General features: G+C 47.8%; 59 protein-coding genes and 3 pseudogenes (1 of these 62 cut by a window edge). 31 read left to right on the plus strand and 31 right to left on the minus strand.

Annotation, left to right across the window (positions count from 1 at the left end):
• Window positions 1-87 precede the first annotated feature (87 nt).
• Window positions 88-1,035 carry a LysR family transcriptional regulator gene (locus tag R9X49_RS20185; protein ID WP_319850073.1) on the minus strand — a complete coding sequence of 316 codons (948 nt, stop codon included), beginning with the start codon at window positions 1,033-1,035 and terminating at the stop codon, window positions 88-90.
• Between the two features lie 113 nt (window positions 1,036-1,148).
• Here R9X49_RS20185 and R9X49_RS20190 point away from each other — a divergent pair, with 113 nt between their 5' ends.
• The gene (locus R9X49_RS20190) at window positions 1,149-2,699 is read left to right on the plus strand and encodes an MFS transporter (protein WP_319850074.1); all 1,551 of its coding nucleotides are present in this window, start codon (window positions 1,149-1,151) and stop codon (window positions 2,697-2,699) included.
• A 124-nt stretch (window positions 2,700-2,823) separates the two neighbouring features.
• Here R9X49_RS20190 and R9X49_RS20195 read toward each other — a convergent pair whose 3' ends face one another.
• Window positions 2,824-3,165 carry a GlpM family protein gene (locus R9X49_RS20195; protein ID WP_180742086.1) on the minus strand — a complete coding sequence of 114 codons (342 nt, stop codon included), beginning with the start codon at window positions 3,163-3,165 and terminating at the stop codon, window positions 2,824-2,826.
• A gap of 202 nt (window positions 3,166-3,367) precedes the next feature.
• Here R9X49_RS20195 and R9X49_RS20200 point away from each other — a divergent pair, with 202 nt between their 5' ends.
• The 13 genes from R9X49_RS20200 to R9X49_RS20260 all read left to right on the plus strand — a co-directional run bounded on the left by R9X49_RS20200 (window position 3,368) and on the right by R9X49_RS20260 (window position 17,503).
• Window positions 3,368-4,381, plus strand: a complete 1,014-nt coding sequence (locus tag R9X49_RS20200) for a 3-oxoacyl-[acyl-carrier-protein] synthase III C-terminal domain-containing protein (RefSeq protein ID WP_319850075.1) — start codon at window positions 3,368-3,370, stop codon at window positions 4,379-4,381.
• Window positions 4,378-5,406: an NAD(P)-dependent oxidoreductase gene (locus R9X49_RS20205; RefSeq protein WP_319850076.1), complete on the plus strand. Its 1,029-nt coding sequence runs from the start codon at window positions 4,378-4,380 to the stop codon at window positions 5,404-5,406. The genes R9X49_RS20200 and R9X49_RS20205 overlap by 4 nt, the downstream gene beginning before the upstream one ends.
• The gene (locus tag R9X49_RS20210) at window positions 5,399-6,205 is read left to right on the plus strand and encodes an MBL fold metallo-hydrolase (RefSeq protein WP_319850077.1); all 807 of its coding nucleotides are present in this window, start codon (window positions 5,399-5,401) and stop codon (window positions 6,203-6,205) included. The genes R9X49_RS20205 and R9X49_RS20210 overlap by 8 nt, the downstream gene beginning before the upstream one ends.
• Window positions 6,202-7,488, plus strand: coding sequence for a F390 synthetase-related protein (locus R9X49_RS20215; RefSeq protein ID WP_319850078.1), 1,287 nt, complete (start codon window positions 6,202-6,204; stop codon window positions 7,486-7,488). Before R9X49_RS20210 ends, R9X49_RS20215 begins: the two co-directional genes overlap by 4 nt.
• Window positions 7,485-8,141: a phosphatase PAP2 family protein gene (locus R9X49_RS20220; protein ID WP_319850079.1), complete on the plus strand. Its 657-nt coding sequence runs from the start codon at window positions 7,485-7,487 to the stop codon at window positions 8,139-8,141. Before R9X49_RS20215 ends, R9X49_RS20220 begins: the two co-directional genes overlap by 4 nt.
• 4 nt (window positions 8,142-8,145) lie before the next feature.
• Window positions 8,146-9,270: a sterol desaturase family protein gene (locus tag R9X49_RS20225; RefSeq protein WP_319850080.1), complete on the plus strand. Its 1,125-nt coding sequence runs from the start codon at window positions 8,146-8,148 to the stop codon at window positions 9,268-9,270.
• Window positions 9,263-10,402: an acyl-CoA desaturase gene (locus R9X49_RS20230; RefSeq protein ID WP_319850081.1), complete on the plus strand. Its 1,140-nt coding sequence runs from the start codon at window positions 9,263-9,265 to the stop codon at window positions 10,400-10,402. Before R9X49_RS20225 ends, R9X49_RS20230 begins: the two co-directional genes overlap by 8 nt.
• Window positions 10,402-11,499: an acyl-CoA desaturase gene (locus R9X49_RS20235; protein WP_319850082.1), complete on the plus strand. Its 1,098-nt coding sequence runs from the start codon at window positions 10,402-10,404 to the stop codon at window positions 11,497-11,499. The genes R9X49_RS20230 and R9X49_RS20235 overlap by 1 nt, the downstream gene beginning before the upstream one ends.
• A 60-nt stretch (window positions 11,500-11,559) precedes the next feature.
• Complete coding sequence (locus tag R9X49_RS20240; protein ID WP_319850084.1) at window positions 11,560-12,489, plus strand: lysozyme inhibitor LprI family protein; 930 nt, start codon at window positions 11,560-11,562, stop codon at window positions 12,487-12,489.
• Window positions 12,490-12,778: 289 nt separating this feature from the next.
• The gene (gene aldA, locus R9X49_RS20245; protein ID WP_319850085.1) at window positions 12,779-14,218 is read left to right on the plus strand and encodes an aldehyde dehydrogenase; all 1,440 of its coding nucleotides are present in this window, start codon (window positions 12,779-12,781) and stop codon (window positions 14,216-14,218) included.
• A gap of 213 nt (window positions 14,219-14,431) precedes the next feature.
• Complete coding sequence (gene lldD / locus R9X49_RS20250) at window positions 14,432-15,592, plus strand: FMN-dependent L-lactate dehydrogenase LldD (RefSeq protein WP_319850086.1); 1,161 nt, start codon at window positions 14,432-14,434, stop codon at window positions 15,590-15,592.
• A 103-nt stretch (window positions 15,593-15,695) separates the two neighbouring features.
• Window positions 15,696-16,271 (plus strand): GrpB family protein, encoded by a 576-nt coding sequence (locus tag R9X49_RS20255; protein WP_319850087.1) that lies wholly within the window; start codon window positions 15,696-15,698, stop codon window positions 16,269-16,271.
• A gap of 17 nt (window positions 16,272-16,288) precedes the next feature.
• Window positions 16,289-17,503 (plus strand): AI-2E family transporter, encoded by a 1,215-nt coding sequence (locus R9X49_RS20260; protein ID WP_319850088.1) that lies wholly within the window; start codon window positions 16,289-16,291, stop codon window positions 17,501-17,503.
• 10 nt (window positions 17,504-17,513) lie between these two features.
• Here the strand turns inward: R9X49_RS20260 and R9X49_RS20265 are convergent, their stop codons facing one another.
• Window positions 17,514-17,876, minus strand: coding sequence for a DUF596 domain-containing protein (locus R9X49_RS20265; RefSeq protein WP_319850089.1), 363 nt, complete (start codon window positions 17,874-17,876; stop codon window positions 17,514-17,516).
• Window positions 17,877-17,916: 40 nt separating this feature from the next.
• Window positions 17,917-18,303 (minus strand): hypothetical protein, encoded by a 387-nt coding sequence (locus tag R9X49_RS20270; RefSeq protein ID WP_319850090.1) that lies wholly within the window; start codon window positions 18,301-18,303, stop codon window positions 17,917-17,919.
• 238 nt (window positions 18,304-18,541) lie between these two features.
• Between R9X49_RS20270 and R9X49_RS20275 the strand changes: the two genes are divergently transcribed.
• Window positions 18,542-19,087, plus strand: a complete 546-nt coding sequence (locus R9X49_RS20275) for a hypothetical protein (protein WP_319850091.1) — start codon at window positions 18,542-18,544, stop codon at window positions 19,085-19,087.
• Window positions 19,088-19,133: 46 nt separating this feature from the next.
• Here R9X49_RS20275 and R9X49_RS20280 read toward each other — a convergent pair whose 3' ends face one another.
• The 5 genes and pseudogenes from R9X49_RS20280 to R9X49_RS20300 all read right to left on the minus strand — a co-directional run bounded on the left by R9X49_RS20280 (window position 19,134) and on the right by R9X49_RS20300 (window position 21,535).
• Window positions 19,134-19,691 carry a hypothetical protein gene (locus R9X49_RS20280; RefSeq protein ID WP_319850093.1) on the minus strand — a complete coding sequence of 186 codons (558 nt, stop codon included), beginning with the start codon at window positions 19,689-19,691 and terminating at the stop codon, window positions 19,134-19,136.
• A 32-nt stretch (window positions 19,692-19,723) separates the two neighbouring features.
• The gene (locus R9X49_RS20285) at window positions 19,724-20,164 is read right to left on the minus strand and encodes a type II toxin-antitoxin system VapC family toxin (protein ID WP_319850094.1); all 441 of its coding nucleotides are present in this window, start codon (window positions 20,162-20,164) and stop codon (window positions 19,724-19,726) included.
• Entirely contained in the window at window positions 20,161-20,403 is a 243-nt protein-coding gene (locus R9X49_RS20290; RefSeq protein WP_095701176.1) for a type II toxin-antitoxin system Phd/YefM family antitoxin, read from the minus strand. The genes R9X49_RS20285 and R9X49_RS20290 overlap by 4 nt, the downstream gene beginning before the upstream one ends.
• A gap of 154 nt (window positions 20,404-20,557) precedes the next feature.
• Window positions 20,558-20,650 (minus strand): annotated as a pseudogene (locus tag R9X49_RS20295) (type II toxin-antitoxin system prevent-host-death family antitoxin); the annotation flags it as partial.
• Between the two features lie 582 nt (window positions 20,651-21,232).
• The gene (locus tag R9X49_RS20300; protein WP_319850096.1) at window positions 21,233-21,535 is read right to left on the minus strand and encodes a hypothetical protein; all 303 of its coding nucleotides are present in this window, start codon (window positions 21,533-21,535) and stop codon (window positions 21,233-21,235) included.
• Between the two features lie 151 nt (window positions 21,536-21,686).
• On the opposite strand from R9X49_RS20300, the gene R9X49_RS20305 reads away from it, so the two are divergent.
• On the plus strand, window positions 21,687-22,070 hold the full coding sequence (locus R9X49_RS20305; protein ID WP_319850098.1) for a hypothetical protein: 384 nt from the start codon (window positions 21,687-21,689) through the stop codon (window positions 22,068-22,070).
• A gap of 167 nt (window positions 22,071-22,237) precedes the next feature.
• Window positions 22,238-22,717 (plus strand): annotated as a pseudogene (locus tag R9X49_RS20310) (Hcp family type VI secretion system effector).
• Window positions 22,718-22,928: 211 nt separating this feature from the next.
• Here R9X49_RS20310 and R9X49_RS20315 read toward each other — a convergent pair.
• From R9X49_RS20315 to R9X49_RS20325, 3 genes are all read right to left on the minus strand, one after another.
• Window positions 22,929-23,411, minus strand: a complete 483-nt coding sequence (locus R9X49_RS20315) for a hypothetical protein (RefSeq protein ID WP_319850099.1) — start codon at window positions 23,409-23,411, stop codon at window positions 22,929-22,931.
• A 458-nt stretch (window positions 23,412-23,869) separates the two neighbouring features.
• Window positions 23,870-24,058, minus strand: coding sequence for a hypothetical protein (locus tag R9X49_RS20320; RefSeq protein WP_319850100.1), 189 nt, complete (start codon window positions 24,056-24,058; stop codon window positions 23,870-23,872).
• A gap of 285 nt (window positions 24,059-24,343) precedes the next feature.
• The gene (locus R9X49_RS20325; RefSeq protein ID WP_319850102.1) at window positions 24,344-25,288 is read right to left on the minus strand and encodes a hypothetical protein; all 945 of its coding nucleotides are present in this window, start codon (window positions 25,286-25,288) and stop codon (window positions 24,344-24,346) included.
• A gap of 629 nt (window positions 25,289-25,917) precedes the next feature.
• On the opposite strand from R9X49_RS20325, the pseudogene R9X49_RS20330 reads away from it, so the two are divergent.
• The 3 genes and pseudogenes from R9X49_RS20330 to R9X49_RS20340 form a co-directional block, all read left to right on the plus strand.
• A pseudogene (locus R9X49_RS20330) lies at window positions 25,918-26,323 on the plus strand (tyrosine-type recombinase/integrase); the annotation flags it as partial.
• 629 nt (window positions 26,324-26,952) lie between these two features.
• Entirely contained in the window at window positions 26,953-27,363 is a 411-nt protein-coding gene (locus R9X49_RS20335) for a hypothetical protein (RefSeq protein WP_319850103.1), read from the plus strand.
• A gap of 715 nt (window positions 27,364-28,078) precedes the next feature.
• Window positions 28,079-29,299 carry a potassium channel family protein gene (locus R9X49_RS20340; RefSeq protein WP_319850104.1) on the plus strand — a complete coding sequence of 407 codons (1,221 nt, stop codon included), beginning with the start codon at window positions 28,079-28,081 and terminating at the stop codon, window positions 29,297-29,299.
• A 286-nt stretch (window positions 29,300-29,585) separates the two neighbouring features.
• Here the strand turns inward: R9X49_RS20340 and R9X49_RS20345 are convergent, their stop codons facing one another.
• The 5 genes from R9X49_RS20345 to R9X49_RS20365 all read right to left on the minus strand — a co-directional run bounded on the left by R9X49_RS20345 (window position 29,586) and on the right by R9X49_RS20365 (window position 33,201).
• Complete coding sequence (locus R9X49_RS20345) at window positions 29,586-29,912, minus strand: hypothetical protein (RefSeq protein WP_319850105.1); 327 nt, start codon at window positions 29,910-29,912, stop codon at window positions 29,586-29,588.
• A 36-nt stretch (window positions 29,913-29,948) separates the two neighbouring features.
• A complete protein-coding gene (locus R9X49_RS20350; protein ID WP_319850106.1) occupies window positions 29,949-30,320 on the minus strand; it encodes a hypothetical protein in 372 nt (123 codons plus the stop codon).
• Between the two features lie 12 nt (window positions 30,321-30,332).
• Window positions 30,333-31,154, minus strand: a complete 822-nt coding sequence (locus tag R9X49_RS20355) for a DUF4755 domain-containing protein (RefSeq protein WP_319850107.1) — start codon at window positions 31,152-31,154, stop codon at window positions 30,333-30,335.
• A gap of 321 nt (window positions 31,155-31,475) precedes the next feature.
• Window positions 31,476-32,858: a relaxase/mobilization nuclease domain-containing protein gene (locus tag R9X49_RS20360; protein WP_319850108.1), complete on the minus strand. Its 1,383-nt coding sequence runs from the start codon at window positions 32,856-32,858 to the stop codon at window positions 31,476-31,478.
• Between the two features lie 10 nt (window positions 32,859-32,868).
• On the minus strand, window positions 32,869-33,201 hold the full coding sequence (locus R9X49_RS20365) for a hypothetical protein (protein WP_319850199.1): 333 nt from the start codon (window positions 33,199-33,201) through the stop codon (window positions 32,869-32,871).
• A 252-nt stretch (window positions 33,202-33,453) separates the two neighbouring features.
• Between R9X49_RS20365 and R9X49_RS20370 the strand changes: the two genes are divergently transcribed.
• From R9X49_RS20370 to R9X49_RS20380, 3 genes are all read left to right on the plus strand, one after another.
• Entirely contained in the window at window positions 33,454-34,305 is an 852-nt protein-coding gene (locus tag R9X49_RS20370) for a macro domain-containing protein (protein WP_319850109.1), read from the plus strand.
• Entirely contained in the window at window positions 34,305-34,871 is a 567-nt protein-coding gene (locus R9X49_RS20375; protein WP_319850110.1) for a TIR domain-containing protein, read from the plus strand. Before R9X49_RS20370 ends, R9X49_RS20375 begins: the two co-directional genes overlap by 1 nt.
• A gap of 179 nt (window positions 34,872-35,050) precedes the next feature.
• Complete coding sequence (locus R9X49_RS20380; protein ID WP_319850111.1) at window positions 35,051-35,917, plus strand: type II toxin-antitoxin system PemK/MazF family toxin; 867 nt, start codon at window positions 35,051-35,053, stop codon at window positions 35,915-35,917.
• Window positions 35,918-36,186: 269 nt separating this feature from the next.
• Here the strand turns inward: R9X49_RS20380 and R9X49_RS20385 are convergent, their stop codons facing one another.
• Complete coding sequence (locus R9X49_RS20385; RefSeq protein ID WP_319850112.1) at window positions 36,187-36,366, minus strand: hypothetical protein; 180 nt, start codon at window positions 36,364-36,366, stop codon at window positions 36,187-36,189.
• A gap of 243 nt (window positions 36,367-36,609) precedes the next feature.
• On the opposite strand from R9X49_RS20385, the gene R9X49_RS20390 reads away from it, so the two are divergent.
• Window positions 36,610-36,804, plus strand: coding sequence for a hypothetical protein (locus R9X49_RS20390; RefSeq protein WP_039308002.1), 195 nt, complete (start codon window positions 36,610-36,612; stop codon window positions 36,802-36,804).
• A 47-nt stretch (window positions 36,805-36,851) separates the two neighbouring features.
• A complete protein-coding gene (locus R9X49_RS20395; RefSeq protein ID WP_319850113.1) occupies window positions 36,852-37,103 on the plus strand; it encodes a hypothetical protein in 252 nt (83 codons plus the stop codon).
• Window positions 37,104-37,197: 94 nt separating this feature from the next.
• On the opposite strand, the gene R9X49_RS20400 is transcribed toward R9X49_RS20395, so the two are convergent.
• On the minus strand, window positions 37,198-38,409 hold the full coding sequence (locus tag R9X49_RS20400) for a tyrosine-type recombinase/integrase (protein WP_319850114.1): 1,212 nt from the start codon (window positions 38,407-38,409) through the stop codon (window positions 37,198-37,200).
• 1,097 nt (window positions 38,410-39,506) lie between these two features.
• Here R9X49_RS20400 and R9X49_RS20405 point away from each other — a divergent pair.
• Window positions 39,507-39,758 (plus strand): helix-turn-helix transcriptional regulator, encoded by a 252-nt coding sequence (locus R9X49_RS20405; protein ID WP_319850115.1) that lies wholly within the window; start codon window positions 39,507-39,509, stop codon window positions 39,756-39,758.
• A 6-nt stretch (window positions 39,759-39,764) separates the two neighbouring features.
• On the plus strand, window positions 39,765-39,989 hold the full coding sequence (locus R9X49_RS20410; protein ID WP_413775903.1) for a helix-turn-helix transcriptional regulator: 225 nt from the start codon (window positions 39,765-39,767) through the stop codon (window positions 39,987-39,989).
• 89 nt (window positions 39,990-40,078) lie between these two features.
• Here R9X49_RS20410 and R9X49_RS20415 read toward each other — a convergent pair whose 3' ends face one another.
• The 5 genes from R9X49_RS20415 to R9X49_RS20435 form a co-directional block, all read right to left on the minus strand.
• Window positions 40,079-40,324 carry a helix-turn-helix transcriptional regulator gene (locus R9X49_RS20415; protein WP_319850116.1) on the minus strand — a complete coding sequence of 82 codons (246 nt, stop codon included), beginning with the start codon at window positions 40,322-40,324 and terminating at the stop codon, window positions 40,079-40,081.
• A gap of 419 nt (window positions 40,325-40,743) precedes the next feature.
• Complete coding sequence (locus tag R9X49_RS20420; RefSeq protein ID WP_319850117.1) at window positions 40,744-43,515, minus strand: hypothetical protein; 2,772 nt, start codon at window positions 43,513-43,515, stop codon at window positions 40,744-40,746.
• Window positions 43,515-45,434 carry a hypothetical protein gene (locus R9X49_RS20425; protein WP_319850118.1) on the minus strand — a complete coding sequence of 640 codons (1,920 nt, stop codon included), beginning with the start codon at window positions 45,432-45,434 and terminating at the stop codon, window positions 43,515-43,517. Before R9X49_RS20425 ends, R9X49_RS20420 begins: the two co-directional genes overlap by 1 nt.
• Entirely contained in the window at window positions 45,434-47,950 is a 2,517-nt protein-coding gene (locus R9X49_RS20430) for a hypothetical protein (RefSeq protein ID WP_319850119.1), read from the minus strand. The genes R9X49_RS20425 and R9X49_RS20430 overlap by 1 nt, the downstream gene beginning before the upstream one ends.
• Before the next feature lie 16 nt (window positions 47,951-47,966).
• Complete coding sequence (locus tag R9X49_RS20435; RefSeq protein WP_319850120.1) at window positions 47,967-48,146, minus strand: hypothetical protein; 180 nt, start codon at window positions 48,144-48,146, stop codon at window positions 47,967-47,969.
• A gap of 164 nt (window positions 48,147-48,310) precedes the next feature.
• On the opposite strand from R9X49_RS20435, the gene R9X49_RS20440 reads away from it, so the two are divergent.
• The 3 genes from R9X49_RS20440 to R9X49_RS23200 all read left to right on the plus strand — a co-directional run bounded on the left by R9X49_RS20440 (window position 48,311) and on the right by R9X49_RS23200 (window position 49,809).
• Entirely contained in the window at window positions 48,311-48,697 is a 387-nt protein-coding gene (locus tag R9X49_RS20440; RefSeq protein WP_319850121.1) for a single-stranded DNA-binding protein, read from the plus strand.
• A gap of 44 nt (window positions 48,698-48,741) precedes the next feature.
• Window positions 48,742-49,062 (plus strand): HGGxSTG domain-containing protein, encoded by a 321-nt coding sequence (locus tag R9X49_RS20445; protein ID WP_319850122.1) that lies wholly within the window; start codon window positions 48,742-48,744, stop codon window positions 49,060-49,062.
• 534 nt (window positions 49,063-49,596) lie between these two features.
• On the plus strand, window positions 49,597-49,809 hold the full coding sequence (locus R9X49_RS23200; RefSeq protein ID WP_413775906.1) for a KilA-N domain-containing protein: 213 nt from the start codon (window positions 49,597-49,599) through the stop codon (window positions 49,807-49,809).
• Between the two features lie 18 nt (window positions 49,810-49,827).
• Here R9X49_RS23200 and R9X49_RS20450 read toward each other — a convergent pair whose 3' ends face one another.
• The 5 genes from R9X49_RS20450 to R9X49_RS20470 all read right to left on the minus strand — a co-directional run bounded on the left by R9X49_RS20450 (window position 49,828) and on the right by R9X49_RS20470 (window position 54,339).
• Entirely contained in the window at window positions 49,828-50,373 is a 546-nt protein-coding gene (locus R9X49_RS20450) for a hypothetical protein (RefSeq protein WP_319850123.1), read from the minus strand.
• Window positions 50,348-50,530, minus strand: coding sequence for a hypothetical protein (locus R9X49_RS20455; protein WP_319850124.1), 183 nt, complete (start codon window positions 50,528-50,530; stop codon window positions 50,348-50,350). The genes R9X49_RS20450 and R9X49_RS20455 overlap by 26 nt, the downstream gene beginning before the upstream one ends.
• Window positions 50,531-50,952: 422 nt before the next feature.
• Window positions 50,953-53,718 (minus strand): DUF927 domain-containing protein, encoded by a 2,766-nt coding sequence (locus R9X49_RS20460; RefSeq protein WP_319850125.1) that lies wholly within the window; start codon window positions 53,716-53,718, stop codon window positions 50,953-50,955.
• Window positions 53,711-54,058 carry a hypothetical protein gene (locus R9X49_RS20465; RefSeq protein ID WP_319850201.1) on the minus strand — a complete coding sequence of 116 codons (348 nt, stop codon included), beginning with the start codon at window positions 54,056-54,058 and terminating at the stop codon, window positions 53,711-53,713. Before R9X49_RS20465 ends, R9X49_RS20460 begins: the two co-directional genes overlap by 8 nt.
• 11 nt (window positions 54,059-54,069) lie before the next feature.
• Window positions 54,070-54,339 carry a hypothetical protein gene (locus R9X49_RS20470; RefSeq protein ID WP_319850127.1) on the minus strand — a complete coding sequence of 90 codons (270 nt, stop codon included), beginning with the start codon at window positions 54,337-54,339 and terminating at the stop codon, window positions 54,070-54,072.
• A gap of 133 nt (window positions 54,340-54,472) precedes the next feature.
• Between R9X49_RS20470 and R9X49_RS20475 the strand changes: the two genes are divergently transcribed.
• Complete coding sequence (locus tag R9X49_RS20475) at window positions 54,473-54,649, plus strand: hypothetical protein (RefSeq protein WP_319850128.1); 177 nt, start codon at window positions 54,473-54,475, stop codon at window positions 54,647-54,649.
• 96 nt (window positions 54,650-54,745) lie between these two features.
• Here the strand turns inward: R9X49_RS20475 and R9X49_RS20480 are convergent, their stop codons facing one another.
• Together R9X49_RS20480 and R9X49_RS20485 are read right to left on the minus strand one after the other, a co-directional pair.
• On the minus strand, window positions 54,746-55,645 hold the full coding sequence (locus R9X49_RS20480; protein ID WP_319850129.1) for an ORF6N domain-containing protein: 900 nt from the start codon (window positions 55,643-55,645) through the stop codon (window positions 54,746-54,748).
• Window positions 55,646-55,671: 26 nt separating this feature from the next.
• A protein-coding gene (locus R9X49_RS20485; protein WP_319850130.1) for a hypothetical protein crosses the window boundary here: on the minus strand, window positions 55,672-55,680 show its end. 303 nt of this gene lie beyond the right edge of the window; only the last 9 of its 312 coding nucleotides appear in the window; its start codon lies off the right edge, out of view — the gene reads right to left on this strand; the stop codon is at window positions 55,672-55,674.

Genomic DNA, 55,680 nt, shown 5'->3' on the forward strand with positions numbered 1-55,680 from the left:
TGGATCTGGATAAATCTGGCCCACATTGCCGAGTACCTGACCACCTTGCTGCGTGCGGGTGAGGTGCCTGGGAGGTCCAGATAACCGTCAGTCAGCTGATTTGTGGTTCAGCCATGGCGTTGCGTTAAGCTCCGATGCAATCCAGTCGCCAAACGCCCGTGTCTTAGCAGGAACTAATCGTGCGGATGGATGCACCAGATAGATCGTCTCGCGGTTCTCCACGGGATGGTCGGGCAGCACTGGCACCAGCCGACCGCTGCACAGTTCCGGGCCAGCCAGCCAGTCGGACACCATCGCAATGCCGACACCGGAAACGGCGGCTTGTACGAGGCTTTGCGCATCGTCCGTGACCAGCGGGCCTGTGATCCGAATCGCTGCCGTTTTGTCACCATCGCGCAGGTGCCAAAGGGGATGCGAGGCCAGACGAGAGAATCCCAGGCAAGCGTGCTGGCCAAGATCGGCAGGCCGGGAAGGCATACCGCGTGCTTGCAAATACGTGGGCGATGCGCAGAGCATACGCCGCGATGGCGCGAGCCGACGTGCTACCAGCCTGCTGTCGGTCAATGTTCCGATGCGGATGGCCACATCGAAAGACTCTGCCACCAAATCGACATAGCGATCCTCAAAAGCGGTTTCCACGACCAGATCAGGATAGGCAGCTAGGAACGCCGGAAGAATCGGTGCGATCCACATTCGGCCGAAGGTCGCAGGCAAGGCGATGCGCAGCGTGCCGCGCACGCTGGCCGCTGCAGCTGTGGTGTCCTGCTCGATCTCCTGCAAAACATGCAGGGCACCATGCATGCGCTGGTGGAAGGCTTCACCCGCTTCCGTCAATGCCAGTCGTCGCGTGGTGCGCTCCATGAGCCGTACTCCCAGGCGCTTTTCCAGTGCCGTGACGCGCCGCGAGAGAATGGAGCCATCGCGTCCTAACGCCTGACCCGCGGCGGTGAATCCGCCATGCTCGACGGCGGCCAGGAAAGCCGTGATCTGTTCGAATTCGGTGCCGTTCATCTCTGCATTATTTGCATCATTCATTTTCGGTAAAGCCATATTATCAATTTATGGTGAATTAATTAACCTATAGAACAATCGTCAAGCCCTTGGCTTTATGCGCATCCGGCGCGGACGGAGGGCGCATCGGAGTTGTTATGGAGAAGACACGTTCGGCGGTCGCGGTTGACGACCGATACAAGGTACTTGCGGCGATCTGCGTCTCCGCGATCATCATCCCTTTGGTATTCACTGGCCCGGCGATTTCTACGCCAGCGGTCGGGCGCGACCTGGGCGGAGACCAGTCCACCTTGAGCTGGATCGTCAACGCCTACGCTATCGCATTCGGCGGTTGCGTCATGGCGGCGGGTGCCATCGGCGACCAGATAGGCCGCAAGCGATGCTTCGTCGTGGGACTCTGGATCTTCGTCATCACGTCGCTACTGATCGGCCTGACCCCGAACTTGCTGTTGCTCAACCTGCTGCGCGCCGCCGAAGGTGTCGGCGGTGCCCTGGTGCTGACTTCGGCCACCTCGTTGCTGGCACAGGAGTTCGAGAGCGCAGAACGTACTCAGGCTTTCAGCTTTCTTGGTACCGCATTTGGTGTCGGTCTTGCGTTCGGGCCAATGGTCTCGGGATTCCTGATCGAGCATTTGGGCTGGCGTTCGCTCTACTTCGCCATCGCGTTGATTGCGGTCTTGATCCTGCTCTTGGGTACACGGCGGATCAGGGAGTCCCGTGACCCGGAGGCGCAAGGTATTGACTGGCTGGGCACGGTACTGTTCACAGCCGCGCTGGTGTCGTTGACGTTCGGCATCGTGCGGGGGCCGCAAGATGGATGGGTTAGCCTGCGCGTGTTGTCGCTGCTGGGTGGTGCTGTCCTGCTGCTTGGTGCCTTCGTCACCGTGGAACTGCGGCGTCCGCGTCCCCTGTTGGACCTGTCCCTTTTCCGCTATCCGCGCTTCATTGGGGTGCAACTGCTGCCAGTGGCAACGGGTTTCAGTTTCATCGCCCTGATCGTTTATGTGCCGATCTGGTTCATCGCCATCCAGGGGCGGGATGCGTTCACGGCTGGTCTGGCGATCCTACCGCTAACCGCGCCGATGCTGGTGGTGCCGTTGCTGGCCGGACGGATGGCCAAGCGGGTCTCGCCCGGCCTACTGTCGGGGATCGGCTTTCTTCTCTCCGCGCTCGGTGCTTGGCTGTTGATGCGCTTGTCGCCTGATGGAAGCCTGTGGTCAATGGCGATTCCCATGCTGCTGGTCGGCATCGGCAATGGTCTGCCGTGGGGGTTGATGGATGCTTTATCGGTGAGCGTGGTTCCCAAGACGCGCGCAGGGATGGCCGCGGGCATCTTCACCACCATGCGCGTAGCAGGAGAAGCCATCGCTATTGCGGCCATCGGTGCCGTATTGGTTGGCTTAACGGCGGCGAATTTACGTACGGCAGCAGAGGCAGGGGTGATTTCGCTACCGGAAGGTGCTACGGCGATTGCCAGCCAGATCGGAGCCAGCGGTGGGCACGGTACTTCTATCGGTAGCGGCGGCGCGATGGACGAGGCTGTCATTGAACTTGCTCATCGCGCCTACACATCAGCTTTCCACAGCATCTTTGGCGTGCTGGCCGTGCTCTCGATCCTGACTGCCGTAGTCTGCATTGTGACACTACGACAGTCAGCCGATAGGCAAGATACAGACTTGGAGTCTTGAGCTGCTCAGTTCAGGAACCGCTCAGCCAACATAGGAAGCCGTTTTATATAGATTTCCGGCCATCAGGCTATTTTTGCTTATCGCCTGATGCCGGCCCTTCTTTGCCTGCTCGCTGTTTTTACACTTAATTCCCCTGATACCACGTCCAGATCTTGATCAGCACTGCCGCCGATACACTCCAGCACACGACCGCCGCGAGCAGCGCCTGTGGCAATTTCATCCACGCGGTAAAGTAATAAAGTGAGATGAGATAAACCAGATAAGGAATCACGGACCAGATGCCAAACAGGATGGTGGCGCGTAGCGCTTCCAGCCCGCGCTCGGTGCCAACGATATAATGTGCGATCAGCGCGAATGTGGGGAATAGCGGCACCAGCCCGGCAATATAATAGTTTCGGCTTTTCGCCAGTACGCTGATGAGCAATACGATCAGCGCGCCGATAACAGATTTGATAAACAATGACATAAGTATGACTTCTGGCTTAATTAAGCATCGTGAATGAACAGAGAATAGCGAAAAAGTATCGGGATGGAATAGTGCGATCGCACAGCTTAATATTTCAATTCGTGGTGATTTCGTTATTCTTAGCGTCAGAATGAATAAATACTACGCACGATAGCCTTATCGTACGCAGGTAAAACGATAATAAATCTGGAAAGGATTGATATTGAAGACGCAAAGTCATGCATTTACTCAGGGATTGATTCCACTCAAGATTATTTCTACCGGCAGCGCGCTTCCCACGCAGCGGGTGACCTCGGCTGAATTAGATGTGCGGCTCAATAAACCCGCCGGTTATGTCGAAAGCCGTTCCGGTATTATCTATCGCCACCATGCGGATAATCATGCCAGCCAGGCAGAACTCGGTGTGACGGCGTTAAATGATGCGCTGGCGCGAGGCGTTATTTCTCCGGCTTCCATTGACCTGCTGCTGTTTGCTTCTGCGATTCCCATTCAGGCGCTGCCTTATAGCGCCAGCCATGTATTAAAAGCGTCGTCTTTGCCGAAAGGGACAGCCTGCTTTGATATTAACAGCAGCTGCGTCAGCTTTATTTCTGCGCTTCAGGTGGCGGCAGGGCTGTTAAATACCGGTGCCTATCGACGCATTGCCATTGTCTCTACCGAACTCGCGTCGCGCGGTATTGACTGGGATGACGAAGAGTCGTCGCTGATTTTTGGCGATGGTGCTGCGTGCGCGATTGTCGAACGTGGTGATGGTCGCAGCGGTATTGCGGCGTGTCTGCTGGAAACGTATCCGAAGGGCAGCGAGCTGTGCCAGATCCGCGCAGGCGGCACCTTGCGTAACCCGCGTGCGGGGATGGAACTGCATGACTTTCTGTTCCACATGCAGGGAAAACGGCTATTCAGGCAGGCTTCTGCCCTGATCGAGGGCTATCTGCAACGGTTGCTGGAGGCCAGCGGTTATTCACTGGATCAGATCGCGGCGGTGGTTCCGCATCAGGCCAGCCACCTGTCGCTGGAACACATGCGTAAGCGGCTGGCGATCCCGACGGAAAGGCTGATTGATATTTATCGCTACCACGGTAATCAGGTGGCGGCCTCGATTCCGACGGCGCTGCATCATGCCATCGTGACGCAACGCCTGCCTGAAGGGGAACCCGCGATGCTGGTCGGTACGGCGGCCGGGTTGACGCTGGGCGGCATGGTATTGATCCCATGAGGGTCTTCGTCACGGGCGCGACCAGTGGACTGGGGCGTAACGCAGTGGAATGGCTGCTTCAGGCCGGGCATCAGGTACTGGCCTGCGGGCGCGATCGCACGGTGGGGTTGCAGCTTGAAGCATTGGGCGCGCAGTTCGCCGGGATTGATTTGGTCGAAACCTCGGTCGAGCAGTATCGATTATTGATGACCGGCAGTGATGTCGTTTGGCACTGTGCTGCGAAATCATCACCGTGGGGCCAATATAATGATTTCTATCAGAATAATACTGACGTAACGGCACGGTTGGCCGACGTCGCTGGGCAGCTGGCTATCCCGCGTTTTGTGCACATCTCCACGCCGGCGATTTACTTCGATTATCAGCACCACCTGAATATTGATGAAAGTTACCGCGCGGCGCGTTTTGCCAATTACTATGCGCAGACCAAATTTCTGGCGGAAGAACGCCTTCAGGCGCTGACGTCGCGCTACCCGCAAACCACTTACGTGATTCTGCGCCCGCGTGGCCTGTTTGGCCCACATGATCGCGTGATCCTGCCGCGAGTTCTGGAACAGATCGCGGTAGGCGACGGTGTGCTGCGGCTCCCGCGCGGCGGCGAGGCGCTGCTGGATCTGACGTTTGTCGGCAACGTGGTGGAAGCGATGGCGCTTGCCAGCCAGCGAACGGGGTTAGTGTCTGGCTCGGCGTACAACATCACCAATCATGAGCCCGCACGCCTTGCAGATATGCTTGAGCAACTGCTGGTCGGGCAGTTGGCGATGAACTATCGCGTCAGGGCAGTGCCGTATCCGCTGCTGCACGCGGTGGCCGGTGGTATGGAGCTGTTCTCGTGGTTTAGCCGGAAAGAGCCGCTGCTGACGCGCTACAGCGCGGGAGCGGTGAATTTCGATATGACGCTCAGTGCGGAAAAAGCGCAGCAGGAGCTGGGCTATCAGCCGCGTTTTTCACTCCAGCAGGGCATCGAGTTAACCGGTGACTGGTTCAAAACACACCTTGCACAACGGGGCACTGACCGACATGGCTAAGATTTCAACGTTTGAAGTCGGGTACTGTCTACATCCCGGCTGCATGGCGCTGCGTGGCGCAGGGTGGAAAGTGTGTCGTTTTCCGGCACGCGTCTGGATGCTGGAAAGTCAGGGTAAGCGCTGGCTGTGGGATACCGGCTATGCCCAGCATTTTACCGATGCCACGCGTTCCGGTCTGTTCCAGCTATACCGCAGGATGACGCCGGTGCATTTCGAGACGAAAGACGCGCTGATTCACCAGCTACACGGGCAGGGTATTCAGCCTGCGGACATCGACGGCCTGATTATCTCCCATTTTCACGGCGACCATATCGCGGGGCTGCGGGATTTCCCTGACGTGCCGTTTATCTGTTCGGCGCTGGGATGGCAGCAGACACGGAATCTGCGCGGTTTCGCGGCCCTGAAACGGGCGTTTGTGCCTGCGCTGATTCCTGAACATTTCGAGCAGGCGCTCCAGTTTGTTGAAAACTTTCCGCTTAACGATCTGCCAGCCGAGCTGGCACCGTTTACGCAAGGTTATGCGTTGCCAGGTAGCGATAAAGAGATCGTGCTGGTGCCGCTGCCCGGTCATGCCGTCGGACACCTCGGCGCGTTTGTGCTGACTGAAAACGGCTGGGTGCTGCTGGCAAGCGATGCCGCCTGGTCGCCGCACAGCTATCGCGAAGGACGCGGGCCGTCGCGGTTGGCGAATCTGGTGATGGACGATCCAAAAGCCTATTACCGCACGTTGGATCAACTGCACCAATTGCATCTGAATGGGCAGGTCGAGATTCGGCTGTGTCATGAGGGCGACCTATGATTCCGCTGATGACGATCTGGCACTATTTCCGTGCCAGACGCCTCACCTTTGCCACCCGTCAGGCGCTTGAACGCCATCAGCAGCGCCAGCTTTCTCGCTTTGCACGGCGGGTGCTGGCGCGTAGCCCCTATTTTCACCCGTATTGCCAATTGCCGATTAGCTCGTGGCCGACGATGGATAAAGCCGTGATGATGGCCGAATTCGATCGGATGAACACCGCCGGGCTGAAGCGAGATGAACTGCTCGCCTGCGCGCGCCGCAGTGAGGAGGATCGTGACTTCACGCCGAATGTAAACGGGTTCAGCGTCGGGCTGTCGTCCGGCACCTCCGGGCAACGCGGCCTGTTTGTCGTCAGCCCGCGTGAACAGCAGGTGTGGGCGGGCGGCATGCTGGCGAAAATGCTGCCGGACGGCTTACGCGCCGGTGAGCGGGTGGCGTTGTTCCTGCGGGCGGACAACAACCTGTATCACAGCGTGGATAACCGCTGGCTCAGCCTGTCGTTTTACGATCTGTTTGCGCCATTTTCCGAACATCTTGCGCGGCTGGAAGCGTGGTCGCCGTCGATTATCGTCGCACCTGCGCAGGTGCTGCGCGAGCTGGCGTTGGCGGTAGCGCGCGGTGAACTGCACCTGTCGGTCAAAAAGGTGATTTCCGTGGCCGAGGTGCTGGAACCGCAGGATAAGCAGCTGTTGCAGCAGGTTTTCGGACAGGTCGGGGAAGTGTATCAGGCGACGGAAGGCTTTCTGGCATCGACCTGTGAACAGGGTACGCTGCATCTCAACGAGGAGTTTGTTCACATTGAGCCACAGTGGCTGGATGACGAACGCTTTACGCCTATCATTACCGATTTCACCCGCAGCACGCAGCCGATTGTGCGCTATCGGCTGGACGATGTGCTGGTGAAGCAAAAAACGCCCTGTGCGTGTGGCCGAGTGACGATGGCTATTGCCCGCATTGAAGGGCGCAGTGATGACAGCCTGAGATTGCCGGACAGTCACGGTGAACTTCAGACGGTGTTTGCCGATCTCTGTAGCCGGATTATCGCCAATGCGCTGCCGCTGCATGCCGACTATCGGCTGGTTCAGCAGGGAGAAACGGCGCTGCATTTATCTGCCGTGTGCAGCCTGCCTGAGCTGGAAGCCTGCCGGGACAGTCTGTCGCAGCAGTTTGCGTTACAGGGCATTGATGCGTCTCGTCTCCAGTGGCTGCTAACCGCCGGTGAGATTGCGCCGGAATTTACGCAAAAGCGCAGACGGATTACCCGCCTGAAGGAGGGAGCATGAGGCGATTCTCTCAAACCGCGACGCTGCTGCGGCTGAAAGCGCTGCTCTTCGGTTGGGGAACGGTCGGGGTGGTGTATCAACTGAGCGCACAGTTTCAGCGGCCGGGTACGGTGCTGCCGACGTCATTCGTTGATGAGTGGATTCCCTTTAGCCCTTCGGCTATCTGGCTGTATCTCTCTTTTTTCATCATCGTGCCGCTGTCTTATTTATCCTGCCCGATTGCGCGTCTGGCAGGGCTACGCCGGGCCACGCAGCTCACCGCCTTGGTTGCGGGCGTGGTGTACCTGATGTTCCCGACCACGATGGTGTATCCGTTGGTCGTCGGGGATGATTTTTCCACTCGTGTGCTACAGCTTTTGCTGCGTATCGACTCGCCACAGAATTGCCTGCCGTCGCTGCATATTGCGCTAACGGTGCTGGCGGTGTGGGCGATGAGCGACGGCCAGCAGAAGGTGAAAACCGGCTTGTATCTTCTGTGGGGAGCGGCGATTGCCTTTTCCATCCTGCAACTGCGCCGCCACCTGTTCATCGATCTGGTAACCGGCGCGATGCTGGCGGGAATCGCGGGATGGGTCTTTCTGCGTAACCGGGAGGCGGTGAAGGCCATTTCCCCAGCGGCTCCGCTGCCTAACGATAAGCGCCATCAGGAATGACATCATGATCGATTTAGCACTACCCATTGTTTTCATGCTGGTTGTGGTGATTGGCGAAGCGCTGGTTCTACAGTGGATGCAGCGTGAGAAGGTGAACTGGCATGACGTGGTTTTCAACCTGAATTCAGGGCATATCATGCTGTGGCTTTTTCGCAGCGTGGAAATTTTTTGCTATGGCTATGTCGCAGCGCATTTCAGTTTTGGCTGGGTGGAAACCTGGCCGCCGGTGCTGATGTGGCTGTTCGCGATACTTGCCTGGGATTTCGGTTTTTATTGGCTACATCGCCTGCACCATACCTTTGGTGTGCTCTGGGCGGTGCATGTGGTGCATCATCAGGGGGAGCATTTTAATCTGTCGCTGGGCGTGCGTAACTCCTGGTATTCCTCGCTGACCTCGATTCCGTTCTTCCTGATTCTGGCGCTGCTCGGCGTACCGCTGTACGTGTTCGTCACCGTATCCATCCTGCATTACAGCGTTCAGCTCTTTAACCATAATGCGATGACGCCCAAATTGGGCTGGCTGGAAAAAGTGCTGGTGACGCCGGCACACCATCGGGTACACCACGTGAATGATCGCGCTTATGCCGATAAGAACTTCGGCGGTACCTTCATTTTTTGGGACAAACTGTTCGGCAGCTTTTGCCCGCAGCTGCCTGACACGCCTTTCCGCTACGGTGCTGGAAAAGACACGCCATCGAAAAACCCGTTTTGGGCCAGTAACCTGCCTTTTATGCAGTACCTGAAGCTGTCGGTGCGCCGTACACGTCAGGCAACGTTTCGCTGTACGCCAGTGGCGTTGATTGCCGGAGCGATGCTGCTGTTTGCGCTGGTGGTGGGCTATGTCTACCTGTATGGCTACGGCTATGATTCCGCCGATCTGTCGCAGGCGGCGCTCTTCCTGCTGCTGGTGGCGGGTGCGGTGGCGCTGGGTGGGATTTCCGAAGGACGGCGCTGGGGCATTTACGTTTGGCTCGTGGTGGTGGTGCTATTCCCCGCTGTGTTTCTTGTCTATCTGGGCTGGGAAGCGCTCTACTGGAAGATTGCGATGCTGATGTTGGCGCTGCACGGGCTGGCGATGGCGGCTGGCTGGGGCCGACATCCTCTGACTGGAGAGCATGAAAATGGCTAATGTGCTTCCCGCCAGGCCATATCCGGCTCAGGGGGAACAGGCTTTTCATCGGGCATTACAGCGAGAAACGTCGGCCTACCTTCGTGCTAACCACGATCATCGCTTTGCCGATAGCGGGCAGTTTATTAAGGCCGGATTACTCTTTTTATGCTGCATCGCCTGTTATGCCCTTTGTTTAGTGCAGCAGGTGGCGTGGGCGTTTTTCCTGAGCTATTTTTCTTTCATCATGCTGTCGATGCTATTGAATATCATCGTGAATCATGACGCTTCCCATAATACGTTTTTCCGCAATCGAACGCTTAACCGCGTAGTAGGACGAATAGTGACGTTGCCGTTAGGCATCGATCCTGACTACTGGCGTTTGCGCCATGTGGACTTCCACCATATTTATCCGAATGTGGAACATTACGATCTGGATACGGAAGAGAATGGGGTTTTTCGCCAAACGCCTTTTCAGCGTCACCGCGCCTACATGCGCTATCAGCACCTCTACTGGCCGCTAGTCGCGTCGTTGTCGCTCCCTTATATCGCCTGGATTTTTGACTGGGCCGATCGTCTGGGTAAAACCCCGGTTAACGCTCGCGTGGTGCAATCAGGCTATCGCGGGTGGATGATTTTTATCGGCAGTAAAGTCGGCCATATCCTGCTGTTGCTGGCGATTCCTATCATCGTTGGGGGAGCGAATGGCATTAGCCCTGGCACCGTATTGTTAAGTTATTTGCTGGGTCAGATGTTAGCCTCGCTGCTGGTGGTATTTTTACTACTGGGTACGCACTGGGCTGAGGCTGAGTTCTATGCTGTGACCGATGCGGAGGCCATGCCTCAGGGCTGGTATCAGCACAACTTTGCGACCGCCTGTGACTGGCTGCCGACGCCGCGCTGGCTTGAGCACTGGACGGGAGGGTTAAACCTGCACCTGACGCACCATCTTTTTCCGGGGTGGCACCATCGCCATTATCCCGCGCTCGCCGCTATTTTACGGCGCGTTGCCGCCGAGCATGGCATGAACTATCGCTGCATTACCTATCGTGAGCTACTGGCGAGTCAGCGTCGGTTTCTAAAATCGATGGGCGAGGGGAGCGATCAACATACGGTGAAACATGCCGCACCACCTACACCAGAGGAAGAGTGATGCCCGCACCGCTGAAGCCGCTACGCTATGAGCAAGGTCGCGATCTGGCGTTGCATCGGGCGTTGATGAAGGCCGCGAATAACTATCTGGCGGAAACGGGCGACCACCGTTTTGCCAACGCCGGATTTATCGGCAAGACGGTGTTTCTGGTGGCGCTGTGTCTGACGTTTTATGGTTTCAGCCTCCGGCAGACGACGCTATGGGGTTTTACGGGCTGCTATTTTGGCTTTATTTTTACCGCCATGTTTCTGGCGGTGAATGTGATACATGATGCCTCGCATAACGTCTTTTTCCGGCGGCCGTGGGCGAATCGCCTGCTCAATATCGTGGTGAGTATTCCGCTCGGCATGGATTCCGACTGCTGGCGAGTGAGGCATGTGATTTTCCATCATGCACACGTGAATGTGCAGCACTACGATCTGGATATCGAAGAGAACGGCGTCTTGCGGCAATCGCCCTACCACCGGTTTCGCTTTTTTATGCGGGCCCAGCGCTACTACTGGCCGATGGTGGCGTCGCTGACCTTCCCCTGCATCATCTGGTTTTTTGACTGGATCGATCGCGCGGGGAAAACGCAGGTGACGCGCAATATGACGCTTCAGGGCATGAAGGGCTGGGGTGTTTTCCTGCTTTCAAAAGCGCTGCATGCCCTGCTGGCGCTGGCGATTCCTTACTGGCTGTTGTCGCCGACAGTCGTTAGCGTCAGTTCGCTGCTGCTGGTTTATCTGCTGAGCCAGATGCTGTCGTCGCTGATTTTTGTTGTCCTGATTCTGGGGTCGCACTGGGCAAAAGGAACGTTCTATCAGGCACCGGAAGATGGGTTATTCAGGCATGGTCGCTATCAGCATGTCTTTTCCACCACAGTGGATTGGTCTACCCGTCCTGCCTGGCTTGGTTATTGGCTCGGGCAGCTCAATATGCACCTGACTCACCATATTTTCCCCAACTGGAATCATCGGCATTATCCCGCGCTGTCGAAAATTATTGCGGACGTTGCGCCGCGTTACGGCATTGATTATCAATGCATTACGTTAAAAGCGATTTTGGTTGAGCAACAGCGCTTTCTTAAAAAAATGGGAAATGGCAGTAAGAAATAGCCCGTTATCTCTATTTATTAATAAGTTAGATTTTCATCTGTATTCAAGGAGCGATACTTCATGCGTTATTTATCTCTGGCCGTTTCATCCCTGCTGTTCTTTTTTACCTCGTCCGTCTGGGCCATGGATTGCAGCAAGGCCAGCACAGACAGCGAGAAAATGATTTGTGCCAGCAGCCGTTTACAGCAGCTCGATGCGGTATTAAACAAGGCCTATCAGGGTTACGTGAAAAAGGCAGACAACGCGCAGGCGCGTCAGGAGCAGCGCGCGTGGCTGGCCGAGCGTGACCGCTGTAAGGATGACGTTTGTCTGGGGAATGAGATGGTTTCTCGTATTCAGACGCTTTCCGGGAGTGAAAATATCTCCCTGATTACTCAGGCATCAGACCAGTGGGACTTTGTGCTCAGCGTGGCGACGTGCGATCTCGACTCTTCTTACTCAACCTGTGAAGGCCCCGGCACGCTGGATATCTTTAAGAAAGGGCGCGGTGAGCTGTTCCAGCGTATCACGATGGAAAATATGTTCATCGAGCTGAACAAAAAAGGTGAGGTAACGGCGAATCTGGTTGAGGTCTACGGCGAGAACAACAGCGGTCTGGTGATTGATGACGCTAACTTCGATCGCCACGCGGATATCATAGTGCGTAATGGCAACAGCGGGGCTTACGGCGGGCCGTCTTACGATGTGTTCCTGTTTGATGTGGAAAAGCAGCAGTTCACCCTGAATGCGTCGCTGACTGAGTTAGCCAGCACCAACCTCGGCTTGTTCGATATCGATGAGAAAAGTAAGATCATTACGACGTTTACCAAAAGCGGCTGCTGCTGGCATCAATGGTCTGCCTATCAGATCGCCAATAATCAGCCTGTCCTGATTGCCGAAACCACGGAAGCCTATTCCGAAGAGAAACAGGCGATGGTCGCTACCACGCGCGAGCTGGTGGGCGGCAAGTGGAAGGTGAAGGAAGAGATCGTAAAAACCGACGAACAGTAATATTTCCTGCTTCATAGACAGGCGCCGTGGTTGAATGCGGTGTCTGTCACTGCTTCGTTTATTCCCCCTCCGTTGTCGTTATTCCCGTGTTCCCCGAGACTTTGCAAAAGTGTTACGTCAGGCGTGCTCAGCATGACTTTTTTGCCACTTGCTAGACTGAGATGGCAGCCATGAAAAGGTAAATGCCGCGCAAAACGCGCAGCATGGCAAAACTTCACAAAAAAGACGTGTTTTATTAACAACTCGTTTATGCGTTGTATTCTCTAACCCTACTTTGGAGATGCCTGACATGAGCACCACCCAAAAACGTATGTACATCAACGGTGAGTTTGTTGAAAACAGAAGCGGGAAGTGGATTGATGTGGTCAACCCGGCCACAGAACAGGTTATTTCACAGATCCCGGAAGGGTCCGCTGACGACGCAAAGAGAGCGATAGAGGCAGCAGAAGCCGCACAGCCGGGCTGGGAAGCGCTGCCTGCGGTTGAGCGCGGTGTCTGGCTGCACAAGATTGCCGATGGTATCCGCGAGCGTGAAGCCGAACTGACCGATACTATTATCGCGGAAGGCGGTAAGACGCACGGTCTGGCGCAGACGGAAGTGCTGTTCACCGCTGACTACCTCGACTACATGGCGGAGTGGGCGCGCCGTTATGAAGGCGAAATCATTCAGAGCGACCGCCCGAATGAAAACATCTTCGTTTTCCGCAAAGCGATTGGCGTTACGACCGGTATTCTGCCGTGGAACTTCCCCTTCTTCCTGATTGCGCGTAAAGCGGCACCGGCGCTGATTACCGGTAATACCATCGTCATCAAACCGAGCGAGATCACACCGAATAATGCGGTGATTTTCGCCGAAATTATTCACAAAATTGGCCTGCCGAAAGGCGTCATCAATTTCGTTACCGGCTACGGACCAACGGTCGGGCAAGAGCTGGCTGCTAACCCGAAAGTCGGCATGGTTAGTCTGACTGGCAGCGTGGCGGCGGGGATTGCGACCATGACGGCGGCGGCGCAGAACGTCACTAAGGTGTCGCTGGAACTGGGCGGTAAAGCGCCAGCCATCGTGATGGACGATGCCGATCTCGATCTAGCCGTGAAAGCGATTGTCAGTTCCCGCGTCATCAACAGCGGGCAGGTGTGTAACTGTGCTGAGCGTGTTTACGTGCAGAAAGGCATTTACGACGAGTTTATCGCGCGTATTAAAGCCGCGATGGAGCAGGTGACTTTCGGCAACACGGCGGAGAAAAAGGCGCTGGATATGGGGCCGCTGATCAGCGCGGCGGCGTTACAGCGTGTGGAAGACAAAGTCGCAAAAGCGGTATCGCAGGGCGCGAAAGTGCTGCTCGGTGGCAAGCGCGAAAGCGGTACGGGCTATTTCTACCCGCCCACGCTGCTGGTGGACGTGAAACAGGAGATGCCGATCATGCACGAAGAGGTGTTTGGTCCGGTGCTGCCCGTCGCCACCTTCGACACGCTGGAAGAGGCGATTAAAATGGCGAACGACAGCGAATACGGCCTGACGTCGTCGATCTATACTCAAAACATCAACACCGCGATGAAAGCGCTGAAAGGGCTGAAGTTCGGCGAAACCTACATTAACCGTGAGAACTTCGAGGCGATGCAGGGCTTCCATGCGGGCTGGCGTAAATCCGGTGTGGGTGGGGCGGACGGCAAGCACGGCTTGCAGGAATATCTGCAAACGCATGTCGCGTACCTTCAATTTCACTAACAGGCAATTTCACTAAAGTCATGCCGATCGTTTAAGCATCGAGATACACGGGGCGACCACAGGGGTGAGGTGTCCCTGCGGGAACCTCCCCCTGTGTTTCCCCTAAAAACGGACTTAAGTGAACAGTATGAATTCCACTAAAAGCAGCTCCAGTAACGGTCATTCCACTTACCGTAACAGTGGCACAAACAAGAAGAAGGATGGGAAAGGACGATGATCATCTCTGCTTCAACGGACTACCGGGCGGCGGCGCAGCGTAAGCTGCCGCCGTTTCTTTTCCACTACGCCGATGGCGGTGCGTATGGCGAGCACACGCTTAGGCGTAATACCGCCGATCTGGCGGATATCGCGCTGCGTCAGCGCATCCTGAAAAATGTTTCCGACCTTAGCCTGGAAACACAGCTGTTCGGCGAAAAACTGGCAATGCCGGTGGTGCTGGCGCCCGTTGGCCTGACCGGTATGTACGCCCGACGCGGCGAGGTTCAGGCTGCCCGTGCCGCGGCACAGAAGGGCATTCCCTTTACGCTGTCTACCGTCTCTGTCTGCCCGATTGAGGAGGTGGCTCCCGCTATCGATCGGCCGCTGTGGTTCCAGCTCTATGTGTTAAAAGACCGTGGTTTTATGCGCAATGTGCTGGAACGCGCGCAGGCGGCAGGGGTCAAGACGCTGGTGTTTACCGTGGATATGCCGACGCCGGGCGCACGCTATCGTGATGCCCATTCCGGCATGAGCGGCCCGAATGCGGCGATACGCCGTGTGTTGCAGGCGATGGTGCATCCACAGTGGGCATGGGACGTTGGCCTGAACGGTAAACCGCACGACCTGGGCAATGTCTCCGCCTATCGCGGCACGCCGACGACGCTGGAGAACTATATCGGCTGGCTGGCGGAGAATTTCGATTCCTCTATTTCGTGGCAGGATTTGGCGTGGATTCGCGAAATGTGGAAAGGGCCGATGATCATCAAAGGCATCCTTGACCCGGAAGATGCCAAAGAAGCGGTCAGGTTCGGCGCAGACGGCATTGTGGTTTCCAACCACGGTGGTCGTCAACTGGACGGCGTGCTATCGACGGCACATGCATTGCCAGCTATCGCCGATGCGGTGAAAGGTGATATCACCATTCTGGCGGATTCCGGTATTCGCACCGGTCTGGACGTGGTGCGCATGATTGCGCTGGGGGCGGACAGCGTCATGCTCGGGCGCGCGTTTGTCTACGCGTTAGCGGCGGCGGGCGAAGCGGGCGTGGTTAACCTGCTGAACCTGATCGAAAAAGAGATGCGCGTGGCGATGACGCTTACCGGCGCTAAAGCCATTGCCGACATCACCACCGACTCGCTGGTGCAGGCGACCCGGCAGCGATTGGATGGCTTCTAAGCACGAATCACGTGGTGAGCGTCTCTCGCCGCGTGATGGCTTTGAACCTTCCCCTGAACGTTGGTAGCCTTTACGCGATAACGCTGCGTTGGGGGAGAGGTGAATGGGTGGGCGCATAATTACCGTGGTGGATTACGATCCACAGTGGGCAACGAAGTACGAAACGGCGGCGCGAGCGATAGCACAGGCGCTCGGTGAGGTCGCGGTGAGACTTCATCATATCGGTAGCACGGCCGTGCCGGGGCTACCCGCCAAACCAGTGATTGATATGCTGCTGGAAGTGGTCTCGCTGTCCGATTTGGACCGATTGGATTATGTCATGGTCGATTTGGGCTATCGTCCCCGTGGAGAAAATGGGATCGCGGAGCGTCGTTACTACACTAAGGGCGGCGATGATCGTACGCATCACCTGCACGCCTTTGTGGTGGGTGACGAGCATATTCAACGGCATCTGGTTTTTCGGGACTATCTGCGTGCAAACCCTGCTGTATGTACGGAATATGCGGCAATAAAGCGTGCTGCCGCACAGGCTTGTGACAACGATGCCGCACGATATAGTCAGTTAAAAGATGACTTTATCGCGATGCTGAGGCGCTTGCGTAGCCATTTCCTCCGAATCCGGCGTTTTTTCCTATATTGCAAACGCCCCACTTCGTTCTATATTTCGAGGGCAGATTGAACGAAGGGGAAATCGTTGTGAATATTAAAGGGCTTACGAAGGGATTCTTCATCCTGATCTTATTTGTCGTCACGCTGGCGTTTTTTGACATCCTGGCGCCGTATTATTCCGCCATCTTGTGGGCGGCGGTGTTGGCCATCATCTTCCATCCGCTGAAAAGCAAAATTCGGCAAAAATTGAACGATCGCAACGGTGTTGCCTCGCTGCTGACTGTCCTGATCATCTTCCTGATCGTCTTCATTCCATTGGGGGTCATTGTTTCCTCGTTGGTGGTTGAGATTAACGGGGTTTACACCCGATTGCAGGACAGCAATACGCAATTCCCAGTGGTGCTGGCGGAGCTGCTTCAGCATCTGCCGAAGTGGGCGCGGCATTTTCTGGCGGAACACAATCTGGATAACGCCGCCAAAATACAGCAAGAGCTGTCTCAGGTTGCGCTGAAAGGTGGGCAATATCTGGCGGGAAGCGTGCTGCTGATCGGTAAAGGCACATTCACCTTCTTCGTTGGTTTCGGGGTGATGCTCTACCTGCTCTTTTTCCTCCTGAAGGACGGCTCTTATCTGGTGAACCTGATTCTGGAATCGCTGCCGCTTTCCACCCATGTTAAGCACCACTTGCTGGTGAAATTTGCCGCCGTATCTCGGGCGACCGTAAAAGGCACCGTGGTTGTGGCGATTGTGCAGGGGACACTGGGCGGTATTGCTTTCTCCATTGCAGGGATAGAAGGTAGCCTGCTGTGGGGCTCGCTGATGGCGTTCCTGTCGCTTATTCCTGCCGTGGGGTCGGCGATTATCTGGGTGCCAGCCGCGATCTTCCTGTTCGCGACGGATATGCTCTGGCAGGCCATCTTCATTGTCGCGTTCTTCGTGCTGGTGATTGGACTGGTCGATAACATCCTGCGTCCGCTGCTGGTGGGGAAAGACACCAAAATGCCGGATTACCTGATTCTGATCGCCACGCTGGGCGGTATGGAAATCTACGGTATCAACGGTTTTGTGATTGGCCCGCTGATTGCTGCGTTGTTCATCGCCTGTTGGAATATTCTCTCCGGGCGTGACAATCAGGAGAATATTGAAGGCATTGACGAGGATTTTATCGAGGAAGGCCGCCTGTACGCGAGTTCGGCGAACCCCGAAGAAACTGATGCGGCGGTGAGTCAATCGTCGGACCGCAAGGCGGTAGCTGAGCCAACGGCGGAAAGTCAGGATGCGGAAAAGAAGAAAGTAGAGTGAGCCGCCTACGCTAAGTCCAAATCTCTTGCCCCTCGGGCGTGATCCACACCACGCCTGCTGGGGCTTTGGCTAAGAACCACAGGCCAAATTCATCGACATCATCACATTCATCATTGGATTCATTCGGTGGAAAGGCGTTGCGGAGCCGATCGACCTGATGTCTCACTTCGCCTTGCAGGTATGCGCCCTGACTGGCGAGCCTGATTCGACCCTCTGCAATGAGGCGCTCCAGTAGCGTGAAAAACAGCGCCTGACGCTGCGCGTATGTTAGCGGTTTGGCTCTACACTCCACCGCAATGTGTTGCCATATCGCGCCCATCGACAGCCCGTATGCGCTGGTCGTGACAGCATCGTAGATCTTGTTGTCATCCATCTCGCTCGCTGCTTCCTGTTTTTGTCAGAGGCTGATGTTTCTAACGCGTAGGGTCGTAGGCATTTATTTCATGGCTCCACGGAATCACATGGTCGTCGACCGCGACGTGCCATTCGCAGTGCGTCAGAGCGGAGCGTATTTCGGATAAACACTGGCACCAATGCTGAACGCCAACCCAGGTGGCTTCCTCGTCATTATCGGGAAGTTTGGTCGAACCAGAGAACACGATCCCTTTCCTGAATACGTTACCGGTTTTTACGTTGAGGGCGAAATCAAATGACTCCCAGTTTAAACCTTCTGCGGCTGTCAGATATTTCTCAATGTGTTCATCAACGGAATGGCGTTTGACAATCTCCTTTACGGCAGAGATCTCTTTTGGGCTCAGGGATTTTTTACGTCGTGCGGTGTAATAGAGCGAAATTGCCATGTTGCCTCATTTATACCCGTCATACTTCAAGCTGCTTGTGCGTTGGCTGCCCTTACTCACCCCAGTCACTTACTGGTGTAAGCTCCTGGGGATTCGCGCAGTTGCCGCCTTCACGCAACTCGAATTATTTAGGGTATATTAATAGTGTTTAAGGTGAGGTAATAGAGCATAAATTTTCGAATAAAAAACGACGTAAAATAATCAGGAAGTTCTGATTTTATAAAGGTAAGGGACGGTTATGTTTGGGAAAATGCTGCTGATAGGAATGGGTGCGGTATTACTTAGCGGATGTTCGGTCGCAACCTATAGTCATAAGCTGGAAGATTATCAGGGAGCTGACCGCGTTGGCATCACGTTCGATAATCGCAATCTCGACTATATTCGCGTTTATCCGACGACGGATAGATGTATTAATATTGATGCGCCAGAAAATGGCTATACCAATAATGCATTTGGGTTCCAAACTAAACTCAATAATAAAGAACTCGGCTTCCCGGCTATTCCGGAAACGCCAACGATGATTCGTGAATTCTGGGTCAGTGCACAACACAATATTGCGGTCAGAATGATTGCTGCGAATGGCGGATTTAGTACCGTGACCTTTAAGCCAGTGGTGGGGAATTACTATTATGTTACTGGTAAATTTGTTGATGCTTATTCGCCACGCCGCATTGAAGTCTACGAAGTATTCAAAACCGAGAAGGGCTACTACGACCGCCGACCGGCCAAAGATTTGATGCTGAAAAACTGCGGTGGATTTGATTCCAGAGCGCATAAGTTTTAATGCTGCTCTCGGCCAGACGCGATCTGTCTGGCCGCCTTCACTGTGCTTAGGTGAGCTGTTTCCCGGTAAACGTACCGGCATACCAGGCGTCCATCACCGACAGCAGGTTTTCCACTTCCTCGACGGTCAAGCCATAAGAATCAGCCGTTTGATGAGGTTTAACAACGAGCAGCGCAACATCGGCACGCGTGTGCAGGTAATCAAACTGATATTCCACCTCCGTGTTGTAAAACAGGCTTCCGCCAACGTTTCCGGCTTTGCGTAATTGCTTGATCTGTTTATCTTGCGCGTTCGGATCTTCTGCCCAAATCAGGAAATCACGCAGCGGCTGCGTTTGGCGCGAAAAATCATCACGCGTGAAGCCGAAATAGGCATAGCGCTTTCCTACCACTAACGCGATTTTGCTTTTATCGTCGGTAATCCTGACGTTAAAAGAACGCTTATCTACAGTACAGTCGCGAAACTGCGGCTTGTACTCACAGGCAGAAAGGTTCTTAGCTTCATACACTTCGTAAAGGCGCATCGTGGCGTATTTATCGAAGGTGGTGAGCGCCTGACAGCCGGTTAAGACAAGAAGGATGAGCGGGAGGACGAGATAACGCATGTCGGTTGTTTTTCCCTGTTTTCACTGATGTACTAACAGCACTCGATCACGTTGATATACCCTGAACAATACTTGATGATATTTCCATCGTTCGTTATTAATGCCAGACCTTCTATTTTAGCCTGAGAGACTAACATTCGGTCAAACGGGTCTTGGTGCATTTCGGGTAAGTCAGCGAGGTTATAGGCGTGAGTTGCATTCATCGGAAGCTCCAGATAACCCGCTGATAATAAACCTTTCGTCATAGCCTCAGCATCAATGCTGAAGCTAGGTTTGTTCAATGCAGTTTTGATTGCTATCTCTTGTATACTGACGGAAGAGAAGTAAAAACGGTTATTGTCATCGGAAAGAATGGCGATTGCCTCGCTGCTAAGTTTTTCCGGCTCTCCTGCTAACCAAATCAACGCGTGCGTATCTAACAAGTAGCTAGTAGAGCGTCGTTTTGGTACATCGTCCTTGTTGATTGTCATCATGATTTCCCATTGAACATGTCGATAATTTCTTCTTTATTCAGATCATTAAAATTATCTGGGGCTGAAACTTGGCCCTTCATGAAACCAATGCGTGGCGTTTTCTCAGTAACGGTAAGGGGAACGATCTTAGCTACAGGTTTACCGTTGCGGGCGATAACATAGGATTCTCCCGTTTCTGATACATGATTGATAATTTTTGAGAAATTGGTCTTTGCCTCGTAGAGATTGATTTTTTGCACAGGTCCTCCGAAGAGTTGGTCAAATTCTTCAAAAAAGTTGGTCTACATGAATCTAGTCTACTGGTCATTTAAGAGTTGGTCAATCTGTGACCGATTAAAGTGTGGGTAGATTTTGGCGCTATTGTAGGGACACAGCCCTATTTTGTTGTATGTCTCATCGGTCGTTCAGCGCCTCGATGGTATGGCCGTGGCGCTGCATGATGAGAGAAAATTCGGCATCTAACTTGGCATTTTGGTATGCCTTTATGTCCGATTTACCAATTGTGTCGACAGGCTTTACGCCTCTGTGGGGTGCTACGACTGTATCCAGCATCGGAAGATGCCGTGTCTCTGATTTTGGCTGAGGTGTCGGTTCGCATCGTATTTTCCTGACTCGTGCATTAGTTGCTTCATTAATGGATTTAATTGATAGAGTATCACTCTAGTAATTGAAACCGCATGGTTTAACAATACATATATACCAATTATACATATGTATAATTGGTATATATGTATTGTTAATGTAGTGACAGCGGTTTTTCGCTCGATAGCATTTTTTGGTAATTATAACTTCCATAATAGATTAATGCTTATCTTACGATAATAATTTGAGCTTTAAATAAATTATTATCGTAATATGGAAAGGTGAGTAGTATTTCTTAAGATGTTTTCTTTTTAAATTCTTATTTGTATTTTTGACGATCAAGTAGCTTCGATAAATGTTATATGTGGTTTTCTTTGCGGGTTTTATAAGGACAGAATAGCTGGAATTTTCTCTATTTTAGAAGGAATAAGGACAAAATTCCAGCCAATAAAGACAGTTATCCTTATTGGCTCTGATAGGGGCAGTTTAGATGGGATTTGCTATGTGAATTGATGAAGTTTGTCCGCTGATTACCATCAGCGCAGGGATCAGGTGCGCACAGGCGCTGAAATAGGCGCTGAGTTGGGGCAGCTGCTCCGTGTTAGCTTCTGCTGTCAGTGATTCGCTAAGATACTGTAAACCATGGCACAACCCTTCAACCGACTCAGCGGCGATTGCGCTGAAATCGTCACGCTGAGCATGACTAAGGTGATCAACGGGTAGCGAAGCGATGAGGTCTCGGAAAATGGTAATGGAACTCTCGGTAATGGCTGCATTTGTCGTGGTCATTGGCGATCCTCCTTGAAAGTCAGTGTCGCCAATTGTCGATGCTTTTTACGGGTTCAGATACTACGAGTTTCGTAGCCATTGACTTGGTAGTCATAGAAATTAAAAACGCACTGAAAACAGAGCGTTGTGGCAGCCAGTGGAATAGGGTGGAATGAATCTTAATATTGAACTAGACAAATTCGTTGATAAATTTGATGAATCTGGTTTCTCAGAAACAGAAATCACTGAGCAGTCTTATCTTTTTTGTGCAGAATTATATATTAAATACCAGCAAGACATAAAAAACCTGACATTTTCAAATCGTGAAGTGGTGCTGAGTTTTCTACTTCTTTCCTACCATTGCCATATCGAAAAAATCAGTGGTGATTTGATAGATAAATATCGTTTGAATAAATTTTTTCTCTCCATTATCAGATTTATTATCAATAATGGTGGAAGAACAGAGCGAATTCATACCCATGAGAAAAAGAAATATAACGCTAACAAGCTGATGAAAGCTTCAACGAACGTCAGGAAGATCGGCTGTCGATTATAATAGAGTTTGTTGTAAAGGGTATCCTTTAAACGATATTTGTGAGTCACAAAACTACACGAAAATAATGGGATTTTGTATTTTAAATGCTCACCTGAAAGCGTATTATATCCATGCAATAGATACTACGGTTCTGTGCCGTAGAGTGGGATTTTTTGTATGGAGGCATAATGTCCAATCTTATTTATCTTAGCGTTACCGGGGAAAAACAGGGGCTGATATCAGCAGGATGTTCATCGCTGGACTCTATTGGCAATAAGTATCAATCCGCACATGAGAATGAAATTTTTGTTTATGAGTTGGTTAATAACATTAGTCGGGAGGAAAATATTTCTCTTCTTCCTGTAGAAATCAGAAAACCAATTGATAAAGCTACACCACTTTTCGCTCAGGCAATCAATGATAAGGAAAAACTGGAGTGCGTTTTTTCTTTCTATAGAACGGCCTAGTCTGGTGGAAATGAACTTTATTTTAAGATGAAGTTTCGGGATGCGATGATCAGCAATATCCGTTTTTTCTATCCTAACTCACTGACACATAATGAAGTTCAGCCACAGGAAAGCGTATCACTCAAATTTGCTTCTATTGAATGGGAGCATGTGATTGCGAGAACAAGCGCATACATGCTTTGGCAGAATGTAGCTTACTGATAATATTAAAGGCCGATTTATTTTCGGCCTGACTTTTTTGAGCCATATTTGATATTGATGAATATGATGATGGCAATTGAAAATAGCATCAATTTCATCCAATGTTCTGGGATAAATGAAACGTATAAGAACCATAAGGCAACTATCAAAATTACTGAGACTTCGGTTACTATAAAATTCTTTATGAAATATTTAATTACTTTCTTCATGCTCATGATTCTATCATCCCATTAATCATTCTTATTATTTCTTCTTCTTCACTTATTGAGTCCATAGCTAAGTAAGTTGGCAGAACTGGTTCGATTAAAAAATATAACATTTCTAAATTTTGTGAATAAAATAAGCCATAAAGCGCGGGGTTAATATCCCGTAGGTGGCGGGCTGACATTGCCGCTTTCTGCACCTTGCCATAAAATGCTGTTATTGTTATAGCTAAATAAGTTTTTTGATTTATTGTTTTGCGTAAAGATGCTTTAAAATTGAGTGACGTGCTGATGAATTTAGCTAACACATACGATATTGACTCCCTTATTGCTCTGTTTGTTGAGAATTCTGATGCTACACCTAAAATTGCTTTTGCTATAGTCCGTTGCTTATTTTCATCAAAATCTTTCATTAAAAAATCGATGTAAATTTTTACCATATCAAGAATAACATCATCTCTTTTAAAGACTTCTTTTATTGCATCAACCATTCTGGAGTCTTCATATTGTAATTCTTGGCATACATCATTGTAACTTTCAATGAGGCAGGATGTATACCAACTTGCCCTCTCCATACCATTAGATAAATCAGTTGTCAGACTATTGTATTACTTTTTACTTTTTTTGTTATTTTATCTAAATGGGCGGCGAGAAATTTGTCAGACTCCATTTTATATTTTAAGTATTCCGATATTAGCATAGTAAATCCCTTATCTCTGCCAATTATAAGCTTTTCATCTATATACTTTACCTGCAACACCTATATGTTTCAATGTCCAGGAAGGTTGCTTATCTGTATTGCAATCCATATAAAATAATATTCTGTTTTTTAGATATTAACCGAGAAATATTCTTTCTTAATTTAAATTTCATGCCCATATTATTTTAATAAAAAACCCGTAGCGTTAAAACTACGGGCTGATGCTTCCCTGATGTGGCTGTTTTTTATTTAAAATATACCGTTTCTAATTTCGCTGGCACTGGCACTGGCACTGGCACTGGCACTGAATTCATAAGAACTGACTTTTTCACCCTTAAATATGATGATGAGGGATTTGGTTTGTATGTCATTACTGCCGGTAAGTAACCCACCAATAACAGAGATAAACGAAGTCGTTTTCATCTGACTGTTATACATGGTGTAAAACCACCGATCTTCACCGTCGATCATCATGCGGTGATTAGGCATTGCCAAATGAAGCTAATACACCCTGTAGTCCATAAAAACAAAAACGCCCTGAAAACAGGGCATTATATGAACGGTTTAAGCGATACGAAGATCACTCAATATTCGAATCTGAATATATAATGAGATATTAAATTGTATACTTATTAAATGGTTATGTGTTTTTGATGTTGATGGTTTTCTATAACCCCCTCATTCTAACCCCCGTTGAAGATTCGAGGGTTTATGTTAAAAACTCTACGAAAATCGGTGTAAAAGATCTTCGAGAATAATTTCTTTGCACTTTAATTTAAACCCTTTCATTATGAAATTATATTTATTTCTATTATTTTGCTCTTTGGTAATATAAAATTTAGATTGACTTGCATTTCCGCAATGTTGTGCATCTCTATACATATTTACCCAACGATTTTTTTTAGATATATTTTCACTAAAACCCTTTACAAGATCTAAAGACATATAAATATCAATTATCTTCTCTGGTTGTGATAGTTTAGTGAAATCACCACCCATCAGTTTTAATGCCCAGGTTCTGTAATTCACCAATTTATCAAATCGCTCATCATCTTTAACTGTACCTGAAAATATCTCTAAAAAGTCAATGAATTCTTTTGGTAAATTTCTAAATGTGTTATAGTTTTTTGCATGAGCAATCAACTCTTGTACTTGTTTTCTTATACTCTTATAAACATTTGGCGAATCCATATTTTCGATTAAATAAGACATTATGAAATTGGGAAAATTCCCATCTAATATTCCATTATTTTCCTTTACCATATCGGTCAAAAAAGAACCTGTATGCATTTTTGATATTTCTACTCTATGCTTATCATAATTAGGTAAGAAAAACATCCTTTTCTTTTTGGCTGCTTCTCCATCCTTTTCATAGGTTGCTATAACAGACTTATAAAATGGATATAATTTAGAATTTAGATTTTTAATGACAAATTTACCATCTTCGCCTATCTCATTTATGGCATATCTATCAGAGATGCGTTCAAGCAGTTCTAAATCTTCAATCAAATATTGCTCTTGACTATTTTGGAGATCAAATAAATGAGCGTGAGAAAAAGGGAAGTAATACTTTTTTTTTGCTTTTCCAAACAAGTCCCATTTTTCTGTAGTGAATTTTTTAAATTCACTTATAATGTTTGTATCTATATAAATATATTCTTTTTTCATTTTAAACCCCATTTAATTAGATCTCATTGTTTTTTAGTATATACCATTAATAATTCGAGTGGTGGGCTGGAATGCAGAAAAACTCGATGATCTCACATAAGTAATAGTTCGGATAAGCAAGCACAGCTAACGCACATGTAATTTGAAATATGATGGGATATGAGGTTTTAATCTTATTTATAAGAATATTGAAAGTCAACAATTTATGGATGGAATAAATAATGAATTTACTGAAGATACAAAAAATGTGCTACAAAGTGTGTTAGATGTCAGTTTTACCTTGCCTTTTAAATATTAAAGCCAATTGATGTGCATTATGGGACACTATCTTAGATGTATATAATAAGCGCGCTAAACATATTGATGGAAATTTAGTGTGTAGGATGTTTAATTATGGCTATTAAATAAATGGTTATGTCTGGTAAAAAACATAGCCGTTTATTTTATTAAGTTATAGATTACCCTCTTGAAAAAACAAATGTAGATAATTTAAAAATATTTTTTATGGGGGCGCGACATACTAAAAATTATATTTTTATTTAAATTTTTTGTTGCAGTTTACAAAATGGTTTACATGTATTTTTTTATTTTTATAAATCAATGAATTGTTTAATGATGTGAAGAGGGGTCGAGAGGGGGAATTACGCGGGACGTTATGGGAAATTTCTGCTGAACGTATGAAAATACGCCGTCCTCATATTGTTCCCAGATTGGAATGATCCAGGTAAGACCATGAGCGAAGCCAGTATCAATCAGGTGTTTAAACGTATTGGTTATACAGGTCGCGTTACGGGGCATGGATTCCGTCATACCATGAGCACTGTTCTCCATGAACAGGGCTATAACATTTCGTGGATTGAAACCCAACTGGCGCATGTTGATAAGAATGCTATCCGTGGCACTTACAACCATGCTCAATATCTCGATGGCAGACGTGAGATGCTGCAATGGTATGCTGATTATATGGATAGCCTTGAGAACGGTGGCAATGTGGTTCATGGAGTTTTTAATCGGAGAGTGGGAAACAATAAATAAAATAGGGTTACTTTGGTTGGTCATAACCGTTTATTCATGTTCATATTAGTTTACACCGGTTTATCAACTTGGTGTTATTCTCTATTTATATGAGTAGATCGAGAGACATTAATTCATATTTCTTTTTCGATATTAAACGGACATGGATAACGGAATTATTCTGAAAGTGTAAAATTTATCGGTGATAGTTGACCTATTCTTTACAAAATATTTTACATATTATAAGTGAAGCCTTTATTTAAAGGCGTTGTAGCGGTTTTTATAGGTATCAGGTGTGCATAATTTAAATTATGCACACCTGATACCTAAATGTAAATTATTTAGGCTGTTTTACTCCGAATCAGAGTGATTAAATTAATTTTTAAAGATTTTTATTTTGTAAAGTATATTCTCGGTTTTTTAATATATGTAACACCGATACTTTTTTGTAAAGTATTTCATGAGTTTCTTAATAAAAACAAAATTACGAGCCATTTAATTAATCACTATTCAATGAATACATTGCGTGTAAATTTAATATTCCACTGTAAATGTATTTTTACGAAGTGCTTGATTTTTAATTTAATGGTGATATTTATACTTTGTCAGGAAGACAATTAATAATAATTTAAATGCAAGGATGCATAGTTATGAAAAAAATAAATATGAGTTTAATGGAAAGGTATCTGCTGTTGCTGGACAGGTATGTTGATAAGCTCGATGAATCGGGCTTTTCGGAAGCAGAAATTACCGAGCAGTCTTATCTTTTTTGTGCCGGATTTTACATTAAATACCAGCAGGACATAGAAAATCTGACATTTTCAAACCGAGAAGTGATGCTAAGTTTTCTGCTTCTCTCTTACTACTGCCATATCGAGAAAATCAGTGATGATTTGATTGATAAAGCCCGTCTGAATAAAGTCTTTCTCTCTATTATTAATTTCATTATAGATAATGGTGGAAGAACCGAGCGAATCTACGTGCATGAGAAAAAGAAGTATGACGCCAACAAGCTGATAAGCGCCTCAACGAGCGTCAGGAAGAGTGGTTGTCGATTGTGATGAAATGTATTAGCTAAGACCCTATCTGGCACAGTTGCTGCAAAGAGCTAAGCGTAATTTGACAGGCGGCTCTGTGCCAGAATCGGAAGTTTCTGAGGTAGCTTGTTTTAGCCAAAGGTGATTGGTCAACAATTCTGGGCATGGCTAGACCGCCACGATTTTGACCGGGTTGAGATTGCACTTAACCGTCCGATAAAGCCCTAGGAGTTGAACAATAAATTTACGAAGCATGCGTTGCAGAAACCACTGAACGTAGATGGCCCTGCATTGAATGGGATACCTCAATAGCGATTTGTGTGATTCTTAAAGGCAACATGAGTTTGACATGGCGGCTGTAAGACACGTATTTAAGCCCGTTATGGCACCCAATGGCGTATTGACTGTCATGAAGAAAAATGCGTTATTAAGCAATGCTCGGTATAATAAACCTAGCTTAAGCCTGCATGACATCAGAACCCAGCCGCTTGGCACTATGTCCCTTCTTTTGGCGGTGCGGTTATGTATATTTAATGTTTTTTAGCGCAGTTTGACAACGTTTGGAAATCGAGAATGGTTGATGGGGCTAGGTCTCCCTTTCAGTCTTTAAGAGGATTGATTGGGCAGTTACTAACTTAAACAGAGCTTGGTAATTTTGATTCCTTCAACTCATAATAACTTTGAGCAGTTGCTTTATGTTCTTTTTTTATAACTCATCTCTGAAAAGGAATTTTTACTTATGAAAAAATTGCCACTACAAACAGACCTTCTCATTTCTGATGATGACGATTCATTGGCCAACCCACCAGAAATTAAATATGAATTGTCATCCACTATAGGGAAATTAATTCAAAAAGCCACATACACTGACTTAATTATAGGCGCTGTAATGGCTATATTTCTGGGTTCAACTTTAATCACCCTCTTTGGAGATCTAAATAATTCTGATGGTTTTGTCGATTCGCTTTATTTTAGTTTTGTGACATTTACAACACTAGGTTATGGGGACCTAACCCCTGTCGGATTTGCTCGTTTTATATCAGTAACACTTACATTAAGTGGATTACTCTTTACTTCATTATTAATAGGGAAATTTGCATCCGAACGGCAGCAAGCCATGCTCCTTTTAGTACATACAAGCGACTGCCAGAGACGCATTGATGCCTTTTGCATAGAGCTTTATAAGCTCAATCATGAGCTCATCAGTGCATTTAATGCGCAGAATATCCCACTAACACAATCTATATTGAAAACAATAACATCACGATTTGAAGCTAGCTCTAATTATATTATTTTCCATGCTAACCAGTCTGATTTAACGGGTTTTGGAAATGATTCTGTACTAATGAAGTTTTACCATGTACTTAATCTGATTCAGGAAAGCTGCCATGCAATCCAAACACATAAGCAATCTTTTTCTGACGAACTGATATTTAACCGTAGTTTAGCACTTGCAAAAAGAAGTTGTTCATTAATTAGTATTATGTATAAGTTACATGTGCGATCAATGAAAAGTTATGGTTACACCGATGCGCTCCTCATCAAAGTTAAAAACAACTTACCCTCAAAAAGATTTAATTTTAGAACACTTTCATTCCTAGCCTCTGCTTATAACCATACAAGATTATTTATATATAATAAGTTAGAAAAAATCACAGTCAAAAAAGAATATAATGACAATGACAGCTTACTGGTGGGAATAAGGAAAATAAGAACACTGATGCAAGAAAGGTTGAGCGAAATTATTGTGTCACATAAAACCACCATAAACCCTAAGCTTCTCAATGAGGTGTATGATTTAATGCCTGAAGGAAATAAAACAAGTTGGGGAAAGGGCATACATAGAAGCATAGCTTCTAATCTGACAATTTCAAACAGACTCGCCCAGTCCGCGATAGATACTTTAATCGCGCAAAAGAAATTACCTCGTTATCCACGCAGAGGTTCTAAAATAAAATAGATACGTTGATAGTATAAGTTTTAGGTTGGCATACCTAGCTAGCTACGTTAGCCTGAGCTTATCTTCTAATATTTAAATTGGATAGCTACGCGTTGATTAATTCTAAAGTATGCAAGAAACTCCTCAATCGACCTCGAGGGAAATTACGAACGGCAGCTCTTCGCTGTGAGTTCTATCTTGCCCGTGAAAACCGTCAGTTCAAGTCTAAGAGAAAGCAGATGAAAAAAGCCCGTAGCGATGAAACTACGGGCTGATGCTTTCCCTGATGCTGCTTATGACTTATAGGTTATTTCGAGGGCGAGACTTTCCACTTGCCTTCGAATTTAAAGAACTTAAGCTCCATGGTTGATGTTCTTTCACCCAAAAACGGGATCTTTGCATTGTATTCGACTGTGCATTTGTAACCGCCGTCACTGTCTTTCTCTTTGCATGCTATTTTCTTGGCTGAATTGAAAACGACTCTTGCTGATTCGGACGGTGCGCCTTTGTTCATCTCTTCAGTAAAAGATTGCATTGCTTTAGATACATCAGCATCTGATGGTTCGCTGTCACAGCCGGTGAGAAAAAAGGACAGCACCAGTAATAAACTTAAGGATAATTTTTTATTCATCATGGCTCTCGTTCTGATTATTGCTGAACTTAAAAGGATTTAAAAGGCACCACGTTTCATTTCACTGGCATTGGCAGTGAATTCATACGAACTGACTTTTTCACCTTTAAACGTGATGAGAATTGATTTTTCTTCAATATCCGTTCCGCCAGTCAGTATTCCTACAATCGGAATATATGATGTTGGCTTACTGCGGTAGTTATGCATTGAATAAGACCATTTCTCCTCATCATCTGAGGTGATACGTTTATCCGGCTCACCAAAGGCGGTTAATACTTCTGACTTGGTGGTTTTTCCTTTTACAATTTTAGCTTTTACGTCTTCCTGCGTTACATTTTTCAGTGTCTGATTACCGAAGGAATAACATCCAGAGAGAGTGAGTGATACCAATACGATGATGATTTTTTTCATGGGTTTTTAACCTTAATTTTCATTGACAACCTGATCGAACACTTCCATCCATTGGTTCATTTGTTTACGCAGGTCATTGAACCCAATCTGAGATTTAAAAGAGCCTTCCTTAGGGAAAAACCTGATGTGCCATTCTGGATTTTGAATATCTCTTACACTAATAAAAAATCCTGTCTCATTTCTGTTTTTTGCCATGCGAATATTATTAATGTTTTTAGCAGTAATGCTTAAACCTGCATCTTCAATTTCAGCCCCATGACTGATGTTATATTTCCATTCTTTAAGATCATCAAAGGAATAGGTTTTTTCATTATTTCCATCTTTAAGAAAAATGAGCCTTTTGTTGCTATCGAGCTTCATTGAGGAATTAAGAAGCGTATGACTATAACAACCATCATTATCATCGTTAAAGTTATCGACAGTAGCTTGATTGCTTAATTTAAGAATGTAAGAGCCTAATGCCGTGAAAAATAAAATAGCGCAGATTGGGATCCAAAAAAATCCGATAGAGATTAGATCTTCAGTCGTGCCAAAGTGTGAAAGAAACATTGGCAGAGCAAAGGCGATCCAAAGACGCTTCATTTTGAAAAAATTAATAAATTTCATGAAGCCACTGACTTTTTCAGGTGGAGAAATTCTCTTTCTTTGAGGCTGAAGCACGGCTAACGCTTTTTTGTCGCGTCGATTCGTGAAATACGCCCAAATGAGCAGACCAACACTGACAGGAAGCCAGATAATCCCTGTGAGAACGAATCCACTTTTTCCCATCAATAATGCGATAAGTGCAGGCAGGGATACGGCAATCCAAAAGCGTTTCATAGCAAAAATGCTCATACAAATTTCCTCAATAGCTAATCAATGTGAAAGTCATATTCGTATGAAGCAGTCAGAGACTGAAAATGAGGCGAGGTTTGTCATTGCTGAGCCTATATCGTTAGTTGAATAAGTAAATAGACCAGTTAAATCAGTCTATTATGGGCAATCAGGAAGCTACATTTTGAACAGTTGTGATCAAACAAAGCAAATCGCTTATAATGATCGATGGTTTACTTGTGATAGTTATAAACTATCATAAATTAAATATAAATCGGCATTAACGATCATTGGTCTTGTCTTTTTTGTATGAAGAAAGGCTTGCTGGACGGCTTCTCAACCCTACATTTGGAATGATGATGAGTGTGATTTTTGCGGAGTTTGGATGGTGGTTTTTGGTGTTGCCGTAATTTCTATCATCTTCACGCCAGTGATAGTGTTGTGTTTGTCTGGGCGTTTGAGTGTCGGGATTTTGAGTTTTTTCAACATGCCAATGATGATGTTGAGGTAGGGAATGGTTTCTAACCATCTGAAGCCGGTCTGAATCATAGAGAAGGGTTTTCTGTGGTGAGCTTCTTTTGCTGCTTCGGTTGTATGCGTTTCTTTAGCATCTACACCAGCTTTTTTTACTGCTTCGGTTGCATACGCTTCTTTGTTACTTGCAACAGCTTCATTGTGAAGCGTTGTAGAATAAGTGATAGCGTATTCGTCCTGAACAGCATCTTTATTGAGGGTAAGCGTTTCGGCGGGGCTGTTAACGTCTTCTTTGATGAATTCAGGGGTATCTGTAGCAGTTGTCATATCAAGAGCTTCGCTAACCGATGCCTTACTGACTGAGGGCATTTTCAATGCAAACAGGAAAGCATTGTCGCGTTCCGGCTGGTAGTCGAGCCTGTTTTGTAAGGCAGACCAGGAATAACACTTACCTAACTGCGAAGCTTTGAAAGCAATCCCCTGGTATTCGAATGAAAATCCATTCATCTTTCCGGTAGAAGCGATATTCGGGACTGCCATGATATTTCGTGCCACAAGCTGTGTCACAAATTTAGTGGTGGATGGTTTACCGACAAGTAATGCTTCCAGGGCTTCCTGGATGAGTGATTTGGGTGATGGCTCTCCTTTATACTTCTCCATCATCGCTTCGTTACGTGACAGCTTTTTAGGCTTTGGTGTTGCGCCCATCGGTTTCTGGGGCGGGGATTTTCTGGATAGCGAAGGAGGGAAGGGCGAAGCTGGGGATGGTGATGCTACCAATTCTGGCCCTTTGGTTCTTAGTGAATAGTCGCGTTCAAGCTGTTGGATGATACGGGTGCTAATGAGGTTTTCATTTTTGCCCAAGTAAAGGCTTCCATTAGTGAGATCGATACGACTGGCAATAATGTGGATGTGCTGGCCTTCAACATCATCATGTAACACATAGCATCTCAAATGCGTTTCAGAGAAGCCCATTTGGGACATGTAATCATCAGCAATCTCTGACCACTGAGTATCTGTCAGCGCTTCGCTTTTCGGTAACCGAAGTGAATTATGCCAGACAGGTTTAGCAACATCCGGGCGAAGCGTTTTGGTGGTATTGAATTCAGCGATCAGATCTCCGGCTTTATTCCCCAGCATGTTCCCACCAATGACATAAGGTGTGCATTTATGGTGAGAGACTGGCTTTAATCCGTAGAGAACAACACCAGCGAAACCCTTACCCCGCCTGATCTTCTGCATTCCCTTCATGGGAAGCACTTCACAAATTATCAGTAAGTAAGTGCTGGCGAAGCTCTGAGATCTGACGCTTCACTGCAAAGAGTTCCGTTTGTGAGAGTGAACTGTCAATGCCTTTGTTGTCCAGATGAACGACAAGCCTATTCAGCTTCTGTGAAATCTCACCAAGGGTCTTCCAGGTATCGATGTTTACTGGAGGCACAATCGTGGGGAGTTTCTGTAACGAAGCCATACGTAGCCATTCGCCTTTACTTGTGTTACCACGTTTGGTGTTAAGCAGTTGTAACTCTGTGTTATCAATACGAACACTGACACAGTGAGTTCTTAGAGTTTTAAACTCTGTGCTTTTAAACATTTGAAGTTGTATATCTGGATGGGATAATGAAATGTTATTCAAATTTGTCATATAAATTCCTTTTATAGCTAATTATTATAATTAAGTTAATTCTTATGCATTTAAATATCTATATATTATTTTTGATCATTGTCAATAATAGGAGCGGCAAAGTTCATTTATGAAAAATTTGGGATAAGTGTGTTGCGTGAAGATTGACCAGACACACTGACAGCGTTAACATTCTATAACTAACAACAGTGTGAAATTAAAATGATGAAGTCTTTAATGGATTTACTTCGTGGGATTACTAGGAAGCCTTTTAAAACAGTTACCTATTTTTTTACATCATTTAGTGTATTATTTACCATAGTTCGAATGGTTGTTTATTTTGTTCCGAGTATTAAGTTTGATGGGTTAATTCCTCTTATAATAATGCTTAGTATTAGTTTAGGTTTTACTCTTAAAAAAGTGTGGAAACCATCAAAGGTTTTAATTCCAATACCTAATACTGGTTCAAAGGTCGAAATATTATTTGGAGATATCTTCAATCAAGATGGTATACGTGTCATTCCTGCAAATGAATATTTTGACAGTAAGCTAGGACTTCCGGTTTCTGAAAATAGCTTACATGGAATATTCATTAATAAATGTTTTGGTGGGCATCCTGAGTCATTCGATAAGCAGGTCGAAGAAGGCTTATCTGGGAAAAATTCAGAAGTAGTAGATAATAAAACTGACGGGAAGTCTAGGAAATATGAAATAGGAACAAGTGTCCTTATGGAAGCTGATTCAAAAAAATATCTTGTTTTTGCTTTTGCTCACACTAATGAGACCACCTGCAAAGCCTATATCGATGTAAAAGACACATGGGTTGCATTACATGAAATGTGGAGTTCACTTAGGATTTTTTCAGGTGGAGCAGCAGTTAATCTTCCATTAATAGGTAGTGGGATTTCAGGTCTGGGCTTACCAACACGCGATATCCTCAATTTGATAATTTTGTCTGCAATTACTGAAACCAAGCATAAAGAAGTTACTAAATTAATTAGAGTTATATTGCATCGAGATAGATTTGATGATCTTGATTTACGAGAAATAAAAGATTATTGGGAGAAAAAATAATGGCATATCGCAATGGGACATATGTCGCTTTTCATGCTAATGGGACGAATATACCAGGCGAGTCAGATATTAGTTATTATAATCTTTTGAAAGCATGGTCAGGAAAAGGAGATGATAGCTTTGCCTTTATCAATAGTCATGACAAAGTTTCTGCTGTCAGAGATTCAAGTAAAGCAGAAACCTTAAGAAGGTCGCTTAATGAAAGGCTCAAAAACTCAAGGAATATGTTGCTTATTATTGGTGATACTACCAGAGATGATGATGACTGGGTTCCTTTTGAAATAAATAAGGCAGTAGATAGTTATAAATTACCTCTTATTATTGCATATACAAAAAAAGTAAACAATGGAGGTGTAATTAGAAACCCAAATGCTTTATCAAAATATTGGCCTAAGGTTTTAAAAGAAAAAATAGGGGCATCTTCTGTAAATGCAATACATATACCTTTTCTGAAAAATGTAATAAATGATGCTATTGGGCAGTTCGATCACAGCTACCCACCGTCGGGGAAAGGACTTGGTATTTATAGTGATGATGCTTATCGAAGCTTTGGTTTTACTCTTTAATCCTTTCTTTTGGGGGTATTTTCAAACTGAAAGGAAGAAAATCAAGGACAATTCATAGAAGCTCCGCTTCTATGAGTTAGCCCTTGTTTATATGGTTGAAAAATATGATATTCATTGACTTGATATACATTGTTTAAACTGATAATCTCTCCCAATCCTTATTTTTAAAAAATGCAATCATGAGCATAATTAAGATTAACTATTATGATGTGAATAATGCCAATTCCTTATTGGGAGAGGAGACGTTACTAAATATTGATATTTGTGAACTACCTTATAATCCTCAAAATGAGAACGTATTTATAAGAAGGGATTTTTCAAATATACCATATTCCATGTGGAAAGTAGATGATGTTCAGACCACCGAAGATACTGAGAAAAATACTATTACCTGTGATATTTATCTTAACGCTGTATATTTTAAGCCTAAATCTATTGCTGAGAAACATGGGACAAACGGTAGTAAATTACTAAGAGGTAGATTAGTTGAATGCGATTTTGGATTTTTCTCTCAAGATTACCGCTCTGGTTTCCCACCACAAACAACTTTGAATAATTACAATAAGAAACTCCCTTTTGAAATGGTCAAGCGGCGGTTAGTCGTAATAATTTCTAATAGAGAGGATCCTGCTTTAGTTATACCAATTAGTAAAGCTAATAAAGCTGTTGATGCAAGAACGGTCGTAGAAATTACAAGTTTACCCAATGATTTGGTACGTTTTAGTAACCCTCAATGTTATGCAAAAACAGCAGCTATAACCCAAGTGTCTGGACACCGTCTCTTTCCATTACGTTACCATTCTAACGGCACGAAAATTTATGATTCAAGAATTGATAAAAAGCTTTCAGTAGGGGATATAAAAAAGATTAAAGAAGCTGCGTTGGTTTCTATAGGTGGGGCAGGTATCTTGACAGAGTTAGATTGCGTGAAGGTAACAAATGAACAAGCGAATAATGAAATTATTTTAAAAAACAGCAAGATAGAAGATCTAGAGAAACAGGTGAATGAGTTGACCAAACTGATTGATGATTACACTAAACCTTGAGCTTGACATCTGGTATTAATGGCGTATTATTGTCTCTGAGAGCGAAAGCTCACCCACAAGAGATTATAGCCTTAAGAGAAGCAGCTTATCTTAAGGTGTTTGCTGGAAACAGCTCGCTGCTAAAAGAAGTATAAAAAAAGCCACCTTAGTGGCTTTTTTTATACCCTAAATCTAACTGACCTCGTTCTGATTTAGGGTGTAAATTGTCAAAGCTTATTTTACCTGATGAATCATAATTGCCCCACAATCTTCCATTTTTAGTATGAAAACTATTTAGTTTGAATAGTTTTTTCTATCTGAAAATCTTGATACAGCCAGTCGAGCCTTTCCCAGAGGATGAACGTCAGAATTTCTTTGACTTGCGGCTGTTTGGTCTCGATCACGGCGTAGATCAACGCTCTGCACTGATCGATAATTTCTTCCTGCTCTAAAGGTGTGTTATCGAACATGCCCCACCTCCGTAGCTTGTTGCCAGAACAGATTAAAATAAAGTTTAACTTGTTTAAGGTGCTGATCTTCCAGAAGCGAATTGCTAGACTTGCTGATAGCCATATCGTTAACTCCATAACGGTGTGGTTAGCCCCTGTCTGGTAGTCGCATACCTTTCAGGGGCGAAACGGGTGATGAGTGTAATGTGTCTTTGTGATAGTGTACGTACCTATAAAATCCAGCATAGTTAAAAAGGTACGTACATGTCAACGATAAAACGTGATACGAAGAAATCTTCATCAACAGGTAAATCACCGACTTTCCAGATACGCATCTCGCCTGAGCTACGTGAACAGCTAGATGAAGTCGTAGCAAAAGAAGGTGTCAGCCTCGGCAACTGGTTCAAAGAGCTTGCCCGTCAAGAGTTGAGAAAGCAGGGGATTGAGCCGAAGGGGTAAAATTTTCTATCCCTGCACAGTCAAATACAAATTAATAAGAGTGGTCTATGTCGAGATTTATGCTGATACCAACAATAATATTGTTGGCTGGATGTGCAACTGTTCAGTTCAATGATGGAAAAACTGTAAGCATTCAGGCTGATGGTTGGTATGGACTGGACAGCTTGCAGAATACTGCTGACAAAGCCTGTCAGCAGTATGGTAAATCCCATGCAAGATATCTGCATAGTGCTAATATGAATCCCCATCTACCTATTGGCTCTGGTGTTCAGAATACCATGTGGGAATGTAGTGAATGATCGGCCTCTCATTTATTTAATGCACTTAGAGATAATATTTAATTGTTAGCTAAAATTTTTACAGGACAGATCAGCCTTCAATTTTATAAAGTGATCAAATCACCGCTTTAAGTAATTCAGCAACTTTCAAATGAGCTTCTTTCCGCTCTTCAAAATAATCATATCGGTCATAGATGCTTTCAACGCCTTTGAGCTTATGGTTAAGGCATCTTTCGGCGACATGAGGAGGAACAGAAAGAGAAGCAAGCAGACTACGGCAAGTTCTTCTCAAATCGTGGACAGTAAAATACTCAATATCGCCCATATGATTCGGTGGCTGGATTTTCCTTCCTGTTTCGATACCAAAGAGTTTCGCAATAGCCCTGTTTAGCGTATCGCTTCCCATATGCGGTGTTTTACTCGCTCTGCGATTAGGGAATACATATTCTGAACCGTAAGCTCTTACCTTTAGCTCATTCAATAGCTCAAGTGCTAATGGGGGTAATGGAATAACAATTCCCACACCGGATTTGCTTCTTTCTTTTGGTAATTCCCATTTGGCTTTATCTAAATCAAACTCAGCCCAGAGAGCTTCTGTGAGTTCGCTTTTTCGGACACCAAGTAGTAAAAGTAATACACAGGCAATGTAATTATCACGGCTAAAACTATCACGGTGATTTCTGAAAATCTGGAAAACAGTTTTCAGCTCATCCCGACTTAACACCCTTTCTCTGCTTTTTTCCACGCCACCCGCATCATTTACCTTAAATGCCGTTGCCGGATTATTAAGGATTAACCCAAGTTTGATGCCGTGATTGAAAAGTTGCTTCATATACAACAGCGCATCGTTGGCGATAGTGGGTCTGCCACTGGTCGTAATATTTTGCAGAATAGCACGGACATCGAGTGGGGTGACTTTACCCATAGCCAGTTGACCAATGTGAGGGGCGATATCTTTTTTAAAAAACCGCTGGGGGATTTGGGGATATTTCAGCCGTTTAACCAGATCTTGGCTCCAGTCATCAAACAGGTCATTAACTGAATAGATTTTTTGTGGTCGGTTGAGTTTTCGCTCAACAATAGGGTCATCCCCAGCAATGACTTTCCGGCGTGTGTCCTCTGCCAGCCTACGAGCTTCAGATAATGACAGAAAAGAAACCTTCCCAAGAGTGATTTCTCGCCTTTTGGTCTGTTGAGTATATCTCAGCATCCAATAGGGCTCGCCTTTAGGCGGGACTTTCAGATACAGGCCATGACCATCACCATATTTACCGGTTTGCCCAGCTTTCAGGATTGCCTGGATAGTTTTAACTGTCAGTGAACCCATTCTCATATCCTTCAAAAGCGCTGTAACCTTTGTGGCAAGGCGCTACGTCTTAAGTGGGGGGTATGTAGTTATAGACCGGGGGTTTTTTCTTGTAAAGGAAAAATCCTCCCCAATCTACCCCCCACTTGGCAGTGGTTTTTGATAGATTTTGAGAGAATTAAGTAGACGATGTTTTTTGTTAAATGCCCTTAAAAACAGGGCATTGTAGAATTTAATGGATGTGAGTAGAACTTCTTGGATCTGTTTATTGAGTCGGTGGGTTAAAGCCTTGCTGTAATCGGTTTTTTGATAATGCGTTTTTTCTATGTGTACACCCTTGTGTACACGTTAAATTGGAGTGTACAGCAATTAATCTTTCCTTATGCGTGGTGGTTAATCCATTTTTACACTAACCCAAGTAGGTGAAAGCACAAACTGTTAGGCCGGATTTGTCTGGGCCGCCGCCGACGCGGGCGTGCTCTAATCAACGTTGTGCGCTCTGGCCCTTCTTTCCTGCATATTCATGCCATGATGCTTACGCTGATTACCGCACATCCAGCATGAACATAAACATGGGGTTTGGTAGCAGGATCCGATGGCAACAGCACTTCCATTCCCTGCATTATGGTAATGGGTACGTTTTTTCTTCAGACGTGACTCATGATGTTTGCGCCATGAGCGATTTCTTTCTTGCATAAGAGAACTCCACAATGTTAAACGGAGCGGCCACACCTTCGCATGACCACCTTAACGGGAGTTCTGAATAGATAATTTTTCTCATGGCCGGGAATTTACCACACCTCACTTCATATCGTCACTTGGAACAGAAACGGCAATGTTATAAATACACAGAACATTGCTGGTTCAGTTAGTTCGGTTGGTTCATTTTATTAAACCATATGATTTTAATGATTAATTTTTTCATTTTTGAACTAACGTAGTGAAGTTTTGAACCAACAAAATAATCCGTTTGAACCAACAATCCTTAACCAAGGCTCTCATCATTGCGACTTTCAGATAACTACTTATGTTCGTTATTTTGCACTGCCTATAGGATATTTCACTATGGTATCGCCGAATCAGTGCGATGAAGGGAATTACTTGGACCAAGGGAATGCATGAAAAGAGCTTTAGGGAAAAAACAACTGGTTGAGATGGTTCCGCTATCGATCTCCGTTATCGAAAGCCTGGAGCGTAACGGTGAATTCCCGAAACGCTTCTACATCACAGACCGCCGGGCGGCGTGGAACGCTGACGAGATTGAAGCGTGGCTGGATGAGCGGCAAGCGAACGGGCCGAAGACGCTATCAACCTTCATCCCCCCACCGCCGAAGAAGCGCGGGCGACCACCTAAATCGGATAAGCGGTAGCGATCGATGAGCAAACATTCACACATGCTGGATGACCCCATAATTTTTACCAGAGACATATTGAAACGCTACGGCATCAGCCCTAAAACACTGTGGAAATGGCGTGACAGCAAGAAAATGCCTACTTCTTTCAAAGAACCTTTCCCCGCGCCAGTGGTGCCGGGCAACCCGAACCGCTGGCGGGAAAGTGATGTGTTGTCATGGGAAGCAAGAAACGTGGCTGGCAGTTAATACCTGCGAGATCATCGCCCCATAGCAGCCCAAATGATTGCCATCCGGTAAGCCTCTAAATGGGGGGAGGTAGTAACCATCCCATTACTTCAACTTCTTGCTTTTGAGTGATTCGGGTTCTTCTCGAACTTCTTCGCCATTGACGGATCTGGCGTTGCCGGGTTCTGCTGACGCGCATCAAGCCACGCCTCTACCTCGTCGCCGTTCCAAGCTACGGCGCGTGCGCTTATCTGGAAACGCTTCGGGAACTTGCCAGCCTTTTCAAGCGCGTAAATTTGCGACTCGGACAGCGGAACGATCTCCAACAGTCTCGACTTTCTGATTGCTGATTTCATGCATACCTCGAAATTTAGACGTAAAAAAGCCGCTATTGCAGCGGCCATCGTTTATTGAGACATGTCACGGACAAAATGGTTTCACCTCGGCAGAACTAGGGAATAAGGAGCCTCCCGCTTGATGGATTGCTATTTATCGCCCGAAAGTTCAGATATCCTTTTTTTCTCTTCCATCCGTTTCCTTTTCCACCAAAGCGATATCAGGCCATCTTCGTTGTCCTTCTTTTCGCCTCCGCCATCAAATCTATACCCTATAAAATAAATAGATACGACAGAGGATAGCAGCATGAAAACCCAAGGAAATGCATCCTCTAGATTTCCGTACCTTATTAGGCGAAAGTCGCGATCAGCAATCGAAATAATCGCGATGAAAAGGCATATCACATATATCGCTACAATTATCTTTCTTACTTTATTTATCATTCTCCTACCGCCTTACCCCAATCAGGCGCGCGGCGTGGCGCCATGTCACCCGGATTCCACCAACTGGTTACATCGTATTGGTTGCGTGCGCGATCCCGTACGCGGTCGTTGTAGCCAGGATTTGCCATCTCTTGTAGTTGCTGCAAGATCAGGTGATTTGTTACCGCCTTGGTATACCACAGATTAGCAAATGGTGTGATCATGCGTGCGGCCTTAATGGCATCAGCACCAAAGGTTGTATCCTCCCCCATCAGTGCCTTCTGCGGGTTGGTGATCAGCAACTTCATTAGTTGTTCCGCAAACCCAAGTACAGGGCCACCAATAACGCCCGCAATACTTGAACCATACTGCGTTTGGTCTTGCAGCAGGAAGTCACCATAAATGCCGAATGAACCACCTTTCAGCAGCGCTTGTACCCACGCCTTGCCGGTGGTCATATCGATAGGGTCATTTCCTGTCAGTAACGCATTCATCTGGTTGGCGAACATGCCAGCCAGAGTTGTACCAGCAATATACCCTGCCAGAAACTTTAATGCTGGTACGCGATCGAGGTCTTGCGCACGAGTAACCATCTGGCGAAACCCTGCAAACGGGGTAGTTTTGAACAACATGAAGCTGCGGGTCAGTTCACCAGCGGTGTCACGAGCATAGGTATCGATACCGGTCGCGGTAGTCACCGCACTGGTCATTTCGCCGTGGGTGATCCCCAGCAGTTTCTGGGCTGCTTCTGCGCGAGCATTACGAATCATACGTGCGATGGTTTGCTCTGTCTCTGCTTCGAATGCTTGGCGCAAATTCTTCGCCCGTGTTTCGCTCAATTCACCCATGCTGGAAAGCGCTTGGTCTGCACCGGCGCGCACATCGTTTATTTTGTCGGCCAGGATATCCATGATTTTAGCGTCGGGCACAGCATAGATAGCATCTGGCGTCATACCCATATGACCGTTAGGCGTCAGTGGCCGCAACTCGGCCGCATTCATGATCGCCCAATCCTGCGATGTCCATCCCTTGTTGGCGAGAATAGTTTTATCTGAACCTTTCAGTGCATCCAGGGTGGCATGCTGGCGGGTTAAAGTGCCCAGGTTTTTATACATCAGCAGGCCAAATGCCGCCTTGTTGGCTCTGTCCATTGCTACCAGACCAGACCATTTAAGCGTTTTCTCCGCGAACCAGCCCGTGATGCCCCGCGTCAAGTCGAAACCACCCATTTTCGACACCACAGCCGCATGGGTATCCACCAGCAACCCCAGATCGGCGTTGGCGCGTTTTGCGTCACCGCTGAACAGGTTGCGCAGTGTATTAGCCGACAGGCGCATGCCGTTGCGGTCAAAGCCCAGTGCCTGCGCGGTAGCGCGCATAATGGCCTGATCAGAGGTGGCAGTGAATACACTGGTGCCGAGCATGGCAGAAGTCATCAGGTTGCGTAGGCCGCCAATGGCAGACGAGAACACGCCGGAGCTTTGCACACCATTAAGGCCAGCCATTGAGTCGAACATGCGCTCAACCATGGCACGTTGTGATTGCATGTCTTTGATCGGCTGCCCTGCGCCATCGATCGCCACGCTGCGCTGATAAATTCGGTCAACCACCAGACGGAAGTTATTGGCGGCATCGGGGCCGAAAGCTTTAGCTACGCCCAGATCACGCGATGAAGATTGCAGGTGCCCCATCATCACGCCAGCCACAGGTTGCTTCGTGTAGCGCTCCATGTATCCGAAATGGTTGGTCGCATCTTTGAACGCCATCACGCGACTTTGTGATCCACGGTTCTTAATGCCACCGGCACCGATGAATGCACCTGGTTCAATCTTCTGAGCGCCATCCGTTGCCTTGCTTTCAAAGATGGACTCCAACGCCTGGCGGTACGCGATATCGTTCATTTGGGTGCCATCAGAGTTTACGAACTGCGAACGCTCTTGAGTATTCCACACATCATCAACCCAGGCTCGGCGGGCAAAGTCTGCCGGAGGCATGCGGCCAAACGAAATCGCTGCGGTGCGTTCTGCTGGTGGCAGAGATGCCAGCCATTTATCACGGCCAGCAGCACGGATTAAATCGGCATCATCGGCATAAGGCAGATGCCAATCATCACGCAGGCCAATATCAAAACCTGAATCGTTCATTTCCTGCCGCGCTCGACTGGTAACATCACCCCAGATTTTTGCCACCTTCTTGGCTGCGGGGTTGCCGCTATCCTCGCCGTACAATTCTTTCAGAATCTGCAACTGCCCAGATTTGGCCGCCGCCTGATTGAACGGAAGGTAGTTGCGCAAGCGCTGTTCACCCAATGCTTGGGACTGATAAAAGAATTTCTGTACCTCCGGACCTGCCTCCATCATCTGTGAGCTAAGTTGGCGCGTCCAATCCTGATAGGCGCCCGTGGCCAGTTCTTCCGCTGACGTTACATCAATCTCTTTACCGTCCTGCACTCGGCGGCCAGAGAAAATAAACTGCGCCAAATTGGCCGGCGTCTGCTTGTTTTCTGGCACAACGCGGTTCAGCGTGTCAGTAATGTTGTTGATGGCAATCGCATTTTGCGCCAATCGCTGGCGCTTCTTGAATATGTCATGTACAACGCGGGCAGCAACAATATCGGCGGCCTGCCGGTACACTTCTGACGTTGGTGTGCCTGATTTACCGGCCCGAGCGTTCATTCGGGAGACTTGTTGCACTGCTTCACGGATCCGGTCTTCGATATTCTTTAGTTCAGTAGCCAGCGGCTGGCGACCCAACGTCTGGGTGATTGCATCGATACACTGCGGTTTCATTATGAGTTCCTCAGGAAGCAGGCTGCGGCCACACTGTAAACGCGAGATTCTTTCTGCACGGTGGCGATCTGCTCATCCATGTCCGCCAGCGCTTTTGATAACGGTACTATTTCACCGGTGTCGGGATGCAATATGTTTAGTTCTGGGTTGCTCTGTGACATGTCACGCGCGGCCATCAGGTCATAACTATTGCTGGAGATAACCGCGCCGGTATCGGGATCGGTACTCACCTGTCCAGTTCCATCTTCACCCACGCCAGAGAATGTACTTTTCTGACGGAGTTCCGGCGCTTGGGTGAGTTCTTCGCGCGGTTGTGAATAACTGATGCCATTTTCCTTATAGGCTTCTTCCATTGCCGTACGTTGCTGTTGCCCCTGTTCGATAGCGCCAGGTTTTACCACACCATCAAGGCCACGAACCTGCTGAACCACGTTAACAGACTCGCCACGCATCAGTTGTGCTGCCGCCCGATCCATGGCAGCTACATGGGCGTTTACGCTCTCTATACTGCCATGCGCCACAGGTGCAGACTCAATATCGTAATTAAGCCCTTCATTCATCGCGTGTGCCGCGTCCACGTCGCTTGGACGGATGTCAGCTTCTCGAACAAGTCCGCGCATGCTTTCGGGGATTATTCCTTGCTCTAAGCGAGAAAGATCAGCCTTTGCTTCATAAAATTGTCCGTTAGGTTGATGCGGTGCCAGTGTTTTCTGTGCTTCTTGTAACCGCTGACGCGCTCCATCCAACTGACTACTAATTTCATCCAACTTATCTTGATTGGCTTCATAGTAGCGACGATTTGCCCCAGTACTGCCAGTCGGCGCTGCATCACGGATAGCCTTATCTTCAGCCTCTAGCCTGGCAATCACCCTCTCACTGTTAGCAATTTCCGACTGCCAAACTTTTCGATCACCCCGGCTCATCAGTTGCCCGGACATATTTTGCAACTCGGTAATCCGGCTTTCATAGGTTGGTTCCGCCACTGAATCATGCACCACCTGAGGGGGGCTCGGTTGTTGTTCAATTGGAGAAATTTCTGTTGTTACAGGCTGCTCAATATTATTAATCTGGTTATCGGTGGAGATCGCTTGCTGCTCATCTGGCGGCAATATATCTGAATCAGTGCGTCCCGTTTCGCGGCCTGCTGTCCAATGATGAAGACCACCAAAGGCCGCACCCAGTACACCATCCACCAGCAACGCCTGTTTATCCCATGCCTGATATTGCTTCGCCAGATCTGAGTAGCCGTTATCTTCCAGTGTGTCGCTGACAGCAAACCGGCTTGCAGCACCAAAGCCAGTATTAATGCCTACCCCCGACGCCAGCCGAGTTAACAGCCTACCGCCAACACCTGCGGGCAACGCCATACCGGCGGCATTTGCGGTTCCCTGTTCCAGCGCCAGCGTGCTGGCGGTCTCAGGATCAACACCCTTTGACAGAAACTCCTGGCGCGATGGTTCGTAGGTGCTGCCGAATGCCGTAGCGCCACCAGCAGCCGGGCCAGCAAAAACAGAAACAGCCATAGCTGGTACGAATTGACCAAGACCATCAAGCACCTGCGCAGCCGTTCCCTGTGTGCCAGGTTCGGGCTTGATGTATTCACGCGCTCGCTCTAGCGCTTTGCTGGTCGAATCATAAGCTTCGGTAATTCGCTGATCGGCATCCGGGAAGAGTGCCTTGAACGCGCCATAGGTGGGAATAAACTCCTGCAAGTATTTGGGGTCGCTGATCAGTTTCTGGTCTGCGGCTACACTGGACTGCAACACCCCAATGGCACCTTCAGCGATTCCACGAGGTAAAGCGGAGATCGAACCTGCCATAAACCCGGGCTCATAATCTTCTGGCCGGGCAGCCTTGTTCTGTGCCGCATTATCTGTCCATGCCAGCCCCTCTGGTGCCAGTGAGAAAATATCAGCCATTATTGCACCCTCACGACAATATAATCACCCGTACGGGGATTTAGCGCCCAGCGGCCACTCCCAGCCACCAGGCGGTATTGATTGTCACCGACGTTAACTGGACGGAAATTGCCGACAGCGCCAGGATTCAACCCCGCCTCAGAAAACACGCCACGCGCTGCACCATGGAAGCGATCTTTGAACGTGCTCTTATCCATACCAAAAGGCATCACCACGTCGCCGCCGTTGAAGCTTTTATAAACACCGCCGGTGGCATACTGCACTGCTTGATCTGAAAGATTGGAAGTTACAGCCTTGGTGCTCATATCACTTTCTTTTCCAGATGAATATGCCAGCCCAGCATAGGCAGACTTAAACACGCTATAGGCCATCTGGTGCGCCTGCGGGTTGTATTGGAATGCATTGCCAACAGCCAAATCGAATGCTTCACGTAACTTGTCATCGCTGGGCAACATCACTGGTTGCATGCCAGCCTTTTTCTGCGCCTCAGTAGGATTGATTAACTGATCCCCCAGCAGAATAGTTTTTGCTGCTTCGTACTTGTCCATGGTGGGTTTGTACTTAATGAACTGGCTATAAGCGATCGTCGGCTGCCGGTTGTTGTATTGGTTATCCTCCGGTGCCAGTAGCAGCGAAGCGTACGCAGTGGCGGCGCTATTGGGGGCTATTGAGCCAGTAATGCTGCGTAATGCCTGTGGCGGAAGAGAACGCCCAAAGGCTTGCAGTAGGTTGACAGACTGATCGACGTTGGTTGAACCACGAACCATTTCAGACAGGCCAGCGGCCTCTTGCTTGGACAGTAAGGGCGCATTGATACCGAGGGCTTTCAGCTTATCGGAATTTGCAAAACGGATTTTCACCTCTGCCGTGATATCGTTCGGGTTATTGCTGACGATCGGTTTAAAGGCTCCCATATCCACCGCCGCCTGGTAGGGGTCAGACTCGCGGAGACTGATCACTCGATTGGCTGCCGCCTGAACGTGATCAAATGCCGCAGCGCGGCCGGCGAACCCTTCACCTTCACCCAATTGACCTTTCAGGTCAGCCACATATTGGTTGATACTGGCCGTCGGCATGTTGCGAAAAGAGCCAATGTACTGGCCAGCCACGCGCATATTGGAAAAGTCTTCGTAGCGCTGGCGCCCTTCGCGGTAACCATACGCCTGGATGAACTTCCCTTCCGTCGGCGCGTTAGGATACTCAACACCTTTCAGGTATGAGGCAGTGGCGTCCTGAACCACGTCAGTAAGCTGTGCGCGATACTCCGCCCGCTGCTGATTCTCCATTGTCATAGCCTGGCGAATATACCGCCCCTGATCAGACGGATCTAGCAGTGAGAATGCCGTGCTTTTTGTTACTCTGCGGCCAGTATCGGGAAGCGTTGAAATTCCAAGCGCTGCCTGAATGCCTGAGTTAACCTGTTCCTGTGTATACGGCATTGAGCCGTTTTCATGTTGAGTGATGGCAGTCGCCATACGTGTTAGCGTGGCGGGATCGGTGAGGTCAACTGGCGTATTCGCTGGGATACCCATAGCCTTTGACACGGCGGAAACGTATGCCCCTGTATTATTCTCTGATGGCGGAGCCCAACGATTGATGATCTGATCAATCGTCTGGTATCCCTGCCGACTGTAAGAAAGCAGGTTTTTACCCAGCGCCCGAATACCGTGCTCAGGTGTGGCAAACGTTGCATACTGACCATCGCTGCCAGTCTGCCCCTCCCATGTGTTTGCAGACTGCACGATGTTGCCAGGGTTGTTATTGCGAAGTCCGCGCACAGGGCCAGCACTGGATGGCACATGAGCAACACCACCAGCATCAGAAGGCTCGCCGTTTCTCTGTAAAAACTCGGCAACCTGACCAGCGCCAAGTTGGTTTTCTACGTTTTGTTTAGCTGCTGCCTTTTTTGCCTCTGTTAGCTTCGCCTGGATCTGTTCGTCACTCCACCCATGAGCAAATCCAAACGTTTTAATGTTTTCAGTCATCGACTTAAACCGACCAACCCACGCCGGGTTAGAGGAATCAGTTTTTGATAGCTCGTCGATATCTAAATCAAGCGTTCCCTGAAATTGCCCGTACTGAAACTTCTGTGTCTGATCGCGCTCATATGACCTTATTTGTGTTTCGTACTGCATATCCATGCGCCTAACTTGCAGCGCAAGCTTATCTCGCATTGGCCCTGCCGGAACGCGGCCCAATATCTCTTCACCTTTAGCCTTAATGCTCGCTATAGTGGCGATGCCGTGAGGCATAGCGTCCTTTCCCTGCTTCGTATACAGCCCATCGTTTGGGTTATTTAGCCGATTATTGGCAAACTCCTGGTACTCTACCTCGCCCTCCTGCGCCTGAGCCAAATTAGCCCTTCCATGAGCCTCCGCCACGGCTTGGACATAATCTTGCCCGACCTTAGCAAACCCAGCGCCAAAATCATCTGGAGTGAATTGTTGATTGTTCGGCGCTGCGGGGATGCCACGGCTGCTAACCTGAGGGCCACGCACTACGGGTACTGTTGGCATAGTTAACCTCCAGGTATCAGTGATTGGCCTTCATCGGCAGGTTCAGGGCCTTATCGATCAACACGCGCGCGATTGCATGGATGCTTGGTGCTATGCCTAAGGGGGATTTCTGTTGTTCTTCTTCCTGAATTAACTTCAGTTTCACTATCTGCTCTTTACTGAGAAGTACCGGTTTCACTGTTGTCTGTCGTGACATAAACACCTCACCTGTCATGATTAATACAATATCAATAATTGCATATAATGAAACAATGACATGGCATATTGCAAATAATGAAATATATGGTGATGATTATTTAGACACTGAGTTTGGTCTCACGCTAGTTAGTAAGTGTCGACTCAACCAAATGGGAGTGAACAGTGACTGCTCAAATTTCAGCGTATGGCCGCTTGGTGGTTGATGTGCAAAGCCGTACCACCAGCAGCGGCAACAACATGAGCTTTGCCCGGATAGCGGTATCGCTACCTTGTCAGCGTTCTGATAATGGGGTGAGTACTTTCTGGCTAGCGGTAACAGCCTTTGGCAAACAGGCCGACGCGCTAGCGAAGCATCAAAAAGGAGACATGGTGAGCGTGTCGGGCGATATGCAGATCACCCAATGGACGGATGGGCTCGGTGTTGGGCAAACCGGCTATCAAGTGATTGCCGACAGCGTGGTAAGCGCCAGAACAGTGCGCCCAAGTTGTCGAAAGGGTGCCATCGGACAACCAACAGACGCATTACGTCGTGCGAGAGAGGGAGGTTAAGGGTACGCACAGAGTGAAAGTAACCATCACAAAAAGAGGTGTCCATGGACAAGAGAAAAATCAAAGTAAAACGCCTGGAAGCATACTATGAGCGACACCAGACCCAATATGATGTGTGGGCACAATCAGGCTATGATCCTCGATACAAGCCAACTGAATCATACCCCGCCGATTTGCAAAACCTTCAATGTGGGGCCACCACCCGCGCGGGCACTCCCTGCAAACGCAAAGATATTTATCGCAATGGGCGATGTAAGTACCATGGAGGTATGAGTACTGGAGCTAAAACACCAGAAGGGAAAGCTCGCCAGATAGAAGGGTTTCGTCGCTGGCTTGAAGGAAAACGTCAAAGTGAACCCGAATAACATGAGGTTCGTATTCCTTGTCACATTTATCTCCAAACCGGCACATAGCAGGCTTACCCCATGTACTGTTCACTTTTGTTAAGGTTGTTTTCTACCTACCCCATGAATGGTAGACAAAACTAGACTTCAACCAACGCTACAGCCCCCTTAGTGATGGGGCCATCAGCAACGGCAATGTGCTTTAAAAAGCCTCCGATCATGACAATGCGATAAGTGCATACATGGATAAATATATTATTACTCCGACAGATCTGTCTGTTGCCGTATGGTGTCGAGAGTCAGTTTTCCAAGATGCATCCCGACAGAGTTAATCGTTGGTGTTAGTACTCCGACAAACCGCATACTCAAGATCAACTCCATAGATAACAAGGCGCAAGAAATTGCGCATTATTAGAATTGCGTAGTGCGCAAAACGAAACTGAACGGTAGGACAAAGAGCACAACAGAGCTTCTGGTAAATGCCAACCAGGTGAAAATTGCGTTACCTGCAACCTCACAAAACCTCACTTTGCAGATCACATCGCTGGCGTTGAAATTTCCACGGATGCCGAAGGGCGGTTTAACCTGAACTCTTTACATAAAGCGAGTGGGGCGGAGAAAAAGAACGGGCCTAGCTATTGGTTGGTTCTCGATGGTACAAAGCAACTGATTGCTGAGCTTGAAAATCAAACTACCCAGATCTCGGTAGTTACGAAAGAAGGCAGGAACGGCGGCACTTTCGCTCATGAGCTGTTGCGTGACATTTAACAAAGTAGGCGCTAGATCTTAAATCTTCCATTTATCTGAGAACAAATCCTCATCAAGCGGCATTGCATCTGATTTTGTCTTATCAAAAAAGTCATAGCTTATTGAGATTGCCGCCTCTGTGAATGCAGTTTGCTCTGATGCATTATGCGCGTCAGAGTCTAAGAAAAACATAAGCAATGCATCGCGGTTTTTATTTACTGAGTACACTAAAAAACTGTTACTTGTTGGCGTGTATCTTACATCTACTGCCGCTATATCTTTCCAATTATCCCATGCTGACTTTTTACCACTAACGTCAGTTTTACTGTCTTCAGGGGTATACGCTCCAGTATCTACATGGCTATGTCTTACATGTAGTGACAGGATTTCGGTAGGCCTGGCAAATGCAGCATCCTTCCCAATGTCAGGATGGTAGCCGTTTTTCCAGAAATCTTTAAAAGCGTCCGCAACTCCCTTTAACTTTGGGTCAGATGCGCAAAGGGCCGAGAATTTCTGCGTATGCAGTACTCGACCCTTATATGTTACGACGGTGTTACTGTTATTCTGCGACGCAGACGAACTCATAGTTTCCCTTGTCATCGAGAGAATCAAAGAAGGTACGGGAAACACGCTTAGAGTGCTCTTTATCCATAGTCACTCTGTTAGCAGTCACGCCTTCTGCTACCAAGCGTCTTGCGGCAACACTCGAGCGCTCTATCGCCCGTTTTTCGTTGTAACGCATGACATCACCTCATGATAAGATACATCACAAATAATTAACTCAACAAAAGGTTGAATTACCTCACAGGTAATTTTTACTCAAATTTGAGCAAACTTCAACCGCCATTTTCAACCACGCTGAAAACCCTCTGTATAAAAGCTCATTAAAAAAGGCCCGAAAATGGGCCTCTAAAATCTTACACTCTAAACTTCAACGCCTTTACTCCGCTTTTTGAAGCATCGTTTTGCTACAACTCCGCCCAAGCACAATATCTGGCGTATGCTCTCAGTGATCAGTCACTTCGATGTTGGTTCAAATCTCCAATTTGTCAGTTCATGGTTGGTTCAGTTTGAAAGTTTATTTTCAGTAAAAACAGGTACATTACCAAATCGAACCAACCGAACTAACTGAACCAACACCATTTATACGCATGTGAAAGGGTTCTATTCTGGCTGGCTATCCTCCGGACGGTATTGGAGAACATAGACGTTTACCTGTCGCCCATCAACACGCGGAGACTTACGCTGATAGCCCCTTCCGCTAGTTGGCGGGTTTAGCATTCCAGCACTGCGCAGGATCTCGGCAAACTGCTGTGCATTAAAACCCTTAGCAATTTCTCCTTCAAAAGCAGCGGGAAAAGTGTAAAAAATCATCGGATCTTCGTTATGCTTCCCTCTGTCACGGTATCCAGCCAGGTTCTGTATAGGTAGGTCTTTGTAGCTGTAAGGGAGTGGGGCGAATCGGCTTAGTCCGTGGGCATTCAGGAACGCCTCACACTGCTCGATAATCTGCTGGTGCTCTTTGTTCCCGGTGCCAAACTCACGCAACCAGGCGTTATAACTATGCTGGATTGCGTCCCGGCATTTCTGTGTGTCCCACCCAGTGATGGCAGTTGACAGCAATAGCGCCGCTTCCAGAATGGCAAACCGCGCCCCCACCCGGTGAACCTGTTCGCCATAGTCAGCAGGAATAAGACTGCGCCAGCGCATTTCAGCGGCTCTCACCGCGTCAATGGCCTGTTGCTGGTGGTCAGTAAGCCATTTCACCCATTCGCGTCCGGCAGAGCCGTGATGGTTCTGATAGGCGTCTTTCAACGCATCCGCATGCTGCTTACCATTGCTGTATTCATGAAAGCGAACCGCCTTACTTAAAGGGATATTAAGCAGGCGAACCAGTTGCCCGGCTTTGGTTCTTCTTCCAGTAAGGGCGATGAAGGTTTCCAGATCCATTTCTCCGGTGCTGATCGCTACCGTGCGCCAGCGTTTTAGATCCCGGTTACCGCCTTCTTTAGCCCCCTGTAATTTGCCAACGCCGTTAAATAGCGCGTAAGCAGATTGTGAGACGCTGACAGGATCGGCACCTTGCCCAACCTCATCCAAAGGCATCAGACCGTCATTGTGGGCTGCTGCTTCGTTTGTCAGCCCCAACGCGGTGCCGTACCACGTTAAACGCAGCAAATCAGGATCGCCGTAGAGACTGCTTGCCACGTTTGCAGTGGTAGTTTTCCCAGCGCTGGATTGCTCATAAAAATGGATACCGAATCCATCCGCACCACTCAGGCCGATCAGAGGCGCAGCCAGCGCCGCCGCTATACCTGTCATCATGGCGTAATTACCATCCACCAGCCGGGCAACATGCTTGCGCCAACTTTCGCCCGTACCTTTGATGGTGTACCCGGCAGCCGCTGAACTGCGGCCACTAAACAACACGGGCACATCCGGCTTACCGATAATTTCACCATCTGGCATGATATAGGCACCGCATTGCCATCCCGTGGCGTGAGCGATACGCCAAATTTCATGCGTGGCGCTGCGCTGGAGCCAGTCAGCCAAAATTGCCCGTAGGCTGCTTTTCGTAGTGACATTCACGCCGCCATTTTTCAGCGTTCGCCAGCCTTCACGTTCACCAATATCAGCCAGGGGGATCGCCTGTGTGGTATCTGTGCTTGTGCCCACCGCTCGCCAGCGCAATATCAGGTATTGGTCTTTATCGTCTCGCCCGATCCCGACAACATTCAGCCAGGAGCAAAGCCAGTTTTCATTGTTGATAATCTCGCCGCTACCATTGTCGAGCTTCGGGGTCACATAAAAAACCCCATCTTTGCGGCGTTCCACTCTGGGTTTCAGTGGATCGTGTTCGGTTTCGCTCGGTTTCCTTCCATCAATCGCATTCAGTTGGGCGGTCACACTTTCCCCCTTGTGCTGGTATGTGTATTCATTAAATGCCTGTATGGCGGCTTCCAGCCCGTTTTGTGCGTGGTAATCATTCCAGTCGGCTTTGTAGTCAGTCGGGGGTAGTGATACCCACCCAGCTACAGCGGCGGCCGCTTTTTCTGCGGCGTCTTTCCCGGTGTTAGGCCGGTCACCAGTGGGGTAATCGTTATCAGCAGCAATAATGATTTGTGCTTGCGGATGCTGCCGGCGCATCACCTGCGCGACGGGCAACAGGTTCCCTGCGTCGATAGCTACCACCACCAGTGCGTCAGGGCGCATTAGGTGAACGCTTAACGCTGTTGCTAATCCTTCGGCAAGGATCACCGTAGCAGGCTGCTCTAGCGCATTAACGGCATGGTATGCGCCTTTCTTTGCTGAACCACCGAGTAACCGCTTTTCGCCTTTCGGTGTGATGGTCTGCGCTGCGGCAACCGCGCCTGAATCATCAACCAGTGAAAGTAATAACGTTCCATCAGGCAGAACAGGGAAGGTGAACCCTTCTAGCCCTTTGCTGGTCAGGTATGCACTTTCACCCGGTGCGGGTTTCTCCGCGAGCGCCTGGTACTTTGAGGTAAATGAGTTCCGGCGTTGTACGGCGGCGTCGGCTGCTCTTTGCTGGCGCTCCTGATCACGTTGTTGCCGTTCTGCGTCTAATTGATCCTGTCTTTGGCGGGCTGTGTTGCTGTCAGTTTCGGCTGTCCGGTAATCAATACCCAACACATCCGCTACCGAGAAAGCCGCCTCGGTGGCGGAACATTGGCGAACGTTCATCACCAGAGCCAGCCCATCACCGGCTTCGATTTCACAGTGGCGGCAATGCCATGTTCCACGCCCTTCTAGATCATCAAACTGAAAGCGGTCAGTCCCGCCGCATGCGGGGCAGGGGCCAAGGCCGCCCCTGTGGTGGGGTATATCGATCCCCAACATTGGCAATACATCAGGCCAGTGCCCACGAGCCACACTAGATACATGGCGGATTAGGTCGATATTACGCATTGATTTGGCCTCCCTGCGCTATCGATAGTTCCATATCGCCAACCATGCTTTTCCAAATTTGCCTTCCATGAATGGTCAGAGCAGAACCTTCCACGCAAGCGGCCAAGATAGTGGCAGCAACCTCTTCCCACTGCCGATACTCCTGTTGTAATGCTTCCAGCAGATAGCTATCCACCAGTTGGCGCATGCCTTGAACATTACCAACGATATCCACTTGTACCGCTTGCCCAGCGGCTTCGATAGTGAAGAAATCCCCGTTATTCTGTCGCCGTATAGCTGCATACAGAGCGGCCGCATACTGATTAGCCAATGCATTCAAACGGAAATTTTTTGTTATCAGTTTCGTTGAAGTCATGATGCTGCCCCCATTGCTTCTCGGCGGCACTCATCATCTTCAAACTCCTGACGAATATTGAGATTATCGAGGAGCCGAGTACCGATACTATCAGCAGCATCAACCAGATAACTTTTTTTATGAGGATCAATGATTTCATTGATGCTTCGTATGATAGATAAGAGACATTCCATTTCATGAGCGATGACACATGTCTCACATGAAGCGGGTAAGGTTTTGACGTCAGGGGTGAATGCGTTTTTTGTGATAGTATTCTTAGTAGCCATGATCGTTACCTCGTATAACGGTTTGGTTAGAGGCCCGGTTAGTGCGTCAACACTACCGGGCTTTGCTTTACTAAAAGCTATGCATTGGTGTACATTTACAATCAATAACTTTAATATATATGGATGAACACCAATGTCAACCAATGAAAACCAAAAAGAACGCCACGTAGTACAACTTCGGCTTGACCCTGAGCTTTCCGAGCGTTTGCAGATCGCAATGAAAGAGGATGGTGATGACAACAAAGCTGGCTGGATAAAGAGGCTACTGCGTCGAGAGCTAGACAAGCGAGGTATTGACCCAAAGAATTGACCCAAATGACAGTTGCATGTGTTTACCTGTCTGGTATTCTGATACGGCTTTAGATTTTTGCAGTGACTCAGGCGGCCCGGCATGGTCGCCTTTGTTTTATTGAGCGCTAGCATGCTTATCTCCTGACAGATCTTTATCGTGGGTAAACTCACCATTCCAGTCCGACTTCATCGGAAGTTCACCATTCAAATAGTGTCGATAGATCCACACAGCCCCTTTCCTTAATAACACCGGGTTGTAGGCAATAAACCCTTCTGATGCTGGCGGGCTAATGGTGCTGGTTTTTTCTGTCAGATAACGATCCCGTGCATAGGAGTAAACGCGCCAGCGTGCATTGTTACCCTCTGGATTGTCGTCATATAGCCACCCGACAGAAGCAAGGTAGGCGTTAACCTTGCTGCAATTAACACCGTTGAGGCGTTTGCAAAACTGTACCGGCGAAAGCCCGTTAGCAAACAGTTGCTCTAACCGTTCGATGTATTCCGCCTGCTGGTGCGTTATGACAATGGCCTTGCGCTTTGCTTCAAATTCATCTGCCCAGGCGCGTGCAGCGGCGGCGGGATCGGTGAAGTTGGGAACTGCCAGCGGCAGTTGCTGCTCTCTTTTTTGGGTGAAGTAGCAGCTCTCCAGGATTTCAAAGAAAGACCATGCGGCATCTGTATCGACAACCTTGGACATACGGGCTGCACCACGTTCCGTCCATAAGGTAACGCTTCTGGCTTTGTTCGATATTTGCGCGTCAGCATTGCTGACTCGCAATTGTGCCAACTCTCGACCAGCGACATTGAAGTAATGAATGCCTTCGGTGAATCGCTGCCTATGGGAAGAAAGATTGGTACGAATATTGGTTGTCCCTGTGTCATATCCTGTTGCCAAGGTTTCTGTCGTGACCACCCGAACGCCTTGCCATTCAATAACAGGCAGGTGCATCGGTTGAGTCGCTGGATTTTGGGTGTGAGAATTCCCCTGGCCAGAGAAGGCCATTTCATTTTTCATGAATTAAACCTCTTCGGTTTGAGACGTTAGAAATC

The organism is Pectobacterium carotovorum, assembly GCF_033898505.1.
Classification (GTDB): Bacteria; Pseudomonadota; Gammaproteobacteria; order Enterobacterales; family Enterobacteriaceae; genus Pectobacterium; species Pectobacterium carotovorum_J.

What these genes read in the sequence shown, in the direction of transcription:
- R9X49_RS20185 (WP_319850073.1), bottom strand. Translation starts at nt 1,035, where the DNA reads ATGAATGATGCAAATAATGCAGAGATGAACGGCACCGAATTCGAACAG.
- R9X49_RS20190 (WP_319850074.1), top strand. Translation starts at nt 1,149, where the DNA reads ATGGAGAAGACACGTTCGGCGGTCGCGGTTGACGACCGATACAAGGTA.
- R9X49_RS20195 (WP_180742086.1), bottom strand. Translation starts at nt 3,165, where the DNA reads ATGTCATTGTTTATCAAATCTGTTATCGGCGCGCTGATCGTATTGCTC.
- R9X49_RS20205 (WP_319850076.1), top strand. Translation starts at nt 4,378, where the DNA reads ATGAGGGTCTTCGTCACGGGCGCGACCAGTGGACTGGGGCGTAACGCA.
- R9X49_RS20210 (WP_319850077.1), top strand. Translation starts at nt 5,399, where the DNA reads ATGGCTAAGATTTCAACGTTTGAAGTCGGGTACTGTCTACATCCCGGC.
- R9X49_RS20215 (WP_319850078.1), top strand. Translation starts at nt 6,202, where the DNA reads ATGATTCCGCTGATGACGATCTGGCACTATTTCCGTGCCAGACGCCTC.
- R9X49_RS20220 (WP_319850079.1), top strand. Translation starts at nt 7,485, where the DNA reads ATGAGGCGATTCTCTCAAACCGCGACGCTGCTGCGGCTGAAAGCGCTG.
- R9X49_RS20225 (WP_319850080.1), top strand. Translation starts at nt 8,146, where the DNA reads ATGATCGATTTAGCACTACCCATTGTTTTCATGCTGGTTGTGGTGATT.
- R9X49_RS20230 (WP_319850081.1), top strand. Translation starts at nt 9,263, where the DNA reads ATGGCTAATGTGCTTCCCGCCAGGCCATATCCGGCTCAGGGGGAACAG.
- R9X49_RS20235 (WP_319850082.1), top strand. Translation starts at nt 10,402, where the DNA reads ATGCCCGCACCGCTGAAGCCGCTACGCTATGAGCAAGGTCGCGATCTG.
- R9X49_RS20240 (WP_319850084.1), top strand. Translation starts at nt 11,560, where the DNA reads ATGCGTTATTTATCTCTGGCCGTTTCATCCCTGCTGTTCTTTTTTACC.
- aldA (WP_319850085.1), top strand. Translation starts at nt 12,779, where the DNA reads ATGAGCACCACCCAAAAACGTATGTACATCAACGGTGAGTTTGTTGAA.
- lldD (WP_319850086.1), top strand. Translation starts at nt 14,432, where the DNA reads ATGATCATCTCTGCTTCAACGGACTACCGGGCGGCGGCGCAGCGTAAG.
- R9X49_RS20255 (WP_319850087.1), top strand. Translation starts at nt 15,696, where the DNA reads ATGGGTGGGCGCATAATTACCGTGGTGGATTACGATCCACAGTGGGCA.
- R9X49_RS20265 (WP_319850089.1), bottom strand. Translation starts at nt 17,876, where the DNA reads ATGGATGACAACAAGATCTACGATGCTGTCACGACCAGCGCATACGGG.
- R9X49_RS20270 (WP_319850090.1), bottom strand. Translation starts at nt 18,303, where the DNA reads ATGGCAATTTCGCTCTATTACACCGCACGACGTAAAAAATCCCTGAGC.
- R9X49_RS20275 (WP_319850091.1), top strand. Translation starts at nt 18,542, where the DNA reads ATGTTTGGGAAAATGCTGCTGATAGGAATGGGTGCGGTATTACTTAGC.
- R9X49_RS20280 (WP_319850093.1), bottom strand. Translation starts at nt 19,691, where the DNA reads ATGCGTTATCTCGTCCTCCCGCTCATCCTTCTTGTCTTAACCGGCTGT.
- R9X49_RS20285 (WP_319850094.1), bottom strand. Translation starts at nt 20,164, where the DNA reads ATGATGACAATCAACAAGGACGATGTACCAAAACGACGCTCTACTAGC.
- R9X49_RS20300 (WP_319850096.1), bottom strand. Translation starts at nt 21,535, where the DNA reads ATGACCACGACAAATGCAGCCATTACCGAGAGTTCCATTACCATTTTC.
- R9X49_RS20305 (WP_319850098.1), top strand. Translation starts at nt 21,687, where the DNA reads ATGAATCTTAATATTGAACTAGACAAATTCGTTGATAAATTTGATGAA.
- R9X49_RS20315 (WP_319850099.1), bottom strand. Translation starts at nt 23,411, where the DNA reads ATGGTTGATGCAATAAAAGAAGTCTTTAAAAGAGATGATGTTATTCTT.
- R9X49_RS20320 (WP_319850100.1), bottom strand. Translation starts at nt 24,058, where the DNA reads ATGTATAACAGTCAGATGAAAACGACTTCGTTTATCTCTGTTATTGGT.
- R9X49_RS20325 (WP_319850102.1), bottom strand. Translation starts at nt 25,288, where the DNA reads ATGAAAAAAGAATATATTTATATAGATACAAACATTATAAGTGAATTT.
- R9X49_RS20335 (WP_319850103.1), top strand. Translation starts at nt 26,953, where the DNA reads ATGAAAAAAATAAATATGAGTTTAATGGAAAGGTATCTGCTGTTGCTG.
- R9X49_RS20340 (WP_319850104.1), top strand. Translation starts at nt 28,079, where the DNA reads ATGAAAAAATTGCCACTACAAACAGACCTTCTCATTTCTGATGATGAC.
- R9X49_RS20345 (WP_319850105.1), bottom strand. Translation starts at nt 29,912, where the DNA reads ATGATGAATAAAAAATTATCCTTAAGTTTATTACTGGTGCTGTCCTTT.
- R9X49_RS20350 (WP_319850106.1), bottom strand. Translation starts at nt 30,320, where the DNA reads ATGAAAAAAATCATCATCGTATTGGTATCACTCACTCTCTCTGGATGT.
- R9X49_RS20355 (WP_319850107.1), bottom strand. Translation starts at nt 31,154, where the DNA reads ATGAGCATTTTTGCTATGAAACGCTTTTGGATTGCCGTATCCCTGCCT.
- R9X49_RS20360 (WP_319850108.1), bottom strand. Translation starts at nt 32,858, where the DNA reads ATGAAGGGAATGCAGAAGATCAGGCGGGGTAAGGGTTTCGCTGGTGTT.
- R9X49_RS20365 (WP_319850199.1), bottom strand. Translation starts at nt 33,201, where the DNA reads ATGTTTAAAAGCACAGAGTTTAAAACTCTAAGAACTCACTGTGTCAGT.
- R9X49_RS20370 (WP_319850109.1), top strand. Translation starts at nt 33,454, where the DNA reads ATGATGAAGTCTTTAATGGATTTACTTCGTGGGATTACTAGGAAGCCT.
- R9X49_RS20375 (WP_319850110.1), top strand. Translation starts at nt 34,305, where the DNA reads ATGGCATATCGCAATGGGACATATGTCGCTTTTCATGCTAATGGGACG.
- R9X49_RS20380 (WP_319850111.1), top strand. Translation starts at nt 35,051, where the DNA reads ATGAGCATAATTAAGATTAACTATTATGATGTGAATAATGCCAATTCC.
- R9X49_RS20385 (WP_319850112.1), bottom strand. Translation starts at nt 36,366, where the DNA reads ATGTTCGATAACACACCTTTAGAGCAGGAAGAAATTATCGATCAGTGC.
- R9X49_RS20390 (WP_039308002.1), top strand. Translation starts at nt 36,610, where the DNA reads ATGTCAACGATAAAACGTGATACGAAGAAATCTTCATCAACAGGTAAA.
- R9X49_RS20395 (WP_319850113.1), top strand. Translation starts at nt 36,852, where the DNA reads ATGTCGAGATTTATGCTGATACCAACAATAATATTGTTGGCTGGATGT.
- R9X49_RS20400 (WP_319850114.1), bottom strand. Translation starts at nt 38,409, where the DNA reads ATGGGTTCACTGACAGTTAAAACTATCCAGGCAATCCTGAAAGCTGGG.
- R9X49_RS20405 (WP_319850115.1), top strand. Translation starts at nt 39,507, where the DNA reads ATGAAAAGAGCTTTAGGGAAAAAACAACTGGTTGAGATGGTTCCGCTA.
- R9X49_RS20410 (WP_413775903.1), top strand. Translation starts at nt 39,765, where the DNA reads ATGAGCAAACATTCACACATGCTGGATGACCCCATAATTTTTACCAGA.
- R9X49_RS20415 (WP_319850116.1), bottom strand. Translation starts at nt 40,324, where the DNA reads ATGAAATCAGCAATCAGAAAGTCGAGACTGTTGGAGATCGTTCCGCTG.
- R9X49_RS20420 (WP_319850117.1), bottom strand. Translation starts at nt 43,515, where the DNA reads ATGAAACCGCAGTGTATCGATGCAATCACCCAGACGTTGGGTCGCCAG.
- R9X49_RS20425 (WP_319850118.1), bottom strand. Translation starts at nt 45,434, where the DNA reads ATGGCTGATATTTTCTCACTGGCACCAGAGGGGCTGGCATGGACAGAT.
- R9X49_RS20430 (WP_319850119.1), bottom strand. Translation starts at nt 47,950, where the DNA reads ATGCCAACAGTACCCGTAGTGCGTGGCCCTCAGGTTAGCAGCCGTGGC.
- R9X49_RS20435 (WP_319850120.1), bottom strand. Translation starts at nt 48,146, where the DNA reads ATGTCACGACAGACAACAGTGAAACCGGTACTTCTCAGTAAAGAGCAG.
- R9X49_RS20445 (WP_319850122.1), top strand. Translation starts at nt 48,742, where the DNA reads ATGGACAAGAGAAAAATCAAAGTAAAACGCCTGGAAGCATACTATGAG.
- R9X49_RS20450 (WP_319850123.1), bottom strand. Translation starts at nt 50,373, where the DNA reads ATGAGTTCGTCTGCGTCGCAGAATAACAGTAACACCGTCGTAACATAT.
- R9X49_RS20455 (WP_319850124.1), bottom strand. Translation starts at nt 50,530, where the DNA reads ATGCGTTACAACGAAAAACGGGCGATAGAGCGCTCGAGTGTTGCCGCA.
- R9X49_RS20460 (WP_319850125.1), bottom strand. Translation starts at nt 53,718, where the DNA reads ATGCGTAATATCGACCTAATCCGCCATGTATCTAGTGTGGCTCGTGGG.
- R9X49_RS20470 (WP_319850127.1), bottom strand. Translation starts at nt 54,339, where the DNA reads ATGGCTACTAAGAATACTATCACAAAAAACGCATTCACCCCTGACGTC.
- R9X49_RS20475 (WP_319850128.1), top strand. Translation starts at nt 54,473, where the DNA reads ATGTCAACCAATGAAAACCAAAAAGAACGCCACGTAGTACAACTTCGG.
- R9X49_RS20480 (WP_319850129.1), bottom strand. Translation starts at nt 55,645, where the DNA reads ATGAAAAATGAAATGGCCTTCTCTGGCCAGGGGAATTCTCACACCCAA.